50 protein-coding genes and 2 pseudogenes (2 of these 52 cut by a window edge) are annotated in these 57,671 nt (G+C 38.4%); 29 read left to right on the top strand and 23 right to left on the bottom strand.

The window, feature by feature from the left end:
• The 5 genes from glgX to glnS form a co-directional block, all read right to left on the bottom strand.
• Nucleotides 1-703 carry the beginning of a glycogen debranching protein GlgX gene (gene glgX / locus A8M50_RS05055; RefSeq protein WP_005645460.1) on the bottom strand. The gene continues 1,274 nt to the left of window position 1, outside the view, so only the first 703 of its 1,977 coding nucleotides appear in the window; the start codon lies at nt 701-703; its stop codon lies beyond the left edge, outside the window.
• 3 nt (nt 704-706) lie between these two features.
• Entirely contained in the window at nt 707-2,896 is a 2,190-nt protein-coding gene (gene glgB, locus A8M50_RS05060; protein WP_005645489.1) for a 1,4-alpha-glucan branching protein GlgB, read from the bottom strand.
• A 9-nt stretch (nt 2,897-2,905) separates the two neighbouring features.
• Nucleotides 2,906-4,996, bottom strand: a complete 2,091-nt coding sequence (gene malQ, locus A8M50_RS05065; protein WP_005645308.1) for a 4-alpha-glucanotransferase — start codon at nt 4,994-4,996, stop codon at nt 2,906-2,908.
• A gap of 70 nt (nt 4,997-5,066) precedes the next feature.
• Entirely contained in the window at nt 5,067-5,519 is a 453-nt protein-coding gene (locus A8M50_RS05070; RefSeq protein WP_005645384.1) for a YcgN family cysteine cluster protein, read from the bottom strand.
• Nucleotides 5,520-5,584: 65 nt separating this feature from the next.
• Entirely contained in the window at nt 5,585-7,255 is a 1,671-nt protein-coding gene (gene glnS / locus A8M50_RS05075) for a glutamine--tRNA ligase (RefSeq protein ID WP_005645415.1), read from the bottom strand.
• Between the two features lie 304 nt (nt 7,256-7,559).
• Here glnS and tdeA point away from each other — a divergent pair, with 304 nt between their 5' ends.
• Nucleotides 7,560-8,927 carry a toxin/drug exporter TdeA gene (tdeA, locus tag A8M50_RS05080; RefSeq protein WP_005645406.1) on the top strand — a complete coding sequence of 456 codons (1,368 nt, stop codon included), beginning with the start codon at nt 7,560-7,562 and terminating at the stop codon, nt 8,925-8,927.
• A 90-nt stretch (nt 8,928-9,017) separates the two neighbouring features.
• Complete coding sequence (locus A8M50_RS05085) at nt 9,018-9,647, top strand: histidine phosphatase family protein (RefSeq protein ID WP_005645386.1); 630 nt, start codon at nt 9,018-9,020, stop codon at nt 9,645-9,647.
• A gap of 169 nt (nt 9,648-9,816) precedes the next feature.
• Here the strand turns inward: A8M50_RS05085 and pepT are convergent, their stop codons facing one another.
• Nucleotides 9,817-11,055 (bottom strand): peptidase T, encoded by a 1,239-nt coding sequence (pepT, locus tag A8M50_RS05090; protein ID WP_005645339.1) that lies wholly within the window; start codon nt 11,053-11,055, stop codon nt 9,817-9,819.
• Nucleotides 11,056-11,351: 296 nt separating this feature from the next.
• On the opposite strand from pepT, the gene potA reads away from it, so the two are divergent.
• From potA to A8M50_RS05110, 4 genes are all read left to right on the top strand, one after another.
• Complete coding sequence (gene potA, locus A8M50_RS05095; protein WP_005645368.1) at nt 11,352-12,470, top strand: spermidine/putrescine ABC transporter ATP-binding protein PotA; 1,119 nt, start codon at nt 11,352-11,354, stop codon at nt 12,468-12,470.
• Nucleotides 12,454-13,314 carry a spermidine/putrescine ABC transporter permease PotB gene (potB, locus tag A8M50_RS05100; RefSeq protein ID WP_005638601.1) on the top strand — a complete coding sequence of 287 codons (861 nt, stop codon included), beginning with the start codon at nt 12,454-12,456 and terminating at the stop codon, nt 13,312-13,314. The genes potA and potB overlap by 17 nt, the downstream gene beginning before the upstream one ends.
• Entirely contained in the window at nt 13,314-14,084 is a 771-nt protein-coding gene (gene potC / locus A8M50_RS05105) for a spermidine/putrescine ABC transporter permease PotC (RefSeq protein ID WP_005628794.1), read from the top strand. Before potB ends, potC begins: the two co-directional genes overlap by 1 nt.
• Nucleotides 14,085-14,212: 128 nt before the next feature.
• Nucleotides 14,213-15,295 (top strand): extracellular solute-binding protein, encoded by a 1,083-nt coding sequence (locus tag A8M50_RS05110; protein ID WP_005645307.1) that lies wholly within the window; start codon nt 14,213-14,215, stop codon nt 15,293-15,295.
• A 106-nt stretch (nt 15,296-15,401) separates the two neighbouring features.
• On the opposite strand, the gene folE is transcribed toward A8M50_RS05110, so the two are convergent.
• Entirely contained in the window at nt 15,402-16,058 is a 657-nt protein-coding gene (gene folE, locus A8M50_RS05115) for a GTP cyclohydrolase I FolE (protein WP_005645472.1), read from the bottom strand.
• A gap of 137 nt (nt 16,059-16,195) precedes the next feature.
• On the opposite strand from folE, the gene moeA reads away from it, so the two are divergent.
• The 3 genes from moeA (at nt 16,196) to A8M50_RS05130 (ending at nt 18,537) form a co-directional block, all read left to right on the top strand.
• Nucleotides 16,196-17,410, top strand: a complete 1,215-nt coding sequence (gene moeA, locus A8M50_RS05120) for a molybdopterin molybdotransferase MoeA (protein ID WP_005645356.1) — start codon at nt 16,196-16,198, stop codon at nt 17,408-17,410.
• 3 nt (nt 17,411-17,413) lie between these two features.
• Nucleotides 17,414-18,145, top strand: coding sequence for a molybdopterin-synthase adenylyltransferase MoeB (gene moeB, locus A8M50_RS05125; RefSeq protein ID WP_005645512.1), 732 nt, complete (start codon nt 17,414-17,416; stop codon nt 18,143-18,145).
• A gap of 68 nt (nt 18,146-18,213) precedes the next feature.
• A complete protein-coding gene (locus A8M50_RS05130; RefSeq protein WP_005645305.1) occupies nt 18,214-18,537 on the top strand; it encodes an HI1450 family dsDNA-mimic protein in 324 nt (107 codons plus the stop codon).
• A 62-nt stretch (nt 18,538-18,599) separates the two neighbouring features.
• Here A8M50_RS05130 and A8M50_RS08960 read toward each other — a convergent pair whose 3' ends face one another.
• The 4 genes from A8M50_RS08960 to msrAB all read right to left on the bottom strand — a co-directional run bounded on the left by A8M50_RS08960 (nt 18,600) and on the right by msrAB (nt 21,925).
• A complete protein-coding gene (locus A8M50_RS08960) occupies nt 18,600-19,517 on the bottom strand; it encodes a LysO family transporter (protein WP_005645312.1) in 918 nt (305 codons plus the stop codon).
• 180 nt (nt 19,518-19,697) lie between these two features.
• Complete coding sequence (locus A8M50_RS05140; protein WP_005645352.1) at nt 19,698-20,168, bottom strand: redoxin family protein; 471 nt, start codon at nt 20,166-20,168, stop codon at nt 19,698-19,700.
• Nucleotides 20,169-20,210: 42 nt separating this feature from the next.
• Nucleotides 20,211-20,852, bottom strand: coding sequence for a cytochrome c biogenesis protein CcdA (locus A8M50_RS05145; protein WP_005645324.1), 642 nt, complete (start codon nt 20,850-20,852; stop codon nt 20,211-20,213).
• Nucleotides 20,853-20,863: 11 nt separating this feature from the next.
• The gene (msrAB, locus tag A8M50_RS05150) at nt 20,864-21,925 is read right to left on the bottom strand and encodes a bifunctional peptide-methionine (S)-S-oxide reductase MsrA/peptide-methionine (R)-S-oxide reductase MsrB (protein WP_005645389.1); all 1,062 of its coding nucleotides are present in this window, start codon (nt 21,923-21,925) and stop codon (nt 20,864-20,866) included.
• A 166-nt stretch (nt 21,926-22,091) separates the two neighbouring features.
• On the opposite strand from msrAB, the gene A8M50_RS05155 reads away from it, so the two are divergent.
• Nucleotides 22,092-22,955, top strand: coding sequence for a DMT family transporter (locus tag A8M50_RS05155; protein ID WP_005645292.1), 864 nt, complete (start codon nt 22,092-22,094; stop codon nt 22,953-22,955).
• A gap of 101 nt (nt 22,956-23,056) precedes the next feature.
• Here the strand turns inward: A8M50_RS05155 and A8M50_RS05160 are convergent, their stop codons facing one another.
• Both A8M50_RS05160 and A8M50_RS05165 read right to left on the bottom strand, forming a co-directional pair.
• Nucleotides 23,057-23,230 (bottom strand): zf-HC2 domain-containing protein, encoded by a 174-nt coding sequence (locus A8M50_RS05160; RefSeq protein ID WP_005636028.1) that lies wholly within the window; start codon nt 23,228-23,230, stop codon nt 23,057-23,059.
• A 9-nt stretch (nt 23,231-23,239) separates the two neighbouring features.
• On the bottom strand, nt 23,240-23,785 hold the full coding sequence (locus A8M50_RS05165; protein ID WP_005645297.1) for a sigma-70 family RNA polymerase sigma factor: 546 nt from the start codon (nt 23,783-23,785) through the stop codon (nt 23,240-23,242).
• 112 nt (nt 23,786-23,897) lie between these two features.
• Between A8M50_RS05165 and A8M50_RS05170 the strand changes: the two genes are divergently transcribed.
• Entirely contained in the window at nt 23,898-24,197 is a 300-nt protein-coding gene (locus tag A8M50_RS05170) for a hypothetical protein (RefSeq protein WP_005645409.1), read from the top strand.
• 66 nt (nt 24,198-24,263) lie between these two features.
• On the opposite strand, the gene rng is transcribed toward A8M50_RS05170, so the two are convergent.
• On the bottom strand, nt 24,264-25,739 hold the full coding sequence (gene rng, locus A8M50_RS05175; RefSeq protein WP_005645453.1) for a ribonuclease G: 1,476 nt from the start codon (nt 25,737-25,739) through the stop codon (nt 24,264-24,266).
• 115 nt (nt 25,740-25,854) lie between these two features.
• Here rng and putP point away from each other — a divergent pair, with 115 nt between their 5' ends.
• Together putP and cmoB are read left to right on the top strand one after the other, a co-directional pair.
• The gene (putP, locus tag A8M50_RS05180; protein ID WP_005645302.1) at nt 25,855-27,369 is read left to right on the top strand and encodes a sodium/proline symporter PutP; all 1,515 of its coding nucleotides are present in this window, start codon (nt 25,855-25,857) and stop codon (nt 27,367-27,369) included.
• Complete coding sequence (gene cmoB / locus A8M50_RS05185; protein ID WP_005645328.1) at nt 27,366-28,331, top strand: tRNA 5-methoxyuridine(34)/uridine 5-oxyacetic acid(34) synthase CmoB; 966 nt, start codon at nt 27,366-27,368, stop codon at nt 28,329-28,331. The genes putP and cmoB overlap by 4 nt, the downstream gene beginning before the upstream one ends.
• Before the next feature lie 49 nt (nt 28,332-28,380).
• Here the strand turns inward: cmoB and cdd are convergent, their stop codons facing one another.
• Nucleotides 28,381-29,259 (bottom strand): cytidine deaminase, encoded by an 879-nt coding sequence (gene cdd, locus A8M50_RS05190; RefSeq protein WP_005645491.1) that lies wholly within the window; start codon nt 29,257-29,259, stop codon nt 28,381-28,383.
• Between the two features lie 269 nt (nt 29,260-29,528).
• Here cdd and A8M50_RS05195 point away from each other — a divergent pair, with 269 nt between their 5' ends.
• The 14 genes and pseudogenes from A8M50_RS05195 (at nt 29,529) to A8M50_RS09080 (ending at nt 42,596) form a co-directional block, all read left to right on the top strand.
• Complete coding sequence (locus tag A8M50_RS05195) at nt 29,529-30,011, top strand: Dps family protein (RefSeq protein ID WP_005641835.1); 483 nt, start codon at nt 29,529-29,531, stop codon at nt 30,009-30,011.
• Between the two features lie 258 nt (nt 30,012-30,269).
• Nucleotides 30,270-31,820, top strand: coding sequence for an anthranilate synthase component I (gene trpE / locus A8M50_RS05200; protein ID WP_005645457.1), 1,551 nt, complete (start codon nt 30,270-30,272; stop codon nt 31,818-31,820).
• Between the two features lie 12 nt (nt 31,821-31,832).
• A complete protein-coding gene (locus tag A8M50_RS05205; protein WP_005645468.1) occupies nt 31,833-32,414 on the top strand; it encodes an aminodeoxychorismate/anthranilate synthase component II in 582 nt (193 codons plus the stop codon).
• 48 nt (nt 32,415-32,462) lie between these two features.
• Nucleotides 32,463-32,849 carry a tautomerase family protein gene (locus A8M50_RS05210; RefSeq protein ID WP_005645448.1) on the top strand — a complete coding sequence of 129 codons (387 nt, stop codon included), beginning with the start codon at nt 32,463-32,465 and terminating at the stop codon, nt 32,847-32,849.
• Nucleotides 32,850-32,901: 52 nt separating this feature from the next.
• Entirely contained in the window at nt 32,902-33,903 is a 1,002-nt protein-coding gene (gene trpD / locus A8M50_RS05215) for an anthranilate phosphoribosyltransferase (protein WP_005645344.1), read from the top strand.
• Nucleotides 33,904-33,942: 39 nt separating this feature from the next.
• Nucleotides 33,943-35,376 (top strand): bifunctional indole-3-glycerol-phosphate synthase TrpC/phosphoribosylanthranilate isomerase TrpF, encoded by a 1,434-nt coding sequence (trpCF, locus tag A8M50_RS05220; protein WP_005645330.1) that lies wholly within the window; start codon nt 33,943-33,945, stop codon nt 35,374-35,376.
• A gap of 209 nt (nt 35,377-35,585) precedes the next feature.
• Complete coding sequence (hybO, locus tag A8M50_RS05225; protein ID WP_005645504.1) at nt 35,586-36,731, top strand: hydrogenase 2 small subunit; 1,146 nt, start codon at nt 35,586-35,588, stop codon at nt 36,729-36,731.
• Between the two features lie 2 nt (nt 36,732-36,733).
• Nucleotides 36,734-37,774, top strand: coding sequence for a hydrogenase 2 operon protein HybA (hybA, locus tag A8M50_RS05230; protein ID WP_005645413.1), 1,041 nt, complete (start codon nt 36,734-36,736; stop codon nt 37,772-37,774).
• Complete coding sequence (gene hybB, locus A8M50_RS05235; protein ID WP_005629305.1) at nt 37,767-38,993, top strand: Ni/Fe-hydrogenase cytochrome b subunit; 1,227 nt, start codon at nt 37,767-37,769, stop codon at nt 38,991-38,993. Before hybA ends, hybB begins: the two co-directional genes overlap by 8 nt.
• Nucleotides 38,993-40,702, top strand: coding sequence for a hydrogenase 2 large subunit (gene hybC / locus A8M50_RS05240; protein WP_005645350.1), 1,710 nt, complete (start codon nt 38,993-38,995; stop codon nt 40,700-40,702). The genes hybB and hybC overlap by 1 nt, the downstream gene beginning before the upstream one ends.
• Nucleotides 40,702-41,175, top strand: a complete 474-nt coding sequence (locus A8M50_RS05245; RefSeq protein ID WP_005645495.1) for a HyaD/HybD family hydrogenase maturation endopeptidase — start codon at nt 40,702-40,704, stop codon at nt 41,173-41,175. Before hybC ends, A8M50_RS05245 begins: the two co-directional genes overlap by 1 nt.
• 91 nt (nt 41,176-41,266) lie before the next feature.
• Complete coding sequence (hybE, locus tag A8M50_RS05250) at nt 41,267-41,776, top strand: hydrogenase-2 assembly chaperone (RefSeq protein ID WP_005645501.1); 510 nt, start codon at nt 41,267-41,269, stop codon at nt 41,774-41,776.
• A 29-nt stretch (nt 41,777-41,805) separates the two neighbouring features.
• Nucleotides 41,806-42,081, top strand: a complete 276-nt coding sequence (gene hybG, locus A8M50_RS05255) for a hydrogenase maturation factor HybG (RefSeq protein ID WP_005626486.1) — start codon at nt 41,806-41,808, stop codon at nt 42,079-42,081.
• A 253-nt stretch (nt 42,082-42,334) separates the two neighbouring features.
• Nucleotides 42,335-42,596: pseudogene (locus tag A8M50_RS09080) on the top strand (helix-turn-helix domain-containing protein).
• A gap of 176 nt (nt 42,597-42,772) precedes the next feature.
• Here the strand turns inward: A8M50_RS09080 and A8M50_RS05265 are convergent.
• The 4 genes and pseudogenes from A8M50_RS05265 to A8M50_RS05280 all read right to left on the bottom strand — a co-directional run bounded on the left by A8M50_RS05265 (nt 42,773) and on the right by A8M50_RS05280 (nt 48,044).
• Nucleotides 42,773-43,666, bottom strand: coding sequence for a hypothetical protein (locus tag A8M50_RS05265; protein ID WP_005645317.1), 894 nt, complete (start codon nt 43,664-43,666; stop codon nt 42,773-42,775).
• 65 nt (nt 43,667-43,731) lie between these two features.
• Nucleotides 43,732-46,596, bottom strand: coding sequence for a valine--tRNA ligase (locus tag A8M50_RS05270; protein ID WP_005645358.1), 2,865 nt, complete (start codon nt 46,594-46,596; stop codon nt 43,732-43,734).
• 710 nt (nt 46,597-47,306) lie between these two features.
• Nucleotides 47,307-47,606 (bottom strand): annotated as a pseudogene (yqfB, locus tag A8M50_RS05275) (N(4)-acetylcytidine aminohydrolase); the annotation flags it as partial.
• A 3-nt stretch (nt 47,607-47,609) separates the two neighbouring features.
• Nucleotides 47,610-48,044 carry a DNA polymerase III subunit chi gene (locus A8M50_RS05280; protein WP_005645411.1) on the bottom strand — a complete coding sequence of 145 codons (435 nt, stop codon included), beginning with the start codon at nt 48,042-48,044 and terminating at the stop codon, nt 47,610-47,612.
• A gap of 234 nt (nt 48,045-48,278) precedes the next feature.
• Here A8M50_RS05280 and fumC point away from each other — a divergent pair, with 234 nt between their 5' ends.
• The gene (gene fumC / locus A8M50_RS05285; RefSeq protein WP_005645450.1) at nt 48,279-49,673 is read left to right on the top strand and encodes a class II fumarate hydratase; all 1,395 of its coding nucleotides are present in this window, start codon (nt 48,279-48,281) and stop codon (nt 49,671-49,673) included.
• Between the two features lie 127 nt (nt 49,674-49,800).
• Nucleotides 49,801-50,409 (top strand): chalcone isomerase family protein, encoded by a 609-nt coding sequence (locus A8M50_RS05290; RefSeq protein WP_005645446.1) that lies wholly within the window; start codon nt 49,801-49,803, stop codon nt 50,407-50,409.
• Nucleotides 50,410-50,509: 100 nt separating this feature from the next.
• Here the strand turns inward: A8M50_RS05290 and A8M50_RS05295 are convergent, their stop codons facing one another.
• From A8M50_RS05295 to pepN, 4 genes are all read right to left on the bottom strand, one after another.
• On the bottom strand, nt 50,510-51,334 hold the full coding sequence (locus tag A8M50_RS05295) for a PHP domain-containing protein (protein WP_005645296.1): 825 nt from the start codon (nt 51,332-51,334) through the stop codon (nt 50,510-50,512).
• The gene (gene pyrD / locus A8M50_RS05300) at nt 51,334-52,353 is read right to left on the bottom strand and encodes a quinone-dependent dihydroorotate dehydrogenase (protein ID WP_005645290.1); all 1,020 of its coding nucleotides are present in this window, start codon (nt 52,351-52,353) and stop codon (nt 51,334-51,336) included. Before pyrD ends, A8M50_RS05295 begins: the two co-directional genes overlap by 1 nt.
• Nucleotides 52,354-52,533: 180 nt before the next feature.
• Complete coding sequence (gene metE, locus A8M50_RS05305; protein ID WP_005645441.1) at nt 52,534-54,804, bottom strand: 5-methyltetrahydropteroyltriglutamate--homocysteine S-methyltransferase; 2,271 nt, start codon at nt 54,802-54,804, stop codon at nt 52,534-52,536.
• A gap of 297 nt (nt 54,805-55,101) precedes the next feature.
• A protein-coding gene (gene pepN / locus A8M50_RS05310) for an aminopeptidase N (RefSeq protein ID WP_005645401.1) crosses the window boundary here: on the bottom strand, nt 55,102-57,671 show its 3' portion. It continues 40 nt past the right edge of the window; the window shows 2,570 of its 2,610 coding nt (coding positions 41-2,610); its start codon lies beyond the right edge, outside the window — the gene reads right to left on this strand; it ends in the stop codon at nt 55,102-55,104.

The following is a 57,671-nucleotide window of genomic DNA, read 5'->3' on the forward strand; positions in this document are numbered from 1 at the left end:
TATTTGTTGCCGCATATTTAGGTTCCACCGCAAACATGGCTAAGGGATTGTATCCCCAATAATTTTGTAAGCCTCGTACCTGTAAGTGCGGTTCATTTATATGGAAATTTACAGGCAGCAATTCCACTGCTGTCACACCTAGTTCTTTTAAATAAGCTAAATTAGTAGGATGACTTAAGCCCGCATAGGTGCCCCGTAATTCAGCGGGAATCTTGTCGTTAAGTTGGCTAAAACCTTTAACGTGCAATTCATACACAATGGTTTTCGCCCAAGGCGTATTGGGTGCTGTTTCATTTTCCCAATCAAAATCTTCTGAAATAATCACCGCTCTTGGCGCAATATGAGCATTATCCCGATGATCATTCATTAAGAACCAAGAACGACTTTCTTCGGTAATTAAATCATGTTTACCATTCACCGCTTTCGCATAAGGATCGAGCATTAATTTATTTGGATTGGCATATTCACCATGAATGCGGAATCCATATTCTGCCCCAACCTCAACGCCTTCTACAGCTAAATGCCATATATTATTTGTGCGAACCATAGGAAAACGCGTTTCCTTATCGCCATCAAACAGGCAAAGTTCAACACCACTCGCTGCACCAGAGAATAGTGCAAAATTAGTCACCTTCACGCCATTCTCGGTGAATATTGAATAGCCCATTGGCACTGGTTTGCCGTTGTTATAAATCGTAAACATATCTTACAAATTGTATTTCAAATAAACTGTCGCCAATGGTGGAATAGAAATCGAAATAGAATTTTCTCGTCCATGGCTTTCAATTTCTTCAGTTGTTACATAGCCAAAATTGCCTACGTTGGAGCCCTGATAATACATAGAATCAGTATTCAGAATTTCTTCATAAGTGCCCGCAACATTTACCCCAATACGATAATTATGGCGAGGCACAGGGGTGAAGTTACTGATGACAATAATGCGCTCACCATTTGAGCTGCGACGCTCAAAAGCAAATACAGAATTTGCTGCATCATCAACGACAAGCCAATCAAAGCCTTCAGGTGAATAATCCAGTTCAAAGAGCGGTGAGTTTTCTCGGTAAATGTGATTCAAGTCTTTTACTAATTTCAATACGCCTTTATGCCAGCCACCACCGACATTTTCATCCAGCAAGAACCAGTCCAAACTTTCTTCGTAATTCCACTCACGACCTTGAGCAAATTCATTGCCCATAAAGAGCAATTTTTTACCTGGGTGCCCCCACATGTAACCGTAGTAAGCGCGTAAGTTCGCAAATTTTTGCCATGCGTCTCCCGGCATTTTATCGAGGAGCGAATATTTGCCATGCACCACCTCATCATGTGAAAGCGGTAGCACAAAATTTTCGCTGTATTGATACATCATCCCAAAAGTCATTTTATTGTGATGATATTGGCGGTAAATTGGGTCAAGCTGCATATAGGCGAGCGTATCGTTCATCCAGCCCATATTCCATTTGAAATTGAAACCTAATCCGCCGTTTTCGCTTGGGTGGGTTACGCCAGCAAAAGAGGTAGATTCTTCCGCAATAGAAATAGCACCCGCCATTTCGCTGTGAATTTTCCAGTTGGTATGTTTTAAAAATTCAATAGCTTCTAAGTTTTCACGTCCACCATATTGATTTGGAATCCACTCACCTTCCGCACGGCTGTAATCTCGGTAAATCATAGAAGCCACTGCATCCACGCGAATACCATCTACACCAAAGCGTTCAAGCCAATACAGGGCATTACTGGATAAGAAATTTTTGACCTCATTACGCCCATAGTTATAAATCAAGGTATTCCAATCTTGATGATAACCTTCGCGAGGATCTTCATGCTCATACAAGGCTGTGCCATCAAATGCAACTAAACCATGCGTATCACTTGGGAAATGACCTGGCACCCAATCTAAAATCACGTTGATGCCTGCTTCGTGAGCACGTTTTACTAAACGGCGGAATGCCTCAGGTGAACCAAAGCGACTGGTTGGAGAATAAAGTCCAAGTGGTTGATAGCCCCAAGAACCATCAAACGGAAATTCAGAAAGCGGCAAAAATTCAATGTGAGTAAAACCCATCTCTTTTACATAAGGAATGAGTTCATCAGCAATTTGATCGTAATCTAGCCAAAAATTATTTTCTAAATTACGACGCCAAGATCCTAAATGCACTTCATAAATGGAAATCGGTTGATTGGCTTGATTTGCTTGACGACGTTGTTCCGTCATTTCCACCACATTTGGTAATGCACTCACTTGCGATGCAGTATCAGGGCGAAGTTGCGAACCAAAGGCAAATGGATCGGCTTTCAAACGAAGATTGCCATGGCAATCAATTAATTCAAACTTATAGAGCTGTCCTAAACTGGCTTTTGGTAAAAAGAGCTCCCAAACACCACTTTTTAGATGAAAACGCATAGGATGACGGCGACCATCCCAATAGTTGAAATCACCCACAATAGAAACTCGTCTTGCATTAGGTGCCCACAAGCGGAAATTCACCCCGCTCACACTATCACATTCCATAAAATGCGCCCCAAGCACTTCATACGGGCGAAGCATAGAACCTTCAGAAAGTAGCCATTGTTCTAAATCATCAATCATGGGATGAAAACGATAAGGATCTTCGACTATTTGCGATTCATTTCCCCAAAAAACCTGTAATTGATAAGCAAAAAAATGACGACAATTTGGAATTACACCAACAAAAAAGCCACGCTCATCGACACAACCTAGTTCCGTTATTTCTTTACCACTTTCACGCTCAATTACCACCACTCGATTGGCATCTGGCAACAACGTACGAATTTCAATTCCTCGCTCAGTTTCGTGCATACCAAGCGTAGCAAAAGGATCGCCATTGCTCGCATTAAAAAAACCATCAATAATTGCTTGTGTTACTGCGGTTGTCATATTTACTCCTTATACATTTCGCCCTTGGTTAATTTGCACAAAGAACGTTTTTAAAGCCTCATTGCCAAAAATAAACGCTAACGGTTGAGCAAGTTTCTTGCACCAGTTTGGGTATTCATTTGAGGTGCTCGGCAAATTAAAACTGATTTCTTGGCTAAGTAAATTTTCTAATTGCACACCAATCAATCGGCTGTTACTTTCCGCTAAATAATGATGGATCATTCGGTTTAAATAATCGTGCATCGCCATAGAAAGCGCATCGCCTTCATAATGCGGCGGTAAATAATTATCACGATGTAAACTATTTAATAAGGCTTGTTTATCCATGACACGTTGATCGTATTTTTGCTTGAGCACTTCCCCATTCAGAATACCAAGTTGATTAAATAATTCTAAATCACGGCAATGCCAAAAACTTTGTAATGAGGGAACATCATGTGTACCAATAGTGGCATAAGCATTTCGAGGATAATCAGATATACGAGGATATTCGCCATTTCGTTGGGCGAAATACAATACAAAATAAGAGAAAATTTGAAACTCGTTTAATTTCCACCGCACTTCATCAGGCACAGTGCCGAGATCTTCACCGATAATCAAACATTCATTGCGTACACTTTCAATGGCAAGAATCGCCATTAATTCATCAAAAGGATAATGCACATAAGCACCATCAGCCGCGGTTTTTCCTTCTGGAATCCACCACAAACGGAATAAGCCCATAACATGATCGATGCGTAGCACACCGAAATATTGCATATTGGCTCGTAGCATATCGATAAATGGCGCAAAGCCACGTGCTTTTAGCACGGTTGGATTATAAGGTGGCAAATTCCAATTTTGCCCGACTGGGCCTAACGGATCGGGTGGCGCGCCAATAGAGGCATTTATACAATATAAATCAGGATCGATCCATACATCAGCACTGCCACGAGAACTATTCACCGCTAAATCGCCATAAATACCCAACTTCATACCAGACTGTTTACAAAGATTTTGTAATGCGGAAAGTTGTTCTTCCGTAAGCCATTGCAACCAAGCAAAAAATTGGATTTGCTCATGGTATTTTTTCAATAGAGCTTTTCTTTTTGCCGCACTTAAATGTTGCCATTCCTTACGCCAGCCAAGCCAACCGATGGTGTTTTCTTCTGCTTGATGATCGGCGTGTTCTTGTAAATCCAAGACATTAAATAAGCCCTGTAACAACAAAGGTTCGCCTTTGTTTTTTAAATAATCAGAAAAGATTTTTCGACGCATCACAATTTCAACGGATTGACTACGTTGAAAGAAATCAAACAGGGACTCAAGTGCGGTTAATTTTAAAGCCAATATTGAAGAATAATCGACGCAATCACTTTCACGTAAAGCAGCAATTTTTGCTTGAATATCCTCACGCTTAAACCAATTTTGCACTGAACGGCAACGCTTAAATTCTGGTAACTCTAGAATAGATAAATATAAAAAATTCAACCAACGGCGAGAGGATGAACTATAAGGACTGGCCCAGTTTGGCACAGCAGGATACGGCAAATGTAATGGATTAATTCCTACATAATCTGCGCCTAATTTTGAACTTTGTTCAATCAAAGTGGCCAAATCGCCAAAATCGCCAATTCCCCAGTTTTGTTCTGAGCGTAAACTGTAAAGTTGCACATTCACGCCCCACACTTTTTTATTTTTTAATACGGGTGGTTGAAAAGCTGTTTTAGGAGAAATAAGTAAACGAACGCGGTACTGTTCAGTATCAGAAAAAATAGATAATTGATAATAGCCAAAAGGAAGTGGAGGCAAGGAAAGTGCGGATAAATTTGAAAGTGTTTTTTCTAGCAGAATTGCATTAGATTCATTAATTAGCTGATAACGATATTCATCGGCAGCGGGCAAATCTAGACGATTGAGTCGATAATCAATCGGTTCATTTTCAAATGCTGCCAGTACATCGTAAAACTGTCCTTGCGCTTTTGGTGGAGGCTGCAAAAGCTCAACAAAAGTTGAAACCGTCTTTTCATCTGCGAAAATAAGATGTCCATCAATATCATAATGAGAAAGCGCTATACCGCATTTTTCTGCTTTTTGTTTGAGAGAATCCGAGATTTGCATAGACACCACATGACAACTGTATAACTCTTGTTAGGGATTATAACTAAGCTGAAAGTGATGACAACCGGCTTTATTTAAAAGTGTGATCTTCGTCAATAATAAATTCAAACCAATCAATTACATCGCATTCATGTACACCATTTTTGATTAAAACATCAGCATTTTTCAAGGAGTCAGCATGGCCAGAAATAAGTGGATGCCATTCAGGGAGTGTTTTTCCTTCATAAAGCAAACGATAAGCGCAAGTGTCAGGCAACCAATGAAAATCAGGTAAATTCTTTTTGGTGAGTTTGGTGCAGTCGGTTTCAATTTTAAAACGCTCTGAATAATTACCGCACTTTCCAGTTTCCACATCTAAAAGGTTACAAGCAATTCGAGTGTAATAAAGTTTTTGGCGTTTTCCTCGCCCTTGAATATATTTGCGATAACAGCATTTGCCGCAGCCATCGCATAAGGCTTCCCATTCAGATTCGGTCATTTCAAGCAGGGATTTTGTTTGCCAAAAATTAAGTTCAAGTTGCATAGTTGATACAAATAAAAAGTGCGGTCAAAATCGCATTTATTTTGACCGCACTTGGTTGATTAAAATTAGAAGCCTTCTTTTAAGCTTACGGTTAAGTTAAACACCAAATGTTCAGGACGGCTATCTTTACTATCCGCACAGAAATAACCCTCACGTTCAAATTGATAACCTTTCTCTGCTTCTGCAGCAGCCAAGCTTTGTTCAACAAAACCATGTTTTACCACGAGAGAATGTGGATTTAACACGCTTTCAATATCATCTTCAGCACCTGGATTTGGCACGGTAAATAAGCGATCATACAAACGGAATTCAGCCGGATGATTATGTGCAGCAGAAACCCAGTGAATTACCCCTTTTACTTTGCGACCATCTGCTGGATTTTTACCTAACGTTTCTGGATCGTAAGTACAGAAGATCGTGGTGATTTCACCATTTGCATCTTTTTCGACACGTTCAGCTTTAATCACGTAAGCGTTACGTAAACGTACTTCTTTACCTAATACTAAACGTTTATATTGTTTATTTGCTTCTTCACGGAAGTCTGCGCGATCAATATAAAGCTCTTTCGTAAACGGCAATTGACGCTCCCCTAATTCAGGGCGATTTGGATGATTTGGTGCCGTTAAGGTTTCTTCACCTTCAAAGTTTTCAATCACGACACGAACAGGATCAATCACCGCCATTGCACGTGGTGCGTTTTCGTTTAAATCATCACGAATACAGGCTTCAAGTGCAGAATATTCCACCACGTTATCTTGTTTAGTCACACCGATACGACGGCAGAACTCACGTAATGAAGCTGGAGTATAACCGCGACGACGTAAACCTGAAATCGTTGGCATACGCGGATCATTCCAACCATCCACAATGCCGTCATTCACTAATTTCAATAATTTACGCTTAGACGTTAACGTGCCTTCTAAATTCAAACGAGAGAATTCATATTGATGCGGTAATGGACGCTCAATACTGATATTTTCCAACACCCAATCATATAAACGACGGTTATCTTGAAATTCTAATGTACAGATCGAGTGTGTAATACGCTCAATTGCATCAGAAATACAGTGGGTGAAATCGTACATTGGGTAAATGCACCATTTGTCACCTGTTTGGTGATGGCTAGCGAATTTAATACGATAAATTACTGGATCACGCATGACCATAAATGGCGATGCCATATCAATTTTAGCACGTAAACTTGCTTTACCCTCTGCAAACTCACCGTTCTTCATTTTTTCAAATAAAACTAAGTTTTCCTCAATAGTGCGGTCACGATATGGGCTGTTTTTACCAGGCTCGGTTAACGTACCACGATATTCACGCATTTCTTCTGGAGAAAGCTCATCCACATAAGCCAAGCCTTTTTTAATCAATTCAATCGCATAGCCATAAAGCGCATCAAAATAATCAGATGCATAACGCGGTTCGCCTTCCCATTTAAAACCTAACCATTCCACGTCAGCTTTGATGGAATCTACATATTCCACGTCTTCTTTTACAGGATTGGTGTCATCAAAACGTAGGTTACATAAACCGTTATATTCTTTTGCCAAACCGAAGTTTAAGCAAATAGATTTTGCGTGACCAATATGCAAATAACCGTTCGGCTCAGGCGGAAAACGGGTATGAACGCTTTTATGTTTACCCGAAGCTAAATCTTCATCAATAATTTGGGTAATAAAATTGTGAGTGCGAGTATTTTCTGCACTTTCTAGAATTTCTGTATTGCTCATAACTTTCTCATAAATAGAAAAAATAATTTTGCCATTCTATACGAAAAGCAAGGCTTTGTGAATTTGATCACTAAACTAACCGCACTTTCTATTAATAGCTTATGACTTTTTCAGCATTTTTTGTTTAACAGTAAGATTTTTCGTGCAAAAAATAGAATAAATCATTACAATTCCGCCCTTTCATGAACAATCGTTCAGTGGTTTGTTTTATAATTGGGTTCGCAAGGGAATAATTTTGTAAAACACAAAAGTGCGGTTAAAATCATCCGCACTTTCCACTCATTTTCGTAAGAAGGAAAACTCAATGTTTAAAATGAAAAATATCACGCTTGCTTTGTTGATGTCTGGTGCATTAGTGGGATGTGCCAATATTGGCGATTCTTATCAAGCTAGCCTTGAAGATTACAAGCAACATGAAGAAATTACCAAGCAATATAATGTAAAAGAAAATTGGTGGTCATTATATAACGATGCGCAATTAAATCGTGTCGTAGAACAAGCGTTAATAAACAACAAAGATTTAGCTAAAGCAGCTGTGGCAGTAAACCGTGCGCTTTACAGTGCAAATTTAGTGGGTGCAAATTTAGTGCCTGCATTTAATGGTTCAACTTCATCTGCGGCACAACGTCGAGTTGATACAAGTGCAAACTCTACCATTTCACACAAAGGTTCTTTAAATGTGAGCTATACATTGGATCTTTGGCAACGTTTAGCCAATGCCGCTGATGCTGCGGAATGGTCGCACAAAGCAACCGCAGAAGACATGGAATCTGCTCGTTTATCATTAATCAATTCTGTGGTCACGACTTATTATCAAATTGCTTATTTAAATGATGCAATTAGCACAACCAACGAAACGATCAAATATTACACTGATATTGGTAATATTATGCAAACGCGTTTAGCACAGGGTGTGGCTGATGCGGTCAGTGTTGATCAAGCACAACAAGCAGTATTAACAGCACGTAATAACAAATTAAATTTTGAAACCCAACGCAAAACGGCAGAACAAACCTTACGCAATTTGCTGAACTTAAAACCAAATGATGCGTTAAATATCACGTTCCCTCATATTATGAATGTGAAAACAGCTGGGGTGAACTTAAATGTACCAGTCTCTGTGATTGCAAATCGTCCTGATGTAAAAGCAGCGCAATTCCGTTTAAGTAGCGCATTCAAAAATGCCAAAGCAACTCAAAAAAGTTGGTTCCCTGAAGTTAATTTAGGCGGAAGCCTATCTTCAACAGCAAGTACTGTTGGCACGGCGTTACACAATCCTGTGGCTGCTGGCACAGTCGGAATTAGCTTGCCATTCTTAAATTGGAACACCGTAAAATGGAACGTTAAAATTTCTGAAGCTGACTATGAAACCGCGCGTTTAAATTACGAACAACGTATTACTACCGCTCTCAATAACGTGGATACCAACTACTTTGCCTTTACCCAAGCGCAAAGCACATTAAGTAATTTACAGCAAACCCATAGTTACAATCAACGTATCACGCAATATTATCGAAATCGCTATAATGCGGGCGTGTCCGAATTGCGCGAATGGTTAGTTGCAGCCAATACTGAAAAATCATCACAACTTGCAATTTTGAATGCAAAATATCAAGTGTTGCAAAGTGAAAATGCGGTATATAGCTCAATGGCGGGATATTACTCTCGTTAATAAAAACAAACATAGGGCGTTTTTAAACGCCCTTTTTAATATTACATTCCTCACTTAAGGTATAAACCTTACCAATAAATATTCCTAAAAATGAAAAAACAACTTACTTTTTATTTTATTCGTCACGGTCGCACTGTTTGGAACGAACAAGGATTAATGCAAGGCAGTGGAGATTCTCCATTAACAGAAGAAGGCATTCAAAGTGCGGTCAAAACTGGACAAGCTTTACAAAATGTCAATTTTATTGCGGCCTATTCTAGCTGTTTAAAACGCACCATTGACACGGCCAATTATATTATTGGCGATCGTGACATTCCCTTATTCCAACATCGTGGATTAAATGAACATTATTTTGGTAGTTGGGAAGGAACAAATGTAGAACTGATCCGACCTTTGCCTGAATTCCAGCAAATGATTAATGATCCTGCTAACTATAAAGCTGAATCGAATGGTGGAGAAACCTATGAACAACTAGCCAAACGAGCTATCGCAGCTGTACAAGATATTATTAAGATTCATCAAGAAGGGAATATTTTAGTGGTATCGCATGGGCATACCTTGCGTCTATTGATTGCTTTACTCAATGGTGCAACTTGGCAAGATCACCGAGATAAAGACAAATCAGTATCTTTATTAAATACAGCTATTAGCATCATGCATTATGACAGTGAAAAAGGCTTTAGCCTTGAAAAACTAAATGACACAACGCATTTACAATAGATAAAAAAAAGCCCCTAAATCATTAGGAGCATCAAAAAGGAATTTATGAATAAAATCTCTAAAGTTTAGCTTTATCAAAGGAATCTCGATAAAACAAGGTCATTATATTGACTAATCTAAAGAATAGCAAGAGAAATCTTTACATTTCTTTACAAATCTTTATGTTTCTTTACAGACCTTTACATTTCAACATTTCGATAATTACTTGGACAGTATTTTCCATGCCTTGTAAAGAAACCAACTCGTGTTTACTATGGAAATTGTAGCCACCAGTAAAAATATTCGGGCATGCTAAACCTTTAGAGGCTAAAAATGCCCCATCTGTACCGCCTCTAATCGGCTTATGACTTGGTTTAACCCCTACCGCTTTCATTGCGCGATCAGCAAGTTCAATTGATTGAGGAACATTTTTTACCACATCATACATATTTTGGTAGCTATCTTGAATTTCTAACTCAATAGGCTTTTTCAAACCTTTTTTAGCATTAAATTTTTCCACCTGACTTTTAATAAAAGCTTTTCTTTGTGCGAAATTCTGCTCATCAAAATCACGAATCAAATAAGTGAGCTCCACTTGCTCAATATCGCCAGAAAAATCTTCTAAATGATAAAAGCCCGCTTTCCCATCCGTTTTTTCTGGTACTTCATCAACAGGGAAAATTTGCTGAAATTCACAAGCTAAAGTCAGTGCATTCACCATTTTTCCTTTTGCGTAACCAGGATGAATACTCCGGCCGAAAAACCGCACTTTTGCCGTTGCCGCATTAAAGTTTTCGTATTCTAATTCCCCTACTTCTCCCCCATCAATGGTATATGCCCAATCACAGGAAAACTTTTCCATTGGGAAATAATGGATTCCCAAGCCAATTTCTTCATCAGGCGTAAAAGCAACACGAATATTGCAATGAGGAATATTCTCTTTTTGAAGAATGGAAAGTGCGGTCATAATTTCTGCAATTCCTGCTTTATTATCCGCCCCAAGCAAAGTGGTTCCGTCGGCAACAATCAGAGTCTGCCCGACCAATTTTTGCATAAAAGAATAATAAACAGGACTAATAAACTCCTCGCCAATACCTAATGCAATATCTCCGCCACGATATTGCTCTATCACTTCAGGGCGTACATTTTTACCACTACATTGCGGCGATGTATCAAGATGCGCAATTAAACCAATGGTTTTCGTTAAGTTAGGATCATTAGCGGGTAAGAATGCTGTCACAACCGCGTATTTACTTACTTCAACATTCTCCAAACCAAGCTGGATGAGCTCTTTTTGCAGCTGCATAGCTAACTTCATTTGCCCGACTGAGCTAGGGGAATGCTTAGCATTAGGTTTTGATTGGGTGTCAAAAGACACATAATGTAAAAATCGTTCTAAAAGTTCTGTTTTATCTATTTGAGAAATCATATTCTCGCTCCTTTTAAAAATATCTTTTTTAGTTTAACGAGAAAAATAGAAAACATCTTGATATATAACAATATTTATAAAATTAATGAAGTAAAATTCATTGAAAGTGCGGTTAAATTTCTCGTTATTTTTATGGACGGCAGTTTTTTTACTTTCTAAGGCATTAAGTCCTTTTAATTATTAACAATTCACTATATCATAGGCGTCTATTTTTATATGTCGCCCCTGCAGTCTTGCAGGTTTTATTTCTACTCAGTACCAAATCATTGGTGAAATTAGGGAGAAAACCAAAGCTAGTGGAAAATCAGCTTCAAAACAAGCCTATTATTGAGCTTCGTTCAATCAAAAAATCCTATGGTTCTAACACCATTATTAACGATTTCAATCTCACAATTAATAACGGTGAATTTGTCACTATTCTTGGCCCTTCAGGCTGTGGTAAGACCACAGTTTTACGCTTACTTGCAGGCTTAGAAGAATTGGATTCAGGTAGCATTATTTTAGATGGTGAAGATATCACCAATGTGCCAGCGGAAAAGCGTCATATTAATACAGTATTCCAAAGCTATGCGCTATTTCCACATATGACAATTTTTGAGAACGTAGCTTTTGGTTTGCGTATGCAAAAAGTACCAAACGACGAAATTAAACCGCGTGTTTTAGAAGCCTTACGTATGGTACAGCTAGAAGAGATGGCAGATCGTAAGCCAACTCAACTTTCTGGCGGACAACAACAACGTATTGCCATCGCTCGCGCCGTAGTAAATAAACCAAAAGTGTTGTTACTTGATGAGTCTTTATCTGCATTGGATTACAAATTGCGTAAACAAATGCAAAATGAACTCAAAATGTTACAACGTCAGCTTGGCATTACCTTTATTTTCGTCACCCACGATCAAGAAGAAGCAATTACAATGTCTGACCGTATCGTGTTATTACGTAAAGGTAAAATCGCACAAGATGGTTCTCCACGTGAAATCTATGAAGATCCAGCAAACTTATTCGTTGCTCGTTTCATTGGCGAAATTAACGTATTTGAAGCTACTGTGATTGAACGTAAATCAGAACAAGTTGTACTTGCAAATGTGGAAGGTCGAGTTTGTGATATTTACACAGACATGCCTGTTGAGAAAGATCAAAAACTTCAAGTACTACTTCGTCCTGAAGATATTGTGATTGAAGAATTAGATGAAAATGAACATTCTAAAGCAATTATCGGCCACATTGTTGACCGCACTTACAAAGGAATGACATTAGAATCAACGGTAGAATTTGATCATAATGGTATGCGTGTTCTCGTAAGTGAATTCTTTAACGAAGACGATCCACATATGGATCATAGCGTAGGTCAACGCGTAGGCATCACATGGCATGAAGGCTGGGAGGTTGTTCTCAACGATGAAGATAATCAATAATAAATTCCAGAAAATTACTGTTGCGATTATCTTCAGTTGGCTCATCTTCTTTGTGTTGATTCCAAACTTATTGGTATTCGCCGTAAGTTTTCTGACTAGAGACGGTAGCGACTTTTACGCTTTCCCAATCACCATTGAAAACTACACAAACTTGTTTAATCCGCTTTATGCACAAGTTGTGTGGAATTCATTGTATATGTCGGGCATAGCTACCATTATTTGCTTATTAGTTGGCTATCCATTTGCTTTCATGATGAGCAAAATTAATCCTAAATATAGACCGCTCTTATTGTTCCTTGTGGTTTTACCATTCTGGACAAACTCGTTGATCCGTATTTATGGAATGAAAGTGTTTCTCGGTGTGAAAGGTGTGCTTAATACCATGTTGATGGACATGGGAATATTGAGTGAACCAATTCGCATTTTGAATACAGAAATTGCGGTAATCATTGGATTAGTTTATTTACTATTGCCATTTATGATTTTGCCACTCTACTCTGCGATTGAAAAATTAGACGGTCGCTTATTAGAGGCTGCAAGAGATTTAGGCGCAAATGCATTCCAACGTTTCTTCCGTGTCATTTTACCATTAACCATGCCAGGCATCATCGCAGGGTGTTTATTAGTATTATTACCGGCAATGGGTATGTTCTACGTTGCAGACTTACTTGGTGGAGCAAAAGTATTGCTTGTTGGTAACGTAATTAAAAGCGAATTCTTAATTTCTCGTAACTGGCCATTTGGTTCTGCAATCAGTATTGGTTTAACTGTTCTAATGGCATTATTGATTTTCGTGTACTACCGCGCGAATAAGCTATTGAATAAGAAAGTGGAGTTAGAATAATGAGTCGTTTACTACGTAATGCATTTATGTTTGTGGTATACGCTTATTTGTATATCCCAATTATTATTTTGGTCACCAATTCCTTTAACGAAGATCGTTATGGTTTAAGCTGGAAAGGCTTTAGCTGGAACTGGTACGAGCGTTTATTTAATAACGACACCTTAATACAAGCTGCAATTCATTCGGTGACTATTGCATTTTTTGCAGCTACCCTAGCTACTATTGTAGGTGGATTAACTGCAATCGCACTTTACCGCTATCGATTCCGCGGTAAACAAGCGGTAAGCGGCATGTTATTTATCGTTATGATGTCACCAGATATTGTAATGGCAGTATCTTTACTTGCATTATTTATGGTTGTCGGTATTTCATTAGGTTTCTGGTCTTTATTACTGGCTCATGTGACCTTCTGTTTACCGTATGTGACCGTAACTATCTTCTCTCGCTTAAATGGCTTTGATTCCAGAATGTTAGAAGCAGCGAAAGACTTAGGTGCAAGCGAAGTGACTATTTTACGTAAAATTATCCTTCCTTTAGCATTACCTGCAGTTGTATCTGGTTGGTTATTAAGTTTCACTATTTCATTAGATGATGTTGTGGTTTCATCATTTGTCAGTGGTGTAAGTTATGAAATCTTACCATTGAGAATATTCTCTTTAGTGAAAACGGGTGTAACACCTGAAGTTAATGCTTTAGCAACGATTATGATCGTTCTTTCACTGGCTCTTGTCGTTTTAAGCCAGCTTATTACACGAAAAAATAACCATTAATAAACAAAAGGTTTCACAAACCTTTGAATTTAAAATAGAATACGCCTTGACGCACAATCAAGGCGTTTTTTTATGCCTGTCATTCGGCAGGTGGTTTTTTTACGACTCTTTACGGAGAACAAACAAAAATGAAAAAATTCGCAGGTTTAATTACTGCAGGCTTAGTAGCTGCAACTTTAACTGCTTGTAATGATAAAGATAGCAAAGCTGAAGCTGCAAAATCTCCGGCTACTGCCAATGACACCGTGTACCTCTACACATGGACTGAATACGTACCAGATGGTCTTTTAGATGAGTTTACTAAAGAAACTGGCATCAAAGTTATCGTTTCAAGCCTAGAATCAAACGAAACAATGTATGCAAAACTCAAAACTCAAGGTGCTGCTGGTGGCTATGATGTGATTGCACCATCTAATTACTTTGTTTCTAAGATGGCTAGAGAAGGCATGTTAATGGAACTCGATCACAGCAAATTGCCTGTTCTTAAAGAATTAGACCCTGATTGGCTCAATAAACCTTATGATAAAGGTAATAAATACTCTCTTCCGCAACTACTAGGTGCACCAGGTATTGCATTCAACACCAACACTTATAAAGGCGCTCAATTCACTTCTTGGGCTGACTTGTGGAAACCAGAATTTGCAAACAAAGTTCAGTTATTAGACGATGCGCGCGAAGTATTCAACATCGCTTTATTGAAAATTGGTCAAGATCCAAATACTCAAGATCCAGCCATTATCAAACAAGCCTATGAAGAATTATTAAAACTACGTCCAAACGTACTTTCTTTCAATTCCGATAACCCAGCTAACTCTTTCATCTCAGGTGAAGTTGAAGTAGGTCAATTATGGAATGGTTCTGTACGTATTGCTAAAAAGGAAAAAGCACCTTTAGACATGGTATTCCCGAAAGAAGGCCCTGTACTTTGGGTTGATACTCTAGCAATTCCTAAAACTGCTAAAAACCCAGATGGTGCACATAAACTTATTAACTATATGTTAGGCGCTAAAGCGGCAGAAAAATTAACCTTAGCAATTGGCTATCCAACAGCTAACTTAGAAGCGAAAAAAGCATTACCAAAAGAAATCACTGAAGATCCAGCGATTTATCCACCAGCTGATGTATTAAAAAATAGCCACTGGCAAGATGACGTTGGCGATGCAATTCAATTCTATGAACAATATTATCAAGAATTAAAAGCAGCTAAATAATCTAAAATCCCAAAGTGCAGATAAATTTCCCCGCACTTTTCTATTCGAGATAAATATAAAAATAGCCGCACTGATATTAAAGTGCGGCTATTTTATTAGCTATTTTTTATTTCTGAACTGATGCTAAAAACTCTTTGCGAGTATCTCTATCTTCTAAGAATACGCCACCATACGCAGATGTGACAGTATAACTATTTGTATCTCTAATACCACGCGCTTTCACACAGAAATGGGTCGCTTTCACATATACCGCGACATCATCTGTCTCAAGAATTGTTTGAAATGCTGTCAAAAGTTGCTCGGTTAAGCGTTCTTGAACCTGTGGACGTTGAGCAAAAAATGAAACGATTCGATTAATTTTAGAAAGACCAATCACCCAATCTTTTGGATAGTACGCCACACAAACTTTACCATCAATCGTAACAAAATGATGTTCACAAGTACTTGTTAGCGTGATGTCATTCACTTGCACCATTTCGCTGACTTTCATCTGATTTTTGATTTTCGTCATTTTAGGAAAATTCGCATAATCCATTCCGCTAAAAATCTCATCAATAAACATTTTAGCCAAACGATTTGGAGTTTCTTCTAAACTATCATCTCGCAAATCTAATCCAATCAACTTCATCACTTCATGCATATGTTTTGCAATGCTTTCTCGACGTTCGTCTTTAGCCTGTGTGGGATCAATCATAGGTGTTTCAATACCTTTTTCAATCAAGGCATTTCTTACATTCAGTGCATCCAGTGAAATTTTGCTCATAATAGTCTTTCCTAAAAAAATAATCGGCTATTCTAGCAAAGGATAATAGGATGGTAAAATGAGAAAAATTGCAAATTTGAATGAATTAGTCTTTAGATATAGAATAGCTGACAAATTTTATCAAATAAGGATTTTCTATGCTTACATTGGATCAAGCTCGCTCGAAAATGCTCGAACAGATTCCCTTCCCGACTCAAACTGAATACCTAAATTTACAAGAAGCCGCCAATAGAATTTGTGCAGAAGATATTATTTCACCTATTAATGTTCCTTCTTTCGATAATTCAGCAATGGATGGTTATGCTGTACGTTTATCGGATTTACAACAATCTTTAACGCTTTCGGTAGCAGGAAAATCTTTTGCAGGTAATCCATTCCAAGGGGAATGGTCATCACAAAGTGCGGTCAGAATTATGACTGGCGCGATGATTCCAGAAGGCGCAGATGCAGTGATAATGCAAGAGCAAGTGACACTCAATGAAGACGGAACCGTCACTTTTAGTGAATTGCCTAAACCAAATCAAAACATCCGTCGTATTGGCGAAGATGTAAAAAAAGGCGATGTGGTATTAGAACAAGGCGCACAGCTCACTCCTGTTTCCTTGCCATTATTAGCCTCTCTAGGCATTGCAGAAGTAAAATGCTATCGCCAATTAAAAGTCGGCGTACTCTCAACTGGCGATGAACTTGTCGAAGTCGGCAAGCTATTGCAAAGCGGACAAATCTATGACACTAACCGTTTCACCGTAAAATTACTGCTAGAAAAACTAAACTGTGAAGTCATTGATTTAGGACTATTGCCTGATAACGAAGCGGAATTTGAAAAGGCATTTATTGCCGCACAAAGCCAAGCTGATTTAGTGATTACCAGTGGCGGGGTTTCCGTTGGTGAAGCGGATTTCACTAAAGCGGTATTGGAAAAAGTAGGCCAAATAAATTTCTGGAAAATTGCAATCAAACCGGGCAAACCATTCGCTTTTGGTAAATTAGAAAATGCTTGGTTCTGTGGTTTACCCGGTAATCCCGTTTCCGCATTAGTGACTTTTTATCAACTTGTTCAGCCACTCATTGCTAAACTGCAAGGCCAAAAACAATGGAAAAAGCCACCGCACTTTTCAGCTATTGCTACAATCAATTTGAAAAAAGCACCTGGACGTTTAGATTTCCAACGGGGCTTTTATCACATCAATGAACAAGGCCAAATTAAAGTGCAATCAGTGGGGTTCCAAGGATCTCATCTCTTTAGCGCTTTTGTAAAAAGCAATTGTTTTATCGTGTTAGAACAAGAACGTGGCAATGTCACTGCAGGTGAAACAGTGACGATTGAGCCTTTCAATCATTTATTAGGATAACAAATGATCGAACTTAGTCACGAAGAAGAATTGCGTTATAACCGTCAAATTATTCTTAAAAGCGTAGATTTTGATGGGCAAGAAAAACTTAAAGCAAGCAAAATGCTGGTCGTTGGGCTTGGCGGCTTAGGTTGCGCAGCGAGTCAATATCTCGCAGCAGCAGGCGTTGGAAATTTAACACTGTTGGATTTCGACACAGTTTCGCTTTCGAATCTTCAACGACAAGTCTTGCACTACGATGCACGCTTGAATATGCCAAAAGTGGAGTCAGCTAAAATTGCACTGGAACAAATCAATCCACATATAAACATTGAGACGATTAATGCGAAGTTAGACGAAGAAAAACTGGCTGAAATCATTCCACACTTTGATATTGTTTTAGATTGTACAGACAATGTAGAAATCCGTAATCAATTGGATCGCCAATGTAATCATGCAAAAATTCCTCTTATTTCTGGCGCAGCGATTCGGATGGAAGGTCAAATTTCCGTTTTCACTTATGAACCAAATACGCCTACTTATCGTGATCTCAGTAAATTATTTGGGCAAAATGTATTAAGCTGTGTGGAAGCAGGTGTGCTTGCACCAATCGTCGGCATTGTGGGCACGATTCAAGCCTTAGAAGCTATTAAAGTGCGGTTAAAAATCGGTAAGAATTTATGTGGCCGCTTACTGATGATTGATGGTTTTTCGATGAATATCCGAGAAATTAAACTTCCAACCAATGTGGAATAAAATGCTTAAAAAGAGAAAAAAATTTAACCGCACTTTTTATTAACCATAACCTTTACTACAAAAACACTATGACAACAGAAATTAAAAAACTTGATCCAGATACAGCCATTGATATTGCTTACGATATTTTCTTAGAAATGGCTGGAGAAAATTTAGATCCTGCCGATATTCTTTTATTCAACTTACAATTTGAAGAACGCGGTGGCGTGGAATTTGTTGAAACTGCCGATGATTGGGAAGACGAAATTGGAGTACTAATTGACCCAGAAGAATACGCTGAAGTGTGGGTGGGCTTAGTCAATGAGCAAGATGAAATGGATGATGTATTTGCTAAATTCTTAATTTCTCACCGAGAAGAAGATCGCGAATTTCACGTTATTTGGAAAAAGTAACGATAAAGTAAAAATAAGGGAAATCATCTGATTTCCCTTTTTCTTTTAAAATTAACGCGCTATTAAATTGGAAAACTCGAGAAAAAGACTAATAACAACGGCGGTAATAAATTCGTCACCATACCAAAAGAAATGGCGATAGGCGTTACTTCAATTCCGCCTGATTTTTGAATAATAGGCAATGTACAATCTAATGCCGTTGCGCCTGTAATCCCTATAGCTGTAGAGCGATAATGTTGCATAAACAATGGAATTAAAAATAAACTCAAAATTTCACGTGATAAATCATTGAAAAAAGCAATACTGCCCTGCATCGGTCCCCAAGCATTTGTCAGCACTACGCTTGATAAAGAATACCAACCAAATCCCGATGAAAAGGCTAAACCTTGAGTAATCGGCATACTCAGAAAAAATGCCGAAATAACACCACCAATTAAAGAACTTAAGGTAAAAATCGCTCCCATCATTAAACCTTGCTTATTTAATAAGACTTCTTTCAAGGAAATACCATTATTACGAAGCTGAATACCTACAAAAAAGATCAACGCAATAAGCACGTAAAGATTGGAACCATGTGGGAAATGCAACCAATCATTACATAACCAACCTAAAACAATGCCGATAATCACCGCACTTAATAATTTAATTGAGTCCATTAACGAATGCCAACGAGATGGTAATTCTCCCTGTAAATAATTAACAGGCTTAGGCAAAGTGCGGTCATAAATAGCCAAGCCTAGGATATTACAAGTCAAAATAATAGCCGATAGCCCTAAAGCAGTCATACCAATAATTGGCAATTTTTGTTCTAAATGCTCTAATTGCCCGAGCATAAACCCCATCATAAATAAAATGATATAAAGCAATAACATCACAATTTTATTAATGAATGCCAATGCATTTTTATTCTGTATTTTGACTAAGTAACCTAGCACCATCGGCACAAGCACAATGAGTAGTCCGTTAATTATTTCTTCCATTGTATCCTTCACAAATATTACTTTTATCTCGTCTGTAAAAGTAAAGACCATTTCAATATCTAAGCACTATTTATAATATATACTTTTTATCAATCTACCAAATTCCCAATGAAAAAATATCTACATTATGCCAGAAATAAAAAAGCGGCTGGTTAAATTTTAATTACCAGCCGCTTGATTTTATTTCTCAATAAACTTAATTATTTGCTCCCGTCCTAAATGTCCTGGCACAGTTCTCTTCACATTTAAATCAGCATCTAAAAATAGATTAAACGGATAACCTCGAACATGAACACGATCAATAATTTCACCATTTTCATCTAGCAAAACTTTAATATTTTTATATTCCAATCCTTTGTACCATTCAATAAAATCAGCAGTGTCTTTTTCGCCTTTGTGATCGGGCGAAACAATGGTAATCACTTCAAAATTGCGATCTTTTTCCGCACTTAAATCATCAATTTCAGCCAATCCCGCCAAGCAAATCGGGCACCATGACGCCCACATTTTTACATACACAGGTTTGCCTTTATATTGGCTTAAAGTAACTGGCTGATTGTTTAAATCTTTGAGTTGCACATCCGCCAAATTACTTTGTGCGAAAGCGTTTAGGCTGAATGCCATTAGAAATATTGATAGTAGTTTTTTCATTGCTTTTTTCCTTTTATAGATTTCTTTTGTTGAGGTTATGTCTTACGAAAAATTATTCGTAATTAATAAAATACCCATCACGATAATTAAAATTCCGCCACCGATTTTAAATTTTTCTAAGTGTTTATTTAACCCTTTAGTACGTTTGAGCAAGCTGTCAGAGAAGAACGAAAACAGTACAAAAGGCGTTGCTAAACCAAGTACATAAACAAACATCATTGATGCACCGTAAAGTGCAGATCCTTCATCGCCTGATAAAGCTAACACGGAAGCCAGAATCGGGCCAATACAAGGTGTCCAACCAAGACTAAAAGTTAAACCAAGCACAAATGCCTCAAGTGCGGTTGATTTTCCTGATGTTTTTATTTCCACCAATTTCGTGCGTTCCAACAAACCAATTTTGAAAATGCCAAGTTGATGAATGCCCAAAATAATCACAATAACGCCAGCGATAATGCGGGTGGTGTTACTAAATAAAATATTCCCTAAAAAGCCAAAACTAAAGCCTAAACTGATAAATGTAAGGGAAAGCCCTAAAATAAATAAAAAAGTATTTAGGACTTTTTTACCACCTTTACTCAAAATACCAAAATAAATTGGAATAATCGGAAAAATACAAGGCGAAAGAAAAGAAGCAAGCCCAGCTAAAAATACAGTTCCAATAAGGAGTTGTTGATCTAACATCCTACATCTCCTTATTTTTTAATTGATTGAATCAAATATCCGTATCCTGCCTTTTCCATTTCAGCTAACGGAATAAATTTAATTGATGCACTGTTAATGCAATAACGCAAACCGCCTTTATCTTTCGGACCGTCATCAAATACGTGACCTAAATGAGCATTGCCCGCACGGCTTAACACTTCGGTACGTTGCATATTGAAGCTGTTGTCGGTTTCATAATGCACTACATCTTTAATGATCGGTTTCGTAAAACTTGGCCAGCCACAACCTGATTCAAATTTATCATTTGAAGAGAAAACAGGCTCTCCTGTGGTGACATCAACATAAATACCGGGTTGGAAATTATCCCAATATTCGTTACTAAAAGAGCGTTCAGTATGTTTATTTTGAGTAACTGAATATTGCAACGGTGTCAATTTCGCTTTGAGTTCTGCATCACTCGGTTTCGGATAATCTTTCTCGTCAATCACAGGTTCATCTGCTTTGGTAATATCAATATGGCAATAACCATTTGGATTTTTCTTCAAATAATCCTGATGATATTCTTCCGCTACGATGTAATTTTTTAGCGGTTGCACCTCAATTTGCACTGGTTTTTTATATTTGGTTTGAAGCTGGGCGAGAGCTTGTTCGATCACCGCTTTATCTGCCCCATCTTGATAATAAATCCCTGTGCGATATTGTCTACCACGGTCGTTACCTTGTTTGTTTACACTCGTTGGATCAATTACCTTAAAATAATATTTAAGCAGTTTATCTAACGAAATTTGATTTGCATCGTAAGTAACTTTTACGGTTTCTGCATGATCGGTTACGCCAATCATCTGATAACTAGTTTTGTCGGTATTACCATTGGCATAGCCAGAAATCGCATCTTTCACACCGTGAATGCGCTCCATATATGCTTCCATACCCCAGAAACAGCCACCAGCAAGATAAATTTCACGAATATTTTGCGTATTTTCCATTGCCATTTTTTGTTCTCCAGATGATGATGTTGAATTTTGTATTGCTAAAGTTGGTGTTGCACAGCAAAGTGCGGTAATGAATAGAAATGTTTTTGATAGTTTCATTGTTTTTCCTTATGATGTAAAAATTAACGTTACATAAGGTTAGACGGCGAATAATTCGATTTCTTACAGATTTTTGTAAAATTTTTAAAGAAATTGACTAAAATTCATTGTTATAACCAATAATAAAGCGTTAAAACACGCTATTTTCTAAGGCAAAAAAATCTATATGCAATCATATTCCACTCCTTCGCTTTATCACAAAGCGATTAGTTTTATGGTGTCAGCGTACTTTTCCATTACCTTGATGAATGTATTTGTCAAAACCGCGTCTCAAACAATCCCTGCAAGTGAAACCTTATTTTCACGCTTTTTAATCGGCTTGCTTTTCTTACTACCTTTTGTGATTAAAGATCGCGATTTTAAAGTAGATACCCGTCAATGGAAATTTTTAATCCTGCGTAATGCCGCGGGTGTATCGAGCATGTTGATTAACTTTTATGTCGTGAAGTTCTTACCGCTTTCCATCGCTGTCTTATTGATGAATACCTCTGCCCTATTTATCCCGATTTTATTGCTCTTTTTCCATCAAAAAACACCGCTTAATGTACTTTTGTGTAGCTTAATCGGTTTTCTTGGCGTTTCCATTATTTTACTCACCAATCACAATGGCGATGTTGATCCTATTTATGTGCTGATTGGATTAGCTGGTGCCGTATTGGCAGGAATGGCATTTATTGGCTTACAAGAATTAAACAAATACAACACACCAAAAAATATCGTATTTTATTTTCATCTGATTGGGACACTCATGCTACCAATCTTCTTTATTCATCAATGGAAAATCCCTAATTTATACGAGTTTGGTTTATTGCTATTGGTGGGCGGATTTGGATTGATTTTCCAATTATTGCTCACGCGCGCTTTCAGATATGCGCCAGCCAACGTTATTACCCCTTTTGCTTTCACTGGTGTCATTTTCTCTAGCGTATTCGACTGGCTCTTTTGGCATCATACGCCTAACCTCTATTTTTGGTTCGGCGCAGTTGTAATTGTGGGAGCGGTAAGTTTATTGGCAAAAATGAAGAAATAAACACTTTATTTATAAGAATATTAAATTTAGTACGATTAGCTTATAGCTGGCTCAATAAAGTGCGGTGAAAAGTAACGGTGTTTTTCACTCTGTCAAAATTCCTAATGTGAATCTTTAAATTTCTTCATCATCATACTTAAGGTTTTGCAATTTCGTTGAAAACGACGGCAATGAGGGCAAGTTAACAAATGCATTTTTAAACCCATTTTTTCTTGCAGTTCTAATGGTCGCTCATGAGAATCAGAAATTATTCGAGTAGCTTGAATACAACGCATAATTTTCTCCTAAAGTTTTTTTGATAGACAATTTTGCAACTGCAAACGAGCCCGATAAAGTGTAGTATGCAAGTTGGAGGTGGTAAGCTGAGTTTCTTGACAAATTTCATCCGATGACAATTCTAAAAACTCTCTCATCATAAAAATTTTGGCATGTTTAGCGGGTAAACAAGTCAGGCAAGTTTCGAAAATCAACCAAAACTCATCAGAATACACCGTTTCCTCTTCACCCTGTAATTCGCTCGGATAATATTCTATTTTCCAATGGCCTGTATCATCAAAAAATGTATTAGTTGACTGTTCATCTTCAATTTCACTTTCTAATACAAAGCGTCCTTTCTGGCGAAGGTAATCAATAATTTTATTTTTTAGAATAGCAAAAACCCAAGTTTTAAAAGCCGCTTGATGTTTAAAATTCGCGAGATTGTTAAATGCACTTAAAAATGCTTCTTGTACTAAATCCTCAGCAAGATCGGTATGGTGCAACTGTAACGTTGCAAATTTCAGCATCTGCGTACGAATTTGTTGGAGTTCCGTATCAGAAATAGCATTCATTTTAATTCCTTTAAAATTTTTGTAAGAAATGAAAGAGTGTTTCGTCTAATAACATGAAAGAAAGAATTTCTTTCAGTATACTATTTTTACCACTCAAACAAGGAAATTTAAAATGAAAAATATTACATTGAAAACTGCAATCTTAGGTATGGCTATGTTGTTTGGTGCAAGCACCCTTTACGCAGAAGAAATGAAATCTGATGCCATGCCAATGAAATCAGAATCGATGATGAATACCCCAATGAAAAAAATGATGAAATCAGATGACATACAAATGCACTCTGACCACATGATGAAATCTGACAATATGATGAAGTCTGATGAAATGGGCATGAAATCTGATATGAAAATGAAATCTGATGAAAAGATGAAATCAAATAAAAAAATGAAAATGACAAAAGAAAAAATGTAAAAAGATACTTTTAAAAGTGCGGTGAAAATCTCAAAAATTTTTCACCGTACTTTGTTGAAACGGAGTTTACATCACCACCACATCAAACTGTTCTTGGTTATAAAACTGTTCTGTTTTTACTTTTACTCGTTTGCCAATAAACATTTCCACTTCTGGTAGCAAACCGTGAGATTCTTCGTTAATAAGATATTCGGAAACCGCTGGCGAGGCATAAACAACAAATTGTTCACTACTGAATAAATGATACACCCGAATAATTTCACGCATAATTTCGTAGCAAACTGTCTCAACCGTTTTCACCCGACCACGTCCATGGCAAGTTGGGCATTCATCACATAGCACATGCTCAAGGCTTTCACGAGTTCTCTTACGGGTCATTTCCACAAGACCTAATTGCGTAAAGCCATTCACATTAGTTTTCACACGATCTTTAGAAAGCGCATCACATAAAGATTCTAATACTCGATTGCGGTGTTCATCTATTTGCATATCAATAAAATCAATAATGATTATGCCACCCAGATTACGTAGTTGTAGTTGCTGTGCGATAGCTTTTGTCGCTTCAATATTGGTATTGAAGATGGTTTCTTCTAGATTACGATGCCCTACAAATGCACCTGTATTAATATCAATGGTGGTCATTGCTTCTGTTTGCTCGATAATTAAATAGCCACCCGATTTGAGATTAACACGTTTATCTAAGGCTGTTTGGATCGCATTTTCAACCCCATACACATCAAAGATAGGTTGATTACCAGAATAAAGAACAAGTTTATCGCTTAGTTCAGGCATAAATTCATCGGTAAACTCTTTCACTTCGCCAAAGCAAAGCTTAGAGTCGATACGAATTTTTTCTAAGTTCGTGCCGATAAAATCACGCAAAATACGTTGTGGAAGCGCTGGTTCACCGTAAATTTTTGATTTGGTTGGATATTTAGATTTACGCTCTAAGACTTTACGCCATAAGCGTTTTAAAAATTCAGCATCTTGACGTAATTCTTCTTCGCTTGCCCCTTCTGTTGCGGTGCGAATAATGAAACCGCCGAGTTCATCACAAAAAGGTTCAACTAATGCTTTTAAACGGGCACGTTCCTCTTCGCTTTCAATACGTTGTGAAACGCCTACGTGGCTATTTTCTGGCATAAAAACAAGATGACGCGATGGCAATGTGATGTCTGTTGTTAAACGTGCGCCTTTTGTACCTAGGGGATCTTTTACCACTTGTACAACAATATCCTGCCCTTCGCGTACTAATTCTGAAATGCTCTTAACTTTAAATTGCTTTTGTTCATTTTCATCTACACATTCTGTGTGGGATACAATGTCAGCAGCGTGTAAAAAAGCCGCTTTTTCCAAACCAATATCAACAAACGCAGACTGCATTCCCGGTAGCACTCGAGTTACACGACCTTTATAAATATTTCCGACAATTCCTCGTTTGGCTTGGCGTTCAATATGCACTTCGCGCAACATTCCTGTTTCTACTAGCGCAATGCGTGTTTCGTTAGGCGTTACGTTCATCAATAACTCTACAGCATCCATTTTATATTCCTAATTTCTTAAATTTCATCAAATATTCAGTCTAAATAGAATAATAGCCCGAAATAAGGTAAAATGCACCCTTTCTGAAATTTTTAACCCATTTTGGACTTATTAAATGTTTGGATTCGACCCAACTCTTGTTACTTTTACTATTTATATTTTCGGGATGTTGCTGATTGGCGTACTAGCCTATTATTATACGAATAATTTATCAGATTACATTCTCGGTGGACGTCGTTTAGGCAGCTTTGTCACGGCAATGTCAGCTGGTGCTTCAGATATGTCTGGTTGGCTTTTAATGGGCTTGCCTGGTGCAGTATATTTATCAGGCTTAGTTGAAGGCTGGATTGCTATCGGCTTAACACTTGGCGCTTATTTTAACTGGCTTCTGGTGGCTGGTCGTTTACGTGTTTATACTGAATTAAATAATAATGCCCTCACTCTTCCAGAATATTTTCATAATCGTTTTGGTTCATCACACAAATTATTAAAACTTGTTTCTGCCACCATTATTTTAGTGTTTTTTACTATTTATTGTGCTTCGGGTGTAGTTGCAGGTGCAAAATTATTCCAAAATTTATTTTCAGTCGAATATTCCACCGCACTTTGGTACGGAGCATTAGCCACCATTCTTTACACTTTTATCGGTGGTTTTTTAGCAGTAAGTTGGACAGATACCATTCAAGCAACTCTTATGATTTTTGCGCTACTTTTAACGCCTATATTTGTATTATTAAGCATTGGTGATACCGCTCAATTTTCCGCAGTATTAGCGCAAGCTGAAGCGGCTGCCAATAAAGATTTTACCGATTTATTTACTGCCACTACGCCACTTGGTCTATTAAGCCTTGCCGCTTGGGGATTGGGATATTTTGGGCAACCACATATTTTAGCGCGTTTTATGGCGGCTTATTCTGTCAAATCACTTATCAAAGCTCGTCGCATTAGTATGACATGGATGGTGCTTTGCTTAGGTGGAGCAATCGGTATTGGCTTCTTCGCGATTCCTTATTTCTTTGCTAATCCAAACATTGCAGGCACAGTCAATAATGAACCGGAACAAGTCTTTATTGAACTCGCTAAACTTTTGTTTAATCCTTGGATCGCAGGCATATTACTTTCAGCTATTTTAGCTGCAGTAATGAGCACATTAAGTGCGCAATTATTAATTTCGTCTAGCTCAATCACAGAAGATTTCTACAAAGGTTTTATTCGCCCTAACGCATCTGAAAAAGAGCTCGTATGGCTTGGAAGAATTATGGTGTTGGTTATTGCCGCACTTGCTATCTGGATAGCACAAGATGAAAACAGCAAAGTATTAAAACTAGTAGAATTCGCTTGGGCTGGTTTTGGTAGTGCATTTGGCCCTGTAGTACTTTTCTCTCTTTTCTGGAAACGAATGACATCATCGGGTGCGATGGCAGGTATGCTGGTAGGCGCAGTGACAGTATTTGCTTGGAAAGAAGTTGTTCCAGCTGATACCGATTGGTTCAAAGTATATGAAATGATTCCGGGATTTGCTTTCGGTAGCCTTGCAATTATTGTTGTCTCATTACTGTCTAGCAAACCAGAACAAAATGTTCTAGATACCTTTGACAAAGCAGAGAAGGCCTATAAGGAAGCAAAATGATCGACTTTCGCCCTTTTTATCAACAAATTGCGACCACAAATTTATCAGACTGGTTAGAGACCTTACCACTCCAATTAAAAGAATGGGAAACTCAAACTCATGGCGATTATGCGAAATGGAGCAAAATTGTTGATTTCCTACCTGATTTACATGCTGATGAAATCGATCTCAAAAGTGCGGTGAAATCTGACCGCACTTCTCCCCTTTCAGAAGGTGAAAAACAACGAATTATCCATCATTTAAAACAATTAATGCCATGGCGAAAAGGGCCTTATCATCTTTTCGGCATTCATATTGATTGTGAATGGCGTTCAGATTTTAAATGGGATCGTGTTCTTCCTCATTTAGCACCGCTGCAAGGTCGCACTATTTTAGATGTGGGCTGTGGCAGCGGTTATCATATGTGGAGAATGGTAGGCGAAGGCGCAAAAATGGTGGTCGGGATTGATCCTACCGAGCTTTTCCTTTGCCAATTTGAAGCTGTACGCAAACTGCTTAATAATGCTCGTCGAGCAAATCTTATCCCACTTGGTATTGAGCAAATGCAACCATTAGGGGCATTTGATACTGTATTTTCAATGGGCGTACTCTATCATCGTAAATCCCCATTAGATCATTTAAGCCAGCTGAAAAATCAATTGGTAAAAGGTGGCGAATTGGTATTAGAAACCTTAGTGGTGGATGGCGATGTAAATACTGTACTCGTACCGACAGATCGCTATGCGAAAATGAAAAATGTTTATTTTATCCCCTCTGTCGCTGCACTAATTAACTGGCTAGAAAAAGTTGGCTTTACCAACGTACGTTGTGTGGATGTAGCGACAACTACATTAGAAGAACAGCGTAAAACTGATTGGTTGGAAAATGAAAGCCTGATTGATTTCTTAGATCCAAATGATCACAGTAAAACTATTGAAGGCTATCAAGCACCGAAAAGAGCGGTAATTTTAGCAAACAAATAAAAAAGGGAAATTATTCCCTTTTTTATTTTCCATCAAGAATCTTACATACTCACAATGAATGGTACTCTAATTTCACTGATGTTAATGTAGAAAGTAGCGCTTCAGCCATGGTTTTATGGCTTAGTTTTAATGCTTTTTCAGCCATCACAATTCGCTCAATATCAGTCAATTTTTTATCATTTAAATACGCAAAATTAAGTGCGGTTTGCAACGCTGGTAAACTCGGATTAAATGCGGCATTTTCTGCATAACGTCCTGTCACCACATCACCATTTTTAAATAAAATTGCAATGCCATGCGGGCTATTTGAATAAGGACAATGAGATTGATTTGCCGCCAAAATAGCTTGATTAACCAAATCATCTTGGTGATCAGCCACTAAATCATGATTTTCTTCCGCTAAAAGATGAACCGCAATATCGAGATCTTTCGGTCCAAAAGCATCAGGTAAATAAGAATGCAACGGATTATTTTGGCTACGTGGCAAATGAATTGAAATTTTTTCAGCGCCATGCAATTCATTCATAAATTGACGGCAATGCCCGCACGGCGTGTAATTGACCACCATATCTGAAATACGACGTTCATTACGCAACCATGCGTGAGAAATTGCACTTTGCTCTGCATGAATCGTTTGCTGAATGGCTGAATTAGAAAATTCTTGATTCGCACCAAAATAAAAATCACCTTGTTCGCCAATAGCAATTGCCCCCACATTAAAATGAGAAATCGCGGTATGGCTATAACTCGCCGCAATCGGCAACAAATGCATAGCTAATTTTAATGGCGTAAGTTCAAAACCACAACAAAGCTGCTCCACTTGGGAACGATTTAAAAAACCAGCCCAATTTTGCAAACGAATTTCATCAACAATATCTTGATTGAGTGCATCATCTTGTGGCAATGCGTGCTTAATAAGTTCTTGCATAAGACATCCTTAAAATATTAAAAATTATAACTGCACTTATTAAAGCAAAATTTACTGTTAGCCGCGACCCTTTACTAAAGTATTCCTTATAACTGTGATCCCGATCACTTATTTTGATAGTTTAAATTTATTACAATTTATTAACATATAGTCAAAGACTATCAATTTTATTGAATAGAACAATTTCACAGCAAATTCTAGAAACGTATAATACCCATATCAAAGGCAGGGCATTAGCTCTATTATTCAACTAGAAAAAGGAAATTATTATGTCAAAAACATCTATCGGATTAGACAAAGTTCAATCAGCAGAATTAGCAAATAAACTTAACGAATTACTTGCAACCTACCAAGTATTCTATACTAACGTTCGTGGTTACCACTGGAACATTAAAGGTGTAAATTTCTTTGCATTGCACGCAAAATTTGAAGAAATCTACACAGATTTAATCACCAAAGTTGATGAAGTTGCAGAACGTATTTTAACTTTAGGTTACACACCAGATAATGCATATAGCCAGTACTTAAAAGTATCTCGTATTAAAGAAGATATTGCAGTAAGCGGCGCACAAGAATGTTTATCAGGCACATTACAAGGCTTAAAAACATTACTTGAACAACAACGTGAAATTCTTGCTCTTGCAGGCGATGCTGATGACGAAGGTACTGCATCACAAATGAGTGACTACATTAAAGAACAAGAAAAATTGGTATGGATGTTCCAAGCAGCTTGCCAAACTTGCCATGCTTAATGGGTAAATTTCAACTCTAACGAAAACTTAACCTGCAATCTATCTAACTCTAAAAAAGTTAGGCTAAATTAATACAAGGACTAAGTTCTATGTTCTAGAATTTGGTCCTTTTAATTAAGTAGACTAAACCAAATTTCCTCTCTATTTTTAACATAAATTAGTTATTTTTCTTAAAACACTTAAAAAAATATTAATTAGTCTTGACTTATTTCTTTTGTACTAGTTTAATAGTACAAAAGTTTCCAAAAGGATATCAATATGCAAACTCAAGCCTTTATTGCGGTGACAGCTCAACCCGTTCCTTATTATGCTGACACCACTGCTATTTTTAATACACTTTGCCAACCTAATTCAAATTCTCTTCTACTCGACTCTGCCGAAATCGGGAATAAAAACAGCTTACAAAGCCTTATCTTAGTCAATGCTGCAGTTAAGATAACTTGCTTAGGTCACAACGTCACATTTAAAGCATTAAATGAGAATGGAAAACAAGTTTTAAAAGAAATTCATCCAAAATTAACCGCACTTAGAAAAGTAAGTGCGGTCAATTTTGAAGACGAATTTTCTGTACAATTTTCGCCACTTGATAATCAACTCGATGAAGATAGTAAATTACAGTCTGCAACTATTTTTGATGGACTGCGTGTTATTTCTAATCTTTATCAACATAGCCAAACGCCAATTTTCTTAGGCGGATTATTTGCTTACGATCTCGTCGCAAATTTCATTCCAATGGATGGCATTACATTGCAAAATGATGGTATCAACTGCCCTGATTACAGTTTCTATCTTGCCGAACACCTCATTACTATCGATCATCAAAATCAACAAGCGACACTCAAAAGTTTCTGTTTTGCTCAAGAAGAACAAGTCAATATTGCCAAAACCTCACTTTCTATCGCACAAAAACTAAAAAATATTGATAACGTTCTTTCTATTAAAGCGGCAAGTGATGAAGTTAAAACAAACTTTGAAGATCCTGAATTTACCGGCATTGTAAAAGCCTTAAAACACCATATTAACATTGGTGATGTATTCCAAATTGTACCCTCTCGTCGTTTCTCCCTGGCTTGCCCGAATACATTAGCCAGTTACGCCCAACTCAAACAAAATAATCCAAGCCCTTATATGTTCTATATGAATGATGAAGACTTTATTTTATTTGGTGCATCGCCAGAAAGTGCGCTGAAATATGAGCCAGAAAATCGTCAGTTAGAAATTTACCCTATCGCTGGTTCACGCCCTCGTGGTTTTGATGCTCACGGCAACATTGATCCTGAATTAGATGCACGTTTAGAATTAGAACTTCGTCTTGATCACAAAGAACAAGCGGAACATTTAATGTTGGTTGATTTAGCGCGTAACGACATTGCTCGAGTTTGCCAAAGCGGTACCCGTAAAGTAGCAGAATTAATGCAAGTGGATCGCTATTCTCACATTATGCATTTGGTCTCTCGCGTAGTGGGTAAATTACGCCCTGAGTTAGATGCGCTCCACGCCTATCAAGCCTGTATGAATATGGGCACATTAACTGGTGCGCCAAAAATCAAAGCAATGCAGCTTATTTATCAATTTGAACAACAAAAACGCCATAGTTACGGTGGTGCAGTGGGTTATCTCACTTCCGATGGACATTTTGATACCTGTATCGTGATCCGTTCTGCTTTTGTACAAAATGGGATTGCCCATGTACAAGCTGGTTGCGGCGAGGTATTGGATTCTGATCCACAAATGGAAGCAGATGAAACACGCCACAAAGCAGCGGCTGTCTTAAAAGCTATTCGTCAAGTTAATACACAAGCAAAATAAGGAAGAATTATTATGGCTAATATTTTATTTTTAGATAACTTCGATTCCTTTACTTACAATCTTGTGGATCAATTCCGTGTATTGGGTCACAACGTGACAATTTACCGCAATGATTGCGATTTAGAAAAACTAGTAGAAACGGCAGTTAATACACCAGATACCATTCTTGCACTTTCTCCGGGGCCAGGAACACCATCAGAAGCGGGGATTTTGCTGCCATTGATCGAACGCTTAAAAAATCATGTTCCAATTATTGGAATTTGTTTGGGCCATCAAGCATTGATTCAAGCCTTTGGCGGGAAGGTTGTTCACGCTGGCGAAGTATTGCATGGTAAAGTTTCTCGCATTACCCATGATAACGAGGCGATGTTTAAAGATCTTGCTAACCCAATGCCTGTGGCGCGTTATCATTCTTTAATGGGACAAGATTTACCAAAAGAATTTATCGTCAATGCGGAATATAATGGCATTATCATGGCAATTCGTCATCGAGATTTACCTATTTGCGCATTCCAATTTCACCCTGAAAGTATTTTAACAGTGCAAGGTTCGCAATTATTACAACAATCCATTGAATGGTTGTTAAATAGATAAGACATCAAAAAGTGCGGTGATTTTTAACCGCACTTTAAAGGAGAAAAAATGATCACCGTATTCGGACTTAAATCCAAACTCGCACCACGTCGTGAACAACTGGCAGAAGTCATTTATAACAGTCTCTATCTCGGCTTAGATATTCCTAAAGGTAAACACGCGATTCGCTTTTTGTGTTTAGAAAAAGAAGATTTTTACTACCCTCTCGACCGTAGCGATGATTACACGGTCATCGAAATTAACCTGATGGCTGGTCGTATGGAAGGCACGAAAAAACGCTTGATAAAAATGCTGTTTAGCGAATTAGAGTACAAGCTTGGCATCCGTGCTCACGATGTGGAAATTACGATTAAAGAACAACCTGCGCATTGCTGGGGCTTCCGAGGTATGACAGGCGATGAGGCGCGCGATTTAGATTACGATATTTATGTTTAATAAAATATAGAAAATTAACAAATCCATATACAAAGAAAAACAGGAATAGACTATGCAACACAACCAATTATTAGAACAACTTTATAGCGGACATTCACTTTCAACCTCAGAAAGCACCGCACTTTTTAATGCAGTCATCCAAGGTGAGCTTTCCAATGAACAAATTGCTGCAATGCTTATCGCTTTAAAAGTGCGGGGAGTAAATACTGAGGAAATTACGGGTGCGGTTGCTGCCTCATTACAAAATGCCAAAGAATTTCCACATCCAAATTACTCTTTTGCGGATATTGTAGGAACGGGGGGGGATGGGCAAAACACTATTAATATTTCCACTGCTAGTGCGATTGTGGCAGCATCAATGGGAGCAAAAGTAGCAAAACACGGTAACCGCAGTGTATCAAGCAAATCAGGTGCCAGCGATGTGTTAACCGCACTTGGCGTGAATGTGAATGTCACACCAGAGCAAGCTCGACAAGCATTAGATGAAATTGGTGTCTGCTTTTTATTTGCTCAACAATATCATTCTGGCTTCCGCCATGTTGCGCCAGTCCGTGCTGCTTTAAAAACGCGCACTATCTTTAATATTTTAGGCCCGCTTATCAATCCTGCTCGCCCGACTTATCATTTGCTTGGCGTGTATGCACCTGAATTGGTGAAAACCTATGCTGAAACTGCAGTTGCCTTAGAACATCAACATTCCTTTGTTGTGCATGGTTCTGGCTTAGACGAAGTCGCATTACACGGTGAAACACAAGTGTCAGAAATTAAAAATGGCAAAATTGAATATTTCACTTTAACACCTGAAGATTTTGGCTTAGAAACGCAATCCCTAGAAAGCCTTCGCGGTGGTGAACCACAAGAAAATGCCCAAATGCTCACCGAACTTTTACAAGGCAAAGGAAAGGCTGAACACGCAAATGCTGTGGCAGCAAACACGGCATTATTATTGAAATTATTCGGGCATGATGACTTAAAACAAAATGTGCAAAATGTATTGGCGCATCTTGCATCAGGTAAAGCCTTTGAAACATTGCAGAAATTAACTACATATTAATAAAAGCTAATTTGATACGCCACAATAAGAAGAAAAATGATGATCACTCAAGATTTTACCAAACCCATTGATTCCGCTACTGTGCTACAAAAAATTGTGCTTGATAAAGCGCAATGGGTTAAAGCAAAGGAAACTGAATTTCCGCTTTCTCAGTTTAAACAAAACGTTCAAAAATCTGACCGCTCTTTTTACTCAGCGTTAGCAAAAGGCACGCATCAAAAGCCAGCCTATATTTTGGAATGTAAAAAAGCCTCCCCTTCCAAGGGATTAATTCGTGCTGAATTTAATTTGGAAGACATCGCCAATGTCTATAAACATTATGCCTCTGCTGTATCTGTTCTGACAGATGAAAAATATTTCCAGGGGAATTTTGAGTTCTTGCCTTTAGTTCGCGCTATCGTAAGCCAGCCTGTGCTTTGCAAAGATTTTATGATCAGCGAATATCAAGTTTACCTTGCTCGCTACTATCAAGCGGATGCAATTTTATTAATGCTTTCCGTCGTCAACGATGAGACTTATCGTGTGCTGGCAGATCTTGCCCATTCTCTTGGTATGGGCGTATTGACAGAAACCAGTAATGAAGAAGAATTTGAACGTGCCCTTGCGCTTGGTGCAAAAATTATTGGTGTTAATAATCGTAACTTGCACGATTTAACTGTGGATTTAAATCGTGTTGTGGAACTCACTGAAAAATACGCCGATCGTATTCCAACTGATATACGTATTATTAGTGAATCAGGCATTTACAATCACAAGCAAATTCGTCAATTACAAAAAGTGGCGCATGGTTTCTTAATTGGGAGTAGCTTAATGGGCAACCAAGATTTGAATAATGCGGTTCGCTCAGTCATTTTTGGAGAAAATAAAGTATGTGGTTTAACACGCGCGCAAGATGTCAAAATCGTTTACGAAAACGGTGCAGTTTACGGCGGATTAATCTTCGTAGAACATTCAAAACGTTGTGTAAGTTTACGCCAAGCGCAAGAATTGGTAACCGCTGCTCGACTTCGATTTGTTGGTGTTTTTCAGAATCAAGAAATTGACTTTATCGTAAAAATAGCCAACCAGTTACAGCTTTATGCGGTGCAATTACATGGTGTAGAAACTGCAGCATTTATTACCACACTTCGCCAGCAACTACCAGAAAACACGCAAATTTGGAAAGCGATTTCGGTCAATACTGAAGCCCAAAGTGCGGTTGATTTTACTGATGATTTAAATGTGGATCGTTATATTTTTGATAGTCAAACCGCGAACCAGCAAGGTGGCACGGGTAAAACCTTTGATTGGTCATTAATTCCTGAAAATCTTAAACACAAGATTATTTTAGCTGGAGGCATCTCACCAAATAATGTGGAAGAAGCCATTCAACAAAATTGCTTAGGGTTGGATCTTAATTCTGGAGTAGAAAGTTCTGCGGGCGTAAAAGATCAAGAAAAAGTGCGGTTAGTTTTTGAAAAAATTTGCTCTTAATTCAATCTAAGGCTGTGTTCTACAGCCTTTATTTTTGTTCTTTTTCAATCAAATAAGAACTCCTCTCAAATACAATAACATTACGTTCACAATTTGGACATATTTTTTCTATAAATTCTTCATTTCATGATTATGATCAAATTTTTTTTGAAGAAAACATTTATCATTGGCCAATTTCCACAATAAATGTGTGTCTTTGGAGTGATACTATGAATAATCCGGATGGCGTTTTTTCTGCGTTGGCAGATGTTTCTCGCCGAGATTTTATGAAATTATGTACCGCACTTGCGGCTACGATGGGGCTAAATTCTAAAGCTGGCGCTGAAATGACGGCAGCAATGACCAGTCCAGCACGCCCACCCGTACTTTGGATTGGTGCGCAAGAATGTACTGGCTGTACCGAATCTTTACTGCGTGCAACCCACCCAACTGTTGAAAATCTCGTACTCGATTTAATTTCCCTCGAATATCATGAGGTACTTTCTGCCGCATTTGGTGAACAAGCGGAAGAAAATAAACATAATGCTATCCATAATTATTACGGCAAATATGTGCTTGTAGTGGATGGTTCCATTCCAATTAAAGACGGCGGTGTTTACTGCATGGTGGCAGGCAAACCAATTGTGGAACATATTCGTGAAGCAGCAAAAGGTGCGGCAGCCATTATTGCAATTGGATCATGCTCATCTTGGGGCGGTGTTCCATCTTGCGGTGGCAACCCAACAGGTGCAGTCAGTCTTTCTGAAGTGTTACCAAAAGGCACACCAATTATTAACATTCCTGGTTGCCCTCCTAACCCACATAATTTCTTAGCAACCGTTGCCTATATCATCACTTATAAAAAATTGCCAGCAATGGATAAATTAAATCGTCCATTGTTTGCTTATGACCGTCTAATCCATGAAAACTGTTATCGCCGACCGCACTTTGATGCAGGCCGTTTCGCAAAAGAATTTGGCGATTATGGTCATCGTCATGGCTGGTGTTTATATCATTTAGGTTGTAAAGGACCCGAAACTTACGGCAACTGCTCTACACTAGAATTCTGTGATGTTGGTGGTAATAACTGGCCAGTGGGTATCGGACATCCTTGCTATGGCTGTAACGATCAAGGTATCGGCTTTACCAAAGGCATTTTCCAATTAGCGAACGTAGAAAATCCAACGCCACGCGTGGAAAAACCAGATGTGAACAATGTTGAAGGCGAAGGCGCCTCAATGACGGCGATTGGCTTATTAGGCGGTGCCGCAGCCATTTTAGCAGGCGTCAGCGTTGTGACATTGAAAGAATTAAGCAAACAACATAAAGCGAACAAAGCTGCAGACAATCAAGCCAATCAAGATCAAGGACACTAAAGATGGATAGACGAAATTTCCTTAAGGCAGGTCTGCTGGGAACAGTCACATCAGGTCTGCCCGTTGCAAAAGCCGAAGCGGTGGAAAATCTTCCGCCAATTCCTGGCGCACTAGGGATGCTTTATGACTCCACACTTTGCGTTGGCTGTCAGGCTTGTGTCGCAGAATGTCAGCAAGTGAACAAAACACCTGTCAATCCCAAAGGTGAGCAAACTTGGGCAAACAATGACAAACTTACTCCGTTCACACGCAATGTGATTCAAGTATGGAGCGATGGAGACGGCAAAAATAAAGATAAAACCGAAAACGGTTATGCTTATGTTAAAAAACAATGTATGCACTGTGTTGATCCAAACTGCGTTTCCGTTTGTCCAGTACAGGCTTTAACCAAAGATCCTAAAACAGGTATTGTTAAATACGATCCTGATATTTGTACTGGTTGCCGTTATTGCATGGTCGGCTGTCCGTTTGACGTGCCAAAATATGATTACGATAATCCATTTGGTCAAATCAGCAAATGTGAACTTTGCAACCAAAAAGGTGTGGAACGCTTAGATAAAGGTGAATTACCAGGTTGTTGTCATGTTTGTCCAACTGGCGCAATTATTTTTGGTACCCGTGAAGAACTTTTAGCAGAAGCAAAACGTCGTTTAAGTTTATTACGTGGCACCGAATATGACTATCCTCGCCAACATGTAAACAGCAAAGACACTTATCGCGCAACCGTGCCAGCCTATCAATATCGTATTTACGGTGAAAAAGAAGGTGGAGGTACACAAGTATTAGTCTTAAGTGCGGTTCCGCAAGAAAATTTAGGTTTCCCTGAGTTAGATGATATTGCTACAGGTGCACGTGCAGCGCATTTACAGCACTTCTTGTATCGCGGTTTAGCATTGCCACTGGTGGCATTAGCCGGTTTAACAATGATGACTTATAAGAATATGCACGGCGATAAGATTCGCGAACGAATTGAAGCGCAAAAAGAAGCAATGCGCCAAGCGCGTAAAGAAATGGAAGAAACGGAGGATGAACATCATGGGTAATCCACGTCCAGTGGGCGGTCGATTAGTTTCCGCCAGTATTCTCTTTTTTGCACCTTTGGCTGTAATTTGTATCTTATTAATTATCAAACGTTTGTTCTTAGGTATCGGTTCCGTCACCGCACTTAACGGCGGTTATCCTTGGGGCTTATGGATTTCCTTTGACTTACTTGTAGGCACAGGTTTTGCCTGTGGTGGTTGGGCATTAGCTTGGACAGTATATATTTTCAACAAAGGGAAATATCACCCTCTTGTGCGTCCTGCATTGCTTGCCAGCTTATTCGGCTATTCATTAGGTGGTCTTTCCATCACTATTGATATGGGTCGTTACTGGCACTTGCCTTACTTCTACATTCCAGGTCAATTCAATACAAACTCGGTGTTATTTGAAACCGCATTTTGTATGACGATTTACATCATTGTTGTCACCCTTGAATTTGCGCCAGTTTGGCTCGGGTTCTTAGGATTGAAAAAATGGTTTAATAAGCTCAACAAAATTATGTTCTTTGTCATCGCACTTGGCGCACTATTGCCGATGATGCACCAATCATCTATGGGATCATTAATGATCGCCGCAGGTCATAAAGTTCATCAAGTGTGGCAAAGCTATGAAGCATTACCAATCTTATCCTTACTCACCGCATTTATTATGGGCTTTTCTATCGTCATTTTTGAAGGTTCTTTAGTGCGTGCAGGTTTGGCAGGAAAAACACCAGATGAGCGTTCACTCTTTACCCAGCTTGCAAAAGTGACCGCTGGATTAATCGCACTTTTCCTTGCGGTACGCTTTGGCGAATTGATTTACCATGACAAACTCCATTATGTATTCGGATTCGATAAACTTGGTAAATTTGAAGCTTGGATGTTTTGGATGGAAGTATGGCTAATGACATTACCATTACTCACTTTATTCCTTGGTGAGAAAAAATCTGATTCACGTTGGCTATTTATCTCAGCCTTGAGCATGTTACTTGGCGCAGCCCTATGGCGTTTAAATTATTCAATGATTATGTACGATCCTGGTAATGGCTATCGTTACTTCCCATCAGCAGAAGAATTGCTAATTTCTATTGGTTTCGTTTCCATCGAAATTTGCGCCTATATTTTAATAATTCGTCTATTCCCTGTCTTACCAGTGTTGAAAGAAAAACATCATGAAGACTCGGAACAAATTATTGCCGAAAAAGCACAATTCAGTAAAAAAATGAGCGGAGCAGAATAATGACTGAAAAAAAACGTATCTCAATCGACCCTATCACACGCATTGAAGGCCATTTGCGTATCGATTGCGAAATTGAAAATGGCGTAGTAACAAATGCTTGGTCATCAGGCACAATGTGGCGTGGTATGGAAAATATCGTGAAAGGTTCAGATCCGCGTGATGCTTGGATGATTATGCAACGTATTTGTGGCGTTTGTACAACCGTTCACGCCATTATTAGTGTGCGTGCAGTGGAAGATGCTCTCGGCGCCAAAGTGCCAGTGAATGCACAATATATCCGCAATATGATTCTTTCTGCTCATAGCATGCACGACCATATCGTTCATTTTTATCAACTTTCTGCAATGGACTGGGTGGATATCACTGCGGCACTGAATGCTGATCCCGATAAAGCCGCTGAAATGCTTAAAGGTGTTTCAACATGGGGACTAAACAGTGCTAATGAATTCCGCAACGTCCAAAATAAAATTAAATCTTTAGTTGAAAGCGGTCAGCTTGGTATTTTTGCCAATGGCTATTTCGGTCACCCTGCCATGAAATTACCGCCAGAAGTAAACTTAATTGCGGTGGCTCACTACTTACAAGCACTTGAATGTCAACGTGATTGTAACCGTATTGTGGCATTACTCGGCGGAAAAACACCGCACATTCAAAACCTAGCAATTGGTGGTGTAGCAAACCCAATCAACTTAGACTCTCAATCAGTATTAAACTTAGAACGTTTAATGTTTGTAAAATCCTGTATTGATCGTTTAAATGACTTCGTGACTCAAGTTTATCGTGTTGATGCGGCTATCATTGCAGCTTATTACCCAGAATGGCTTAATCTTGGTAAAACATCAGGTAACTATCTTTCTGTACCTGAATATCCAATTGACGGTGATAATTCTAAATTTGCTCTAACGGGTGGCTACATTGAAAACTTCGATATTTCGACCTTCCGTCCTATTACGCAACAAAAAGATGAATTTGTTGTAAAAGGCATTAAGGAAAGTGGTAAACACGCTTGGTATGAAGACGATGAACCGCTTGAACCTTGGGCTGGTTTAACACGTCCCAAATATACAGGCTGGCAAGATGAAGGCAAATATTCATGGGTTAAAGCGCCAAGTTTCTACGGAAAAGTTGTTGAAGTGGGCCCTCTTGCCTATTTAATGTGTAACTTAGCAAACGAAAATAAAGATACATTACATCACTTTAACCATATTAAAGGGTTGTATGAAAAATTAAGCGGCAATACTTTATCTGTTGACCATTTACACTCAACATTAGGTCGTATTATTGCTCGTACCGTACATTGTTGCGTGCTAAATAATATTCTTGAACAACAATGGAAACTACTTGTTGATAATATTGGCACTGGTGATACTGTTGCTTATCTCAAGACAGACATTCCACAAACAGGTGAGTTTAAAGGTGTTGGTTTTGGTGAGGTACCTCGTGGCATGCTCTCTCACTGGGTTGTCGTTAAAAATGGCAAAATCGAAAATTATCAAGCCGTTGTACCATCAACTTGGAATGCAGGCCCTCGTAACCAAAATGATGAAATGGGGCCTTATGAGCTTTCCATCATCGGTACACCTGTAGCAGATCCGACAAAACCATTAGAAGTTGTGCGCACAATCCACTCTTTCGACCCTTGCATGTCATGCGCAGTGCATGTTGTGAACACAGAAAATGGTGAAGTCACACAAGTGAAGGTGCTCTAATGAAGCCATTAATCTTAGGCGTTGGTAATATTTTACTCGGCGATGAAGGCGTGGGCGTACGAATCGCCCAAGCCCTAGAAAATCGCCCTGAAATTTTACCGCACTTTGACGTGGTTGACGGTGGCACTTGCGGCATGGAATTATTGGATGAAATGGCAAATCGTGAGCATATCATCATCATCGATGCCGTACTTGCCAATAAACAGCCAGGAAAAATAATTGTGCTTCATGATGAGCAAGTGCCAGTATTTTTCTCGCGTAAAATTTCACCACACCAACTTGGTATTTGCGATGTACTTTCTGCGTTAAAATTAACGGATGAATTCCCTAAAAACCTATGTTTAATAGGGGTTCAACCAGAAACGTTTGAGCCGCAGATTGAATTAAGTGAAACAATTCAAAAACAATTCCCAGAAATTTTTAAAACATTAGAAAACGTTTTGAAAGAGTATGGATTTCACGTTCAAATATAGATGAGAAATAATACATTTCACGCACGCCATAATTTGCTCTTATGGTATGCGTGAATTGTTGAAATTCACCTCGCTGTAAATTTTAATAATTATGTATCGACACGAAAAAACACCAGAAAATACCACCGCACTTGAAGGTGTCATTAAAGGCTTCGCCGAAGATCCATCTTCAATCTTCCAAAACGAAATGCGAAAAGTTGCAGAAGAAATGAAAGATCTTCCTTTCTATCGAAAAGGTATCGATTGCTATTGTCCTAAATTTGTACTTTTTGAAAACCAATGGATAGGTACGGTTGTGACACCTTGGATGTTGAGTATTGTCATTTTGCCAGGCAAAGATCAAGAATGGGAACCGCGCGAAATTGGCGATAAACTTTCAGTACAACTACCCTATAAAACCTTCACTTTCACAGTGAGTAGTTTAGAAAATATTCCACAATATCTTAGTTGCTCCCTTCATTCTCCGATTGATCCTGCAATGACAAATACTCAAGCAGTTCAACTCGCACAAGATTGCCTCAGAATGATTTTATCTATGCCAACAAAAGCAACAACTTTTGATCCAGATCGACGTAACTTATTCCGCGCGATAGTAAAATAGACACAAATTTCAATAGGAGTGAAAGTATTATGTGTTTAGGTGTTCCAGGCCAAATTGTTAAGATTGGCGAAAGTGCTCTTCAACTTGCCACAGTGGATGTATGTGGCGTACAACGTGATGTGAATATTTCTCTAGTCTGCACTGGAGATCCTGCCGATTTACTTGGTAAATGGGTGCTCGTTCATGTCGGCTTTGCAATGAGTGTTATTGATGAAGATGAAGCCAAGAAAACCCAAGAAGCCCTACTTGCCATGAGTCAACTAGAACACGAAGTTGGGGATTTTTTAGGATTAAATCAAAAATAAAAAAGTAGGCATTGCGCCTACTTTTTTATTTCAATTTATACCTCTCAATCTTTCTAATTTTTCTAATCTAAACCAATATTTCTCTTGTCTTTTTGTTTAAGAATATTTCTATAACAATGTAAAAAGTCTATTAATTGAATCATTTAATTGTAATGTAGAAGATGATAGTGCAGTGGAAATTTTAATCTTTTGCAGCTTATATCGCATATGATATAAAACAAGCCTTATACTTCATAGCGTATGAAGAGTCACAATGGTTATTATCACCGCAAAAATGCTTTCTCATGTAATTAGAGTATTTCTCTATCAAGGAGAGCTGTCACAAACTGATGTCGCTAAACTCGCCAGAACGACCCCAACTAGAATTTCTAGCGTTTTAGAATAAGCCAGAGCGTACTAAATCAGAAACACTATTTAAAATTCTAGCTGAACTAGAGTTAGAGCTTATTATGAAACCACGCAAAAAGTCATCTGATACTGCTCCCTCAATCAAGGAAGAAAGCGAAGATTTCTGAATTTCTTTAGCCGACGCTCAGGAAAAAACAGCGCGGCTTTATATCAGAATCAATGGCAGCGCCCTTTGCATTCCACCACGACCAGTCATATTTTTAATTACCTATGGATATTATTTGGCTAGAGCCACTTAATCTTTCCTATCGTTGCTAGAACTAATGGCTTGTCTGAAATTCAGTTAAGAAAACCATTGAATAATTATATCTATAGCCTCAATCAGTCCTGTTCCACCCAAAATAACCCCGATTACCCCTAGCTTCCAATTACGTTTTTCATTAATACTCTGTTCTGCTTTTTGTTGAGTATAACTTAGTATTTGATGTACTTGTGCCAACTGAGAAGTAACCTCATTGTTTTTATCTCTAAGGTGATATGCCTCTCGTATATGTTCCCAAGCACAAAATGTTGGATAACGAGAAAACTCAATTGGATTATCAAAATAATAACGCGCATTAAAAATTGCTGCTTCAGTATACAACTTATCTAACTCTTGAATATTATCCGGCTTAGCCAAAACATTTGCTAACTCTTCGCTAATTTTATGTAACGCTCTGTAATATGCTAAAGCCAACATAATTAAAAATACTTGTCTATAAGCATTTGTCACCGTACCAAAAGATTCAAAAATAGCCATACCTCGGCCATCTATCGCACGCCACTCATTGCTCAAATGGAAAAATTCATTTTTATCTAACGAATCAGAATTACGGATAAACCAAGAAGAATTTTTTATGACTAAGCTTTCCTCCGAAGGAATTACACCTGATGCAATAACAATACTTCCTAAACTTTCTTTGCTATCTAATTTATCAAAAAGTACTGCTTTTAATTCTTCTTTAGTATCAAATAGTTTATTCGGAGAGTGAGAACAAAAATGCAAGGTTTGAGAAAATCGATTTCCTTGGAAAAAAGTTACTTTAAGAGCATATTGTTCAAAATTGTCTTCCGTAAACATAGTTTGTAATAGAAGAGGATTCAAAAATTTAATTTGCTGTTTACATAAAGAAGGCTTATTTGTTAAAGATATATGTTTTTCTAAAGGGTATATTTTTCCAAAATAAATATCTTTCATTATTCTCATCCTTCACAATAAAAAATATCCCTTCTGAAATAAACAGAAGGGACATAATATTTAAACTACAACGCTTCAATCGCCTTATACTGCTCTTGGATTTTTTCTAATCCAGATTGGTATTCCGCTTGTTTTTCACGTTCTTTCGCAATCACTGCTTCAGGTGCTTTAGCCACGAAAGCTTCGTTGCTAAGTTTGTTCTCGATACGTTTAACTTCATTTTGATATTTTTCAATCTCTTTAGTTAACCGAGCAAGTTCCGCTTCTTTATTGATAAAGCCAGCCATTGGCACGAGTAATTCAGCATTGCCAACGAGTTTCGCTACCGCAAGTGGTGCAGTTTCATTTGCCGATAACACTTGAACGTTGTCTAATTTCGCCATGGCTTTTAAAAGAGCGGTCTGTTTTTCGAGAATTTTTGCATTTTCTGTGCTTAAATTACGGAATAACAGATCGAGGCCTTTGCTTGGTGGAATATTGCTCTCGGCACGGATGTTACGCACAGCAACAATTACTTCTTTAAGCCAATTGATCTCTGTTTCTGCTTCGGCATCAAACGCATTTTCTTCCACACGTGGGAAAGGTTGCAACATAATGCTGTCGGCCGTGATACCCATAAACCCTTTCACTTTTTGCCAAATTTCTTCGGTAATAAATGGAATAAGTGGATGTGCTAAACGTAATAATTTTTCTAACACGTGAACCAAGGTTTGGCTTGCCGCACGAATTTGTGCTGCATTGCCGTTGGCAAATACTGGTTTAGTCAATTCTAAATACCAGTCGCAGAATTGGTTCCAGGTAAACTCATAAATCGCATTGGCACAAAGGTCGAAACGATATTGGCTTAATGAATTACGGAAAGTTTCCACTGTGCGATTGAATTCTGATTGAATCCAACGATCAGCTAATGAGAATTCGATCTCGCCTTCGCTTAAATCTAATTTTTCATTCGTTAAGACGAAACGGCTTGCATTCCACAATTTGTTACAGAAGTTGCGGTAGCCCTCTAAACGTTTCATATCCCAGTTAATATCGCGACCGTTTGAAGCCAATGCAGCTAATGTGAATCGCAATGCGTCTGTACCGTGAGCGGCAATGCCGTCCACAAATTCTTTGCGCGTTGCTTTAGCAATTTTCTCTGCTAATTGCGGCTGCATCATGTTGCCAGTGCGTTTTTCAAGTAAATCTTCAAGGCTAATACCGTCAATCATATCGATTGGGTCAAGTACGTTACCTTTTGATTTCGACATTTTTTGACCTTGCTCATCACGGATTAAGCCCGTTACGTACACGGTTTTGAATGGTACTTGTGGTTTGCCGTTTTCATCTTTTACGAAGTGCATCGTAAACATAATCATACGCGCAACCCAGAAGAAGATGATGTCAAAGCCAGTAATCAACACATCCGTTGGGTGGAACATTTTGAGCTCTTTGGTTTGCTCCGGCCAACCTAAGGTAGAGAACGTCCACAAGCCTGAGGAGAACCACGTGTCTAACACATCTTCATCTTGTTTGAGTTCAACCGCAGAATCTAAGTTATATTTTGACCGCACTTCTTCTTCGTTACGAGCCACATAAACGTTGCCTTCCGCGTCATACCACGCTGGAATACGGTGTCCCCACCAAAGTTGGCGAGAGATACACCAATCTTGAATATCACGCATCCAAGAGAAGTAAAGGTTTTCATATTGTTTCGGCACGAATTGGATTTCGCCGTCTTCCACCGCTTTAATCGCTACATCAGCAAGCGGTTTCACGCTTACATACCATTGATCTGTTAGCATTGGCTCAATCGGCACTCCGCCACGGTCGCCATAAGGCACTTTCAAATCGTGTGGCTTAATTTCGTCTAATAAACCTAGCGCTTCAAAATCTGCCACAATTTTCTTACGCGCCGCAAAACGCTCTAAGCCACGGTAATCCTCAGGAATTGTTGCTTCATAACCCGCAAGTGGTTTGCCATCGGTGCCGATAATTTCCGCTTCATCACGAATATCCGCGTTTAAGGTTAACACGTTGACCATCGGCAAGCTGTGACGTTTACCCACTTCGTAGTCGTTAAAGTCGTGTGCAGGGGTGATTTTCACCACACCCGTACCAAATTCACGATCCACATATTCATCGGCAATAATCGGAATTTCACGGTTTGCCAATGGCAGAACCACAGTTTTGCCGATTAAAGATTGATAACGCTCATCTTCAGGATGCACTGCAACCGCTGTATCACCCAACATGGTTTCTGGACGCGTGGTTGCGACCACTAAATAATCTTTACCATCAGCGGTTTTCACGCCGTTGGCTAACGGATAACGGAAATGCCAAAGGGAACCTTTGCTCTCTTTGTTTTCCACTTCTAAATCAGAAATCGCAGTGTGAAGTTTTGGATCCCAGTTTACTAAGCGTTTGCCACGGTAAATCAAGCCTTCTTCATGCAAACGAACAAACACTTCTTTTACCGCATTGGATAACCCCTCGTCCATGGTGAAACGCTCACGTTCCCAGTCGATAGAGTTACCTAAACGGCGCATTTGTTGGCTAATTGTGCCACCGGAATAGGCTTTCCAATCCCAAATTTTGTTGATAAACGCTTCGCGACCATAATCATGGCGGGTTTTGCCTTCTTCTGCCGCAATTTTACGCTCCACCACCATTTGGGTTGCGATGCCCGCGTGGTCTGTCCCCGCTTGCCACAAGGTGTTATGCCCTTCCATACGATGAAAACGGATTAACGTATCCATTAAAGTTTGTTGGAAAGCATGCCCCATGTGTAGAGAGCCGGTTACGTTCGGAGGAGGAATCGCAATGCAATAGCTCGGCGCGTTTTCATTTTCAGACGGTTTAAAATAACCGCTCTCTTCCCAATGTTGATAAAGGGCTTGTTCTACCGCAGACGGATTAAAACGGTCTGCCATTTCGAATTTTTGTGTCATTTATTTTTCTCTTGGTTAGGTGCGAATTGTTGCACCGTTAATTAAATTATCACTGTTGAAATTTTGAATTTTTCTGAAAAATCTTCTCTATTTTTCCATATAGAAAAGAATGGAATAATAACTTGTTCTACATCCATACCTAACATTTGTTCTCTTATAAAACTTTCGTTTAAATCAGAAATTGCAGGAATAATGCTAAATTCTGGAAGATGATTACAAAACAAAAATGAATAAATTTTATTTACTTTATTTGATTTTACATTTCTACATATATTGGCAATATTTATTTTAGACTGAACTAATAATTTTTCTAAAGAATCAACCCAATTTGACTGTACTAAGGCATTAACATTAGAATCTTTAAAATCAGATATAAAGTCCAAACAATCAATAACATCCCAATGAACGATGTTTGAGTTTGTTATGCAAGTAACTAGCATTTCTAAAGCAAAAATCGCTCGCTCTTGAGTAATAAAATCTTTTTCTTGTATGAGCAAATTAAATTGCTTATTTTCATCAATCACTTCATCAGTGATAATAATTGTATTTATCTCATCTAGTTCATTTTCTAACTTTTTATATAAACCATCCTTATAGGGAAGAAAAACTAAATAAAAATCGCCTTGATAAGACTCTAAATTCAATCTTTGATAAAACGATTCTGAGTTATATTTCCCTTGACATACGATATAGAATGTTCCTATAGGAATTAATTTGAAAGAGAGAATAAAAAACTGCTCTTCGTTCGGATAAATCCCTCGAATCACCTCTTTTAATTCTTCCAACCCCATATTCTCCTGCTTCGCATGCAGTTCCGTCAGTTCATCAAGGGTAATCGGCGAAACATTTAACACTTCAATCGTGCAGAAATATTGATTATCTTCAAAGCGCCCCACACGTAAAATATCACCTGCTTTAAAATGGCTTTCAGATTTATCTCGAATGGTGATGGTTTTACGCCCTGCGAGAATATCGGCTTCAAAGCGTTGGTAAAAGGTAATGTCGTTCATTTATTAACCCACGTTTTCAGTAGAAAGATTCCAACCTTGCAGACGTAATTGTTTATAGCGTTCTCGAGCTTGTGTTTTTAAGGCATCATCTTTCGGTACAAAATCAATAATTTGGGTAAAACTATGGCTAAAATCTGGAATTTCTTGTTGCAAATTAATTAACACGTCACGGCGTTGTAAATTTCGTTTTCCAAGCCATGAAATCTCAATCGGCGTGGGATATTGTGTAGCTTCACCCGATAAATTATGCGGAACAAATTCATTGGGATCTCGTTGCCACAAACGCTCGTCAATCTCTAGCGCTTGAGCCTCACTTTCACAGCTAATTAATACTTTTTTCCCTGATCGCCATATTGAAGCAGCAAGATTACAGGCTATTTCTTCGACAGTTAACGTACAATCTTCCGTAAGAATGTAAAATTGCGCAGTTTTTGCCATTTTAGCCCCGTTATTTTCTCAATCTTGCCCTATAAAGAGGTTAAAATTTTAACGAAAAAACCCTAAAAAATAAATAATTAAATATACATTATTACAAATGCGTGAAAATCCACCGCACTTTTATGATCTATGTCACAAAACTGATTTTTAACGTTTTTGTTACGTTCCACTCATAACTCTGAAGTGTTAAAATCAATCCAGTTTTAATTTTCATTCAATTCATAGGAGTACAGAATGGCATTTCGTATTGAAAAAGACACAATGGGTGAAGTTCAAGTTCCAGCAGATAAATACTGGGCTGCACAAACTGAACGTTCACGCAATAACTTTAAAATTGGTCCTGCCGCATCAATGCCACATGAAATTATCGAAGCTTTTGGCTATTTGAAAAAAGCAGCCGCATTTGCTAATCATGATTTAGGTGTATTACCTCTTGAAAAACGTGATTTAATTGCACAGGCTTGTGACGAAATTTTAGCAAATAAATTAGATGATCAATTCCCACTCGTTATTTGGCAAACTGGTTCTGGTACACAATCCAACATGAATGTGAACGAAGTGGTTGCAAATCGTGCTCATGTGCTAAACGGTGGAAAATTAGGTGAAAAATCTATCATTCATCCAAATGATGATGTGAACAAATCACAATCTTCAAATGATACTTTCCCAACGGCAATGCACATTGCGGCATATAAAAAAGTAGTTGAGCACACCATTCCTTGTGTTGAACGTTTACAAAAAACTTTTGCGGCAAAATCTGAAGCCTTCAAAAACGTGGTAAAAATTGGCCGCACTCACTTAATGGATGCAACGCCACTCACATTAGGCCAAGAATTTTCGGCTTATGCTGCTCAATTAGATTTCGGCTTAAAAGCATTAAAAAATACTCTTCCACATTTAAGTCAATTAGCATTAGGTGGCACAGCGGTTGGCACAGGTTTGAACACGCCGAAAGGCTATGATGTGAAAGTGGCAGATTACATTGCAAAATTCACCGCACTTCCATTTGTCACTGCAGATAATAAATTTGAAGCATTAGCCGCTCATGATGCGATTGTTGAAACTCACGGTGCATTACGTCAATTAGCAATGAGTTTATTTAAAATTGCAAACGATATTCGTCTATTAGCATCAGGCCCGCGTTCAGGAATTGGCGAAATTTTAATTCCTGAAAATGAACCGGGTTCATCAATCATGCCAGGTAAAGTCAACCCTACTCAATGCGAAGCGATGACAATGGTCTGCGCACAAGTATTTGGTAACGACACCACTATCGCATTTGTAGGCTCACAAGGTCACTTCCAATTAAATGTGTTCAACCCTGTAATGATTGCAAACTTCTTACAATCTGCTCAATTATTGGGTGATGTTTGCGTATCTTTCGATGAACACTGTGCAGTGGGTATTGAACCAAACTATCCTCGAATTAAACAACAACTTGAAAATTCATTGATGTTGGTGACCGCACTTAATACGCATATTGGCTATGAAAACGCAGCTAAAATTGCAAAAACTGCACACAAAAATGGTACAACATTGCGTGAAGAAGCGATTAATTTAGGCTTAGTTTCTGCTGAAGATTTTGATAAATGGGTTCGCCCAGAAGATATGGTGGGTAGCCTAAAATAATTCACCGTACAAATTAACATCAGTAATATTAAAGGCGAGTAAAATTACTCGCCTTTTTACTCGTTTATCATTTGTTTTTTGATGCGGTTTGTTATAATCAACACAATTTTACTCACGGCAATTTATTATGAAAATGAAATCCCTATTTGTGGCAATGATAACGTTTTTTTCTGCCGCACCTTTTGCTCATTGGCAACCCATTGGAAATGCCGAATACACGTGGGGGCCGTTCCATGTTTATACCATTGGTTTATTTTCTGAAACGGGTACTTATCAAGAAAATGAACGCCCATTAATGCTCTCGTTCAAATATGAAAAACCCATTGAAGGGAAAAATTTTGCGATTACGCTTATTAAAGAAATCGAAACCTTAAAACTTAATGATGGCGATACTCAAAGCTGGCTTAAAGAAATGCAATCCACATTTCCGGATTTCTCACCAAACGACATTTTAAACTATATTGCTTTACCAGATAGAGGCTACTTCGTCTTAAATGACACTGTTTTGGAACACGATTTTGATGCTAAATTTAATCAAGCGTTTATCGGCATCTGGCTTGCACCGAATAGTACCTTCGCAAAACTTCAACCACAATTATTAGGCAAAACGAAAAGCAATCATGAAGCGACAGAGTTTTATCTCAAACCTGAAATTGAATCCGTTGATGAACAAGATTCAATGCCTGAATTGCCGCCACATTATTTATTAGATAATCAGAAAAAATCCGAAGGATAAATTCAGTTTTTTATATTTTGAACCATAAAAAATACCTGTTTCCAAATAAATTTTATTATCAAGGAAACAGGTATTTATTATTTGAACATTCTCTATCTGACTAAAATTTTTCCCAAACTGGGATGACGCCATCAACTAAATCTAAATTTTTTCCTAACTCTACCCAACCACAAGGAAAATGAAAATCGGAGCCAACCGATCCCAGTAAATCAAATTCTTTTGCCCAACGAGCAAGAATTTGACGTTGATCTTTTGTCTGACCACAATCCGCCATTTCCATTCCATCACCGCCCCAAGCCTTAAAATCGGTTATCAGCTTAAGCACCCATTTCCCCGTCATGTTATAACGTAATGGATGCGCAATAATAGCTATACCGCCCGCGGCATGAATTGTCTCAATCGCTGTGGGAATATCTGTCCATTCAGCTTTGACAAATGCCGATTTTCCTTGCCCTAAATAGCGTTTAAAGGCCTGACCATCATTAGATACCTTACCAATCTGCACCAAATAACGTGCGTAATGAGCACGCGTCACTTCGCCATCGGCTAAAGCCTTTGCACCTTCATAAGCATTAGGAATCCCTGCTTTTTCTAATTTATCGCCAATTTCCACCGCTCTTTTTTCACGTAATGCTTTTTGGCTTTGCAAAAGTGCGGTCATTTTGAAATGAGTTTTATCGAAGTTTAATCCTACAATATGGATCCCTCGCCCTTCCCAATTTGTAGAAATTTCTACTCCAGTAATTAATTCAATGCCTACTTCTTTCGCTGCAGTCTCAGCTTCATCAATACCCGCAATCGTATCGTGATCACATAATGCCAGCACGTTCACGCCTTGCGCATAAGCACGATGCACTAATTCAGTTGGGCTCAATATCCCATCTGATGCTGTGCTGTGACAATGTAAGTCGTATTTTTTTGTCATTATTTAATATTTTTTACTAATTCTTTTACTAATTTTGGACCGTGATAAATCAATCCTGAATAAACTTGTAACAACTCTGCGCCAGCCTCAATTTTCTCTTGCGCATTTTGCAAGCCATCAATGCCACCGCTACCAATAATCGGAATCTGACCTTTCAGTTCTTGATGTAATCGCTTAATAATCTCGGTACTTTTATGCTGCAACGGCTTTCCACTTAATCCGCCTTGCTGTTCCGCATTTTTCATCCCCATCACAGTATCACGAGAAATCGTAGTATTCGTTGCAATAACGCCATCCATTTTATGACGAACCAACGTATCTGCAATTTGCACTAATTCACTTTCTGCTAAATCTGGTGCAATTTTTACCGCAATCGGCACATATTTATTGTATTGATTTGCTAAAACAGCCTGACGATCCTTGATGCTTCGCAATAAATCATCGAAATAATCACCATATTGTAACTGACGTAAATCCGGTGTATTGGGTGATGAAATATTCACCGTAATGTAACCAGCGTAGTTATAGGCTTTGTTCAAACAGAAAATATAATCATCTTTGCCTTGTTCTAAAGGTGTGAATTTATTCTTACCAATATTAATGCCAATCACGCCTTTATAACGGGCGTTTTTCACATTTTCTATAAGATAGTCAATACCATTATTATTAAAGCCATTACGGTTAATAATGCCTTCAGCTTCAATCAAACGAAACTGACGTGGCTTTGCATTCCCATCTTGCGCAACGGGCGTGACAGTTCCTACTTCGAGAAAACCAAAACCTAATGCACCAAAGCCATCAATCGCATCGCCATTTTTATCTGCCCCTGCCGCCAATCCAATGGGATTAGGAAAATTCACTCCCATTACCGTTTTAGGAAAGCCTTTGGGAGCATGAATAATAGATTTTAAGATCGGTTGAAATAAAGGATTACCAGCTAATTTCAAGCATTGAATCGTAAAATTATGAGCCTTTTCAGCATCCATTTGGAAAATACCGTGACGGAATAATTGATACATACTCGTTTATCTCTCGGGATAGTTGACTGTAAGAAAGTACGGTCAATTTTACCGCACTTTAAAAGGAAGACTGCCTGTATTCTACGAGGAACAAAGATGATGTGCAAATAAAAAACCGAACCCAATCGGATTCGGCTTTAATTATGTTGTGTTTGATAATTATTCTTTCTGTATTATTACTTACGCTAATTCCGCACGTAATTTTTTCGTTACATCCACCATCACTTTTAATTGATCGATAGTTTCTGTCCAACCACGTGTTTTTAAACCGCAGTCTGGATTTACCCATAAGCGTTCTTTTGGAATTACTTTTAACGCTTTGCGTAATAAGTGTTCAATTTCACCTGCGGTTGGTACACGTGGGCTGTGGATATCATATACGCCTGGACCGATGTCATTCGGGTAGTTGAATTTCACGAAGGCATCTAATAATTCCATATCTGAACGTGAAGTTTCGATAGTAATCACATCCGCATCTAATGCAGCAATCGCTGGTAAGATGTCGTTAAATTCAGAGTAACACATATGAGTGTGAATTTGCGTATCATCTTGCACGCCCATTGAGCTTAAACGGAATGCTTCGCCCGCCCATTGTAAGTATGCATCCCAATCAGCACGTTTAAGCGGTAGCCCTTCACGAATGGCTGGCTCATCGATTTGGATAACTTTAATGCCCGCCGCTTCTAAATCTAACACTTCATCAGATAATGCCACGCCGATTTGTTTACATACGATTGAACGTGGAATATCGTTACGCACGAATGACCATTGTAAAATAGTCACAGGGCCGGTTAACATCCCTTTCATCACGCGGTTTGTTAAGCTTTGTGCATATTGTGACCAGCGGACTGTCATTGGCTCTGGGCGGGTAACATCACCGTAAATTACTGGTGGTTTTACACAACGTGAACCGTAGCTTTGTACCCAACCAAATTTGGTGAACGCGAAACCATCTAATAATTCCCCAAAGTATTCCACCATGTCGTTACGTTCCGCTTCACCGTGAACTAACACATCTAAATCTAATTCTTCCTGGCGACGTACCACATATTCAATTTCTTTTTTCATTGCCGCTTCGTAATCTGCAAGAGATAACTCGCCTTTTTTGAAACTTGCACGGGCGTGACGAATTTCAGTAGTTTGCGGGAATGAGCCAATGTTTGTAGTTGGTAAAAGCGGTAAATTTAACCAGGCATTTTGCTTAACAATACGTTCTGCAAATGGCGATTTACGTTGATCCGCACCTTTTGGCAAGTTTGCTAAACGCTCAGCCACTTCAGGACGATGAATTTCTTTTGAGGTTGCACGTGCATCTGCTGCCGCTTGGCTTGCATCTAATGCTGCTTGTACAGACGCTCTACCATGATTTAATGCTTGTTTTAATACGTTTAATTCTTCTACTTTTTGTAACGTGAACGATAACCAGCTGTAAAGTGCGGTATTTTTTTCTTTTAATTGTACTTCCACTTCTAAATCAAATGGGGTGTGCAATAATGAACAGCTTGGTGCAATCCATAAACGCTCGCCTAATTTTGCTTTTAATGGCTCTAATACATCTAACACTTTGTTTAAGTTTGCACGCCAGATATTACGGCCTTCAATCACACCAGCTGATAACACTTTGCTGTAATCTTCAAATGCCGCTAACTGTTCTGGAGCACGCACTAAATCTAAATGCAAGCCCGCAACAGGTAAAGCTTTTAATAACTCAGCGTGTTCAGCAACGGAACCAAAATAAGTGGCTAACAATAATTTTGCATTCACTTTGCTTAATTCAGCATACACAGATTTATAGGCTTCAACCCATTCTGCTGGTAAATCCAATGCTAGTGCAGGTTCATCAATTTGAATCCACTCCGCACCTTCAGCCACTAATGCGTTTAAGATTTCAACATAAACAGGCACTAATTGATTTAATAAATCGAAACGGTTAAACGCTTCACCTTTTTCTTTACCTAACCATAAGAATGTTAATGGGCCAACAATCACCGGTTTGAAGTTTAAACCTAATGCTTTTGCTTCACGGATTTGGTTTACATAATGTGCTGGATTAGCTTTGAATTGTGTATTTTTATGAAATTCTGGCACGAGATAATGATAGTTCGTATCGAACCATTTGGTCATTTCAATCGCAAATTGATCTTTGTTACCACGTGCAAGTTGGAAATATTGATCAAGGGTTAAATTTTGGCTATCAAAACCAAAACGAGCAGGAATTGCCCCTGTTGCCACTTGTAAATCTAAAATATGATCGTAGAACGTGAAATCGCCCACGGCAACGAAATCCGCATTCGCCGCTGCTTGATGTTTCCAGTTCTTTTCACGCAATGCTTTCGCTAAATCTAATAAATCTTGCTCTGCTAATTCTTTACGCCAATAACGTTCTTGTGCAAATTTTAATTCACGTTTTGCACCCACACGAGGAAAGCCTAAAATATGTGATGTTGTCATAATAACTCCCGTTTTAAAGTAATCTTCTTAATCATTTAGACGGCTAAACGTCTGTACGGGTATAGAATGCGCCATCTTAGTGTATTATGCAAACTTATTATTTTCAGGATTTGTATGAAATAAATTAATACTTAAACCGCGTATAAAACAAAGGGGCATACTAAATGCCCCAAAAACTATTGCAAAATTTACCGTACTTTTAACCATATTTTAAAGATTTGGCTTTAGGTGATTTCATTTTCAGCTGGCTACAAATTGTAGACAACTCATTTCCTCTTTTACGCACATTTACGCCACCTACTGCAACGCTTTCTCAATTTTTTCAAATAAATCTTTTGAAAGATTTTCTACAATGCTTAGGCGTTCTAAAGCACGTTTCATCAACGTTTGGCGTTGGGCATCAAAGCGAGAAAAACGAATTAATGGCTCAATTAAGCGTGCAGCTACTTGCGGATTACTTTCATTTAAACGGATTAAAACATCCGTTAAGAAACGATAGCCTGCTCCGCTTACATTGTGGAAGGCTTTTAAGTTGTGATTAGCAAAACTGCCAATTAATGAACGTAAACGGTTTGGATTGTTGAAGTTAAAACTTGAGTGATCCATTAATAACTGAATAATTTCCAATACATTTTCATCTGGACGAGTGGCTTGTAATGCAAACCATTTATCCATCACTAATCCATCGTGTTGCCATTTTTGTTCAAAATCAGCTAATAATGCATCTCTGCAAGGTAATGCCGCTTTAGTTGCAACACTTAATGCAGCCAAGGTATCTGTCATATTATTCGCATTATTGTAGTGTTTTTGAACTAAGTTGTTACCCAAATTGGTGTAAGCCAAATAAGTTAAACAAAGATTACGCATTGCACGTAAGGCGATGTCTTGCTGTGTAACTTGATATTCATCAAGGCGAATATGGGTATAAACACGCAAGAAATCATCTTTTAAAGTCTCGGCAATTTGCGCTTGCATAAATGCTCTTGCGGCTGAAATGCCATCAGGATCGATAGTTTTGAAACCTTCAGCAAATTCCATTTCTTTTGGAAGGGTGAGAATTAATGTTGCCAGTTCAATATCTTTCTCATAATGATTCAGAACATAAGAAAGTGCGGTCAACATTTCAGGGGAAATTTCTAGTGGCTCGCCTTGTTGGAAACTCACAACATTACGACGTAATTCTTGCGTAAATAACATTTGTGCCGCATCCCAACGGATAAACTGATTATCTGCAAATTTCAGCAAGCCTAATAACTGCTCGGTTTTGTAATCATAATCCAGTTTTACCGGCGCGGAGAAATCACATAACAATGCTGGAATTGGGCGACCATAAATGCCATGAAACTCAAAGACTTGGTCTTTTTCAGTGACATTTAATACATCACTCAACAATTCACCATTATGTTGTAGCATTTGTTTTGTGCCATTCGCGTCATAAAGCGCCACTTTTAATGGAATATGTAAATTCACTTTTTCCATTTGATCGGCGGTTGGCGGTGTGGATTGTGAAACCGTTAAACGATAAGTATGCGTTTTTTCGTCATACGCATCGCTAATCAATAATTCTGGCGTACCCGATTGACTATACCAACGACGGAATTGGTTTAAATCGAGGTTATTTGCACGTTCCATAGCAGAAACAAAATCTTCGCAGGTTGCCGCTTTGCCATCGTTTTCAGCAATATAAAGTTGCATCCCTTTTTGGAAACCTTGCTCACCTAATAAAGTGTGCAACATACGAATGACTTCAGCCCCTTTTTCATATACTGTCACCGTGTAAAAGTTATTCATTTCAATCACTTTCTCAGGGCGAATTGGGTGTGACATTGGGCTTGAATCTTCGGCAAATTGCACGGTGCGTAAAAATTTCACATTATTAATGCGATTCACGGCACGCGAACCTGTATCTGAAGAAAATTCTTGATCACGGAAAACCGTTAAGCCTTCTTTCAAACTTAATTGGAACCAATCTCGGCAGGTTACACGGTTGCCTGTCCAGTTATGAAAATATTCGTGTGCAATCACACTTTCAATAGCAAGATAATCCTCATCTGTTGCCGTTTGTGGATTGGCCAACACGAATTTAGAGTTAAAGATATTTAACCCTTTATTTTCCATTGCGCCCATATTGAAGAAATCGACGGCAACGATCATGTAAATATCTAAGTCATATTCTAAATTAAAGCGATCTTCATCCCATTTCATCGCTTTTTTCAGACTTTCCATTGCCCAAGTTGCACGGTTAAGATTGCCACGATCCACATAAAGCTCTAACGCAACTTCTCGCCCACTTTTGGTGATGAATTTATCTTGTAATAAATCAAAATTCCCTGCCACTAAAGCAAATAAATAGCTTGGTTTCGGGAATGGATCGTTCCATTCCACCCAATGGCGACCATCTTCTAATTCACCACTTGCAATGCGATTACCATTAGAAAGTAAGAATGGATATTTGGTTTTATCTGCCGTAATTTTAGTTGTGTAACGCGCTAACACATCAGGACGATCAAGCATATAAGTGATTTGACGAAAACCTTCCGCCTCGCATTGCGTACAAATACCTTCTCCAGATTGATAAAGCCCCTGTAATGAAGTGTTTTCGACTGGCACAAGGAAGGTCACAATTTCAAGTTCAAATTCTTCCGCACTTTTACCTTTTAAATCGAGCGTTAAACTCTCGCCATCTTGTTGATAAGCAGAAAATGGCTCACCATTAAATTTAATAGAGGAAAACTGGAAACTATGCCCATCTAAACGTAAAGAAGTCGCTTCATCATTTAAGCGTTGGAATTTTGTGGTTGCGGTCACCACAGTATGTTTAGGATCAAGTTGAAAATCTAAATAAACGTCTGTGACAGTAAAATCTG

Origin of the sequence: Haemophilus haemolyticus (assembly GCF_001679045.1) — a bacterium.
Classification (GTDB): domain Bacteria; phylum Pseudomonadota; class Gammaproteobacteria; order Enterobacterales; family Pasteurellaceae; genus Haemophilus; species Haemophilus haemolyticus.

Excerpts from the sequence above, each read along its gene's own strand:
- glgB (WP_005645489.1), bottom strand. The coding sequence starts at position 2,896 with ATGACAACCGCAGTAACACAAGCAATTATTGATGGTTTTTTTAATGCG.
- malQ (WP_005645308.1), bottom strand. The coding sequence starts at position 4,996 with ATGCAAATCTCGGATTCTCTCAAACAAAAAGCAGAAAAATGCGGTATA.
- A8M50_RS05070 (WP_005645384.1), bottom strand. The coding sequence starts at position 5,519 with ATGCAACTTGAACTTAATTTTTGGCAAACAAAATCCCTGCTTGAAATG.
- glnS (WP_005645415.1), bottom strand. The coding sequence starts at position 7,255 with ATGAGCAATACAGAAATTCTAGAAAGTGCAGAAAATACTCGCACTCAC.
- tdeA (WP_005645406.1), top strand. The coding sequence starts at position 7,560 with ATGTTTAAAATGAAAAATATCACGCTTGCTTTGTTGATGTCTGGTGCA.
- A8M50_RS05085 (WP_005645386.1), top strand. The coding sequence starts at position 9,018 with ATGAAAAAACAACTTACTTTTTATTTTATTCGTCACGGTCGCACTGTT.
- pepT (WP_005645339.1), bottom strand. The coding sequence starts at position 11,055 with ATGATTTCTCAAATAGATAAAACAGAACTTTTAGAACGATTTTTACAT.
- potB (WP_005638601.1), top strand. The coding sequence starts at position 12,454 with ATGAAGATAATCAATAATAAATTCCAGAAAATTACTGTTGCGATTATC.
- potC (WP_005628794.1), top strand. The coding sequence starts at position 13,314 with ATGAGTCGTTTACTACGTAATGCATTTATGTTTGTGGTATACGCTTAT.
- A8M50_RS05110 (WP_005645307.1), top strand. The coding sequence starts at position 14,213 with ATGAAAAAATTCGCAGGTTTAATTACTGCAGGCTTAGTAGCTGCAACT.
- folE (WP_005645472.1), bottom strand. The coding sequence starts at position 16,058 with ATGAGCAAAATTTCACTGGATGCACTGAATGTAAGAAATGCCTTGATT.
- moeA (WP_005645356.1), top strand. The coding sequence starts at position 16,196 with ATGCTTACATTGGATCAAGCTCGCTCGAAAATGCTCGAACAGATTCCC.
- moeB (WP_005645512.1), top strand. The coding sequence starts at position 17,414 with ATGATCGAACTTAGTCACGAAGAAGAATTGCGTTATAACCGTCAAATT.
- A8M50_RS05130 (WP_005645305.1), top strand. The coding sequence starts at position 18,214 with ATGACAACAGAAATTAAAAAACTTGATCCAGATACAGCCATTGATATT.
- A8M50_RS08960 (WP_005645312.1), bottom strand. The coding sequence starts at position 19,517 with ATGGAAGAAATAATTAACGGACTACTCATTGTGCTTGTGCCGATGGTG.
- A8M50_RS05140 (WP_005645352.1), bottom strand. The coding sequence starts at position 20,168 with ATGAAAAAACTACTATCAATATTTCTAATGGCATTCAGCCTAAACGCT.
- A8M50_RS05145 (WP_005645324.1), bottom strand. The coding sequence starts at position 20,852 with ATGTTAGATCAACAACTCCTTATTGGAACTGTATTTTTAGCTGGGCTT.
- msrAB (WP_005645389.1), bottom strand. The coding sequence starts at position 21,925 with ATGAAACTATCAAAAACATTTCTATTCATTACCGCACTTTGCTGTGCA.
- A8M50_RS05155 (WP_005645292.1), top strand. The coding sequence starts at position 22,092 with ATGCAATCATATTCCACTCCTTCGCTTTATCACAAAGCGATTAGTTTT.
- A8M50_RS05160 (WP_005636028.1), bottom strand. The coding sequence starts at position 23,230 with ATGCGTTGTATTCAAGCTACTCGAATAATTTCTGATTCTCATGAGCGA.
- A8M50_RS05165 (WP_005645297.1), bottom strand. The coding sequence starts at position 23,785 with ATGAATGCTATTTCTGATACGGAACTCCAACAAATTCGTACGCAGATG.
- A8M50_RS05170 (WP_005645409.1), top strand. The coding sequence starts at position 23,898 with ATGAAAAATATTACATTGAAAACTGCAATCTTAGGTATGGCTATGTTG.
- rng (WP_005645453.1), bottom strand. The coding sequence starts at position 25,739 with ATGGATGCTGTAGAGTTATTGATGAACGTAACGCCTAACGAAACACGC.
- putP (WP_005645302.1), top strand. The coding sequence starts at position 25,855 with ATGTTTGGATTCGACCCAACTCTTGTTACTTTTACTATTTATATTTTC.
- cmoB (WP_005645328.1), top strand. The coding sequence starts at position 27,366 with ATGATCGACTTTCGCCCTTTTTATCAACAAATTGCGACCACAAATTTA.
- cdd (WP_005645491.1), bottom strand. The coding sequence starts at position 29,259 with ATGCAAGAACTTATTAAGCACGCATTGCCACAAGATGATGCACTCAAT.
- A8M50_RS05195 (WP_005641835.1), top strand. The coding sequence starts at position 29,529 with ATGTCAAAAACATCTATCGGATTAGACAAAGTTCAATCAGCAGAATTA.
- trpE (WP_005645457.1), top strand. The coding sequence starts at position 30,270 with ATGCAAACTCAAGCCTTTATTGCGGTGACAGCTCAACCCGTTCCTTAT.
- A8M50_RS05205 (WP_005645468.1), top strand. The coding sequence starts at position 31,833 with ATGGCTAATATTTTATTTTTAGATAACTTCGATTCCTTTACTTACAAT.
- A8M50_RS05210 (WP_005645448.1), top strand. The coding sequence starts at position 32,463 with ATGATCACCGTATTCGGACTTAAATCCAAACTCGCACCACGTCGTGAA.
- trpD (WP_005645344.1), top strand. The coding sequence starts at position 32,902 with ATGCAACACAACCAATTATTAGAACAACTTTATAGCGGACATTCACTT.
- trpCF (WP_005645330.1), top strand. The coding sequence starts at position 33,943 with ATGATCACTCAAGATTTTACCAAACCCATTGATTCCGCTACTGTGCTA.
- hybO (WP_005645504.1), top strand. The coding sequence starts at position 35,586 with ATGAATAATCCGGATGGCGTTTTTTCTGCGTTGGCAGATGTTTCTCGC.
- hybA (WP_005645413.1), top strand. The coding sequence starts at position 36,734 with ATGGATAGACGAAATTTCCTTAAGGCAGGTCTGCTGGGAACAGTCACA.
- hybB (WP_005629305.1), top strand. The coding sequence starts at position 37,767 with ATGGGTAATCCACGTCCAGTGGGCGGTCGATTAGTTTCCGCCAGTATT.
- hybC (WP_005645350.1), top strand. The coding sequence starts at position 38,993 with ATGACTGAAAAAAAACGTATCTCAATCGACCCTATCACACGCATTGAA.
- A8M50_RS05245 (WP_005645495.1), top strand. The coding sequence starts at position 40,702 with ATGAAGCCATTAATCTTAGGCGTTGGTAATATTTTACTCGGCGATGAA.
- hybE (WP_005645501.1), top strand. The coding sequence starts at position 41,267 with ATGTATCGACACGAAAAAACACCAGAAAATACCACCGCACTTGAAGGT.
- hybG (WP_005626486.1), top strand. The coding sequence starts at position 41,806 with ATGTGTTTAGGTGTTCCAGGCCAAATTGTTAAGATTGGCGAAAGTGCT.
- A8M50_RS05265 (WP_005645317.1), bottom strand. The coding sequence starts at position 43,666 with ATGAAAGATATTTATTTTGGAAAAATATACCCTTTAGAAAAACATATA.
- A8M50_RS05270 (WP_005645358.1), bottom strand. The coding sequence starts at position 46,596 with ATGACACAAAAATTCGAAATGGCAGACCGTTTTAATCCGTCTGCGGTA.
- A8M50_RS05280 (WP_005645411.1), bottom strand. The coding sequence starts at position 48,044 with ATGGCAAAAACTGCGCAATTTTACATTCTTACGGAAGATTGTACGTTA.
- fumC (WP_005645450.1), top strand. The coding sequence starts at position 48,279 with ATGGCATTTCGTATTGAAAAAGACACAATGGGTGAAGTTCAAGTTCCA.
- A8M50_RS05290 (WP_005645446.1), top strand. The coding sequence starts at position 49,801 with ATGAAAATGAAATCCCTATTTGTGGCAATGATAACGTTTTTTTCTGCC.
- A8M50_RS05295 (WP_005645296.1), bottom strand. The coding sequence starts at position 51,334 with ATGACAAAAAAATACGACTTACATTGTCACAGCACAGCATCAGATGGG.
- pyrD (WP_005645290.1), bottom strand. The coding sequence starts at position 52,353 with ATGTATCAATTATTCCGTCACGGTATTTTCCAAATGGATGCTGAAAAG.
- metE (WP_005645441.1), bottom strand. The coding sequence starts at position 54,804 with ATGACAACATCACATATTTTAGGCTTTCCTCGTGTGGGTGCAAAACGT.